Origin of the sequence: Streptomyces novaecaesareae (genome assembly GCF_000716875.1) — a bacterium.
GTDB classification, from domain to species: Bacteria; Actinomycetota; Actinomycetes; order Streptomycetales; family Streptomycetaceae; genus Kitasatospora; species Kitasatospora novaecaesareae.
Map to the genome: position 1 here is coordinate 111275 of NZ_JNWQ01000020.1, position 43516 is coordinate 154790.

Below are 43516 nucleotides of genomic sequence, written 5' to 3' on the forward strand. Positions count from 1 at the left end.
CGCCGAGCGCGCGCCCGGCCCGCTGCGGCCCGAACGGGGACGGCGTGTCGGCGGCCAGCGTGATCAGGTACGGGCGGCAGCCGTTGGGGAAGGACAGGTCGAAGACGTGCGAGTCGTAGACCGGGTCGAAGTTGCGCACCGACAGGAACGCCAGGTAGCGGCCGTCCGCGGTGAAGGCCGGCGAGGTGTCGATGAAGCGCTGCTGGGTGGCCTCGCTCACCGTCCGGGTGGCCAGGTTGGCCAGCACGATCTGGCGCAGCGAGTACGGGCCCAGCCCCGGCACCGGGCGCGACCAGGCCAGCCAGGCCGAGTCCGGGCTGAAGACCAGGCCGCTGACCTGGCCGTCGGTGCTGCGCTCCAGCTCGTGCACGGTGCCGTCGGCGAGCGTCACCAGCAGCACCCGGCCGTCGTGCACGCCGAGCGCGGCCTGCTTGCCGTCCGGGGAGACGGCCAGCACGTTGACCCGGCCGAGCTGCCCCGCGGCCAGCCGGCGGCGCTCGGCGCCGTGCACGGCGGGGGCGAACTCCAGGGCGTCCTCGCCCTCGGCGTCGGACACCCAGAGCACGCCCTGGGCGCCGTCCTCGCCCGGCACCACCCGGGCCAGGCGCCCGCGCACGCCCGGCGTCTCGTCCAGCACCCGGGCCGGGCCCTCGCGGTGGGTCAGCCAGTGCACGCTGCCGCGCACCACGACGGCGCTGGCCCGGCCGGTGCGGTCGGGGGCGACGGACTCCAGCCAGTGCGCGGCGGGCACCGGGCGGGGGCGGCGGCCGCTGCGCGGGCCGGCCAGCCGGACGTCCAGGCGGCGCGGTTCGGCGCCCTCGGCCAGGCCCTCCAGCAGCCACAGGTCGCCGGCCCGGTGGAACACCACCCGGGTGCCGTCGGTGGTGGCGTCGCGGGCGTAGAAACCCTCCGGGTCGGTGGTGTGGCGGCGCAGGTCGGAGCCGTCGGGGCGGCTGGACCACAGCTCGCCGACGCCCTCGTGGTCGGACAGGAAGGCGATCCTGCCGCCCTGCTCGCCATCGGAACCGGCGACCCACAGCGGCGAGGACAGCTGGCCGTCCAGGTCCTCGTGGATCCGGGCGAACTCGTCCCGGCCGATCCACAGCTTGCCCGCCCGGCCGCCCCGGTAGCGCTTCCACCAGGCCGGCTCGCGGATCGCGGCACTGGCCAGCAGCACCCGGTCGCCGCCCGGCTCCAGGGCGATCCCGCCGACCGGCCCGTACGGCAGCCGCACCGGCTCGCCGCCGTCCAGCGGCACGGCCTGCGCCCAGGTGCGGCGCGGGGTGGCCTGGCCGGCCCCGGTGGTGGCGATCGGGCGGCCGTCGGCCGTCCAGCCCTGCACCCGGGTCTGGCCGCTGCCCCAGTGGGTGAGCCGGCGCGACGGCCCGCCGTCCACCGGCACCACGTGCACCTCGGGCGCGCCGTCCCGGGTGGAGGTGAAGGCGATGTGCCGCCCGTCCGGGGAGAACCGGGGGTCCCGGACCGGCAGGTGGTCGGCCGTCAGCCGCCAGGCCCGGCCGCCCTCCAGCGGGGCGAGCCAGACGTCGTTCTCGGCGACGAAGGTGACCAGGTCGGCGTGCAGGTGGGGATGGCGCAGGTAGGCGCCCGCAGAGGTGCTGAGGGAGTCCGTCACGCGGCCAGCGTAGGCACGTACGCACACGAGCCGCCCGGCTTTTCGGCAGAGTCGCGCCCCACGGGCGAGCCCGCTGGCCCCCGCCGCGAGACCGTAGTACCGGCTGCGGACGGACTGCGGGGTTCGAGGACGGGCGCTAGGGCGTGTCTGACAATTCGCGTCGGATCAGCGTGCGGCGTTGGGGTGCGTGCATCGCAAGGCGGAGGAGGGAGTCCATGCGGAGCATCGGCGACCGACGACAAGTGGAGGTGCGCAGCACCGAGGGGCCCAGCCGGTACGGCTTCGCGCCCGCCTCGGCGAAGGCGGCCAGCTCCTCCGGGGAGACCCCGCCCTCGGGGCCGACCACCAGCACGAGGTCGCCGGCCTGCGGCAGCGCGGCCAGGGCCAGCGGCTCGGCGCCCTCCTCGTGCAGCACGGCGGCGAACGCGGCCCGCGCCAGGACGGGCGCCAGCTGCCGGGTGGTCATCGGGTCGCGGACCTCGGGGAAGCGCAGCCGGCGGGACTGCTTGCCCGCCTCCCGGGCGGTGGCCCGCCACTTGGCGAGCGCCTTGGCGCCGCGCTCGCCCTTCCACTGGGTGATGCAGCGCGAGGCCGTCCACGGGATGACCACGTCCACGCCGACCTCGGTCATGGTCTCCACGGCCAGCTCGCCGCGGTCGCCCTTGGGCAGCGCCTGGACGACGACGATCCGCGGCGCCGGCTCCGGCTCCCGGCGCACGGCGGCGACGCTCACCTCGATCGCGTCCTTGCCGAGCACCGCGGCGACCGTCCCGTCCACGCCCAGCCCCAGCCCGTCGGAGAGGGTCACCGCCTCGCCCGGCTCCAGCCGCTTCACCGCGGCCGCGTGCCGCCCCTCCGGGCCGTCCAGGCGCACCACGGCCCCGGGCGCGGCGGCGGCGATCCGCTCGGTCTCGACGACGAAGACGGGCGCGGTCATGCGGGGAACCTCCGGAGGGGGGTGGAACGGGAACGCGAAAGGGGTGCCGAGGAAGCCTCGGCACCCCTCCCGGGACGGCTACCGGCCGTTGAAGGCGTCCTTCAGACGGGAGAAGAGGCCCTGCTGGCCCGGCGCGAACTGGCCGGACGGCCGCTCCTCGCCGCGCAGCACCGCCAGGCGGCGCAGCAGCTCCTCCTGCTCGGCGTCGAGCTTGGTGGGCGTCTTCACCTCGACGTGCACTATCAGGTCGCCGCGGCCGCCGCCGCGCAGGTGGGTGATGCCGCGGCCGTGCAGCGGGATCGACTGGCCGGACTGGGTGCCGGGCCGGATGTCGACCTCCTCCAGGCCGTCCAGGGTCTGCAGCGGCACCTGGGTGCCGAGCGAGGCCGCCGTCATCGGGATGGTGACGGTGCAGTGCAGGTCGTCCCCGCGCCGCTGGAAGATGGTGTGGGTGGTCTCGGCGATCTCGACGTACAGGTCGCCGGCCGGGCCGCCGCCGGGGCCGACCTCGCCCTCGCCGGCCAGCTGGATCCGGGTGCCGTTGTCGACACCGGCCGGGATCTTGACGGTCAGGGTGCGCCGGGCGCGGACCCGGCCGTCGCCGGCGCACTCCGGGCACGGGGTCGGCACGACGGTGCCGAAGCCCTGGCACTGCGGGCAGGGGCGGGAGGTCATGACCTGGCCCAGGAAGGACCGGGTGACCTGGGAGACCTCGCCCTTGCCGCGGCACATGTCGCAGGTCTGCGCGGAGGTGCCGGGGGCCGCGCCCTCGCCGTTGCAGGTGGTGCAGGTGACGGCGGTGTCGACCTGGAGTTCCTTGGTGGTGCCGAAGGCGGCCTCCTCCAGGGTGATCTCCAGCCGGATCATGGCGTCCTGCCCGCGGCGGGTGCGCGAGCGCGGGCCGCGCTGGCCGGCCGCGGCGCCGAAGAAGGCGTCCATGATGTCGGAGAAGCCGAAGCCCGCCGCGCCGGCGCCGAAGCCGCCCGCGCCACCGCCGCCCGGCGACAGCGGGTCCCCGCCGAGGTCGTAGACCTGGCGCTTCTGCGGATCGGAGAGCACCTCGTAGGCGGCGTTGATCTCCTTGAACCGCTCCTGCGTCTTCGGGTCCGGGTTGACGTCCGGGTGCAGTTCGCGTGCCAGGCGCCGGAACGCCTTCTTGATCTCGTCCTGCCCCGCATCCCGTCGGACGCCGAGTACCGCGTAGTAGTCCGTGGCCACCAAATGCTCCGCTTGTTCCGCCTGTAGTAGTGCTGCGACTGGACGCCGTCAGTAGTCTGACGGCCGTTGTGCTACGACTCGGCCAGGATCTGACCCACGTACCGTGCCACCGCTCGCACCGCCCCCATTGTGCCCGGGTAGTCCATCCGGGTCGGACCGATCACACCCAGCTTGGCCACGCTCTCGTCGCCCGAACCGTAACCGACCGAGACGACCGAGGTGGAATTCAGCCCCTCGTAGGCGATCTCCCGCCCGATCCGGACCGTCATCGCGGCGTCCGTGGTCTCACCCAGGAGGCGGAGCAGGACGACCTGCTCCTCCAGGGCTTCCAGCACCGGCTGGATGGTGAGCGGGAAGTCGTGGCCGAAGCGGGTCAGGTTGGCCGTGCCGGCCAGCATGATCCGCTCCTCGTTCTGTTCTGCGAGCGTCTCGAACAGCGTCGCCAGGACCGTGCTGACGGTCGGCCGGTCGGCCTGCTCGAACATCGCCGGAAGCTCCTCCAGCAGCCCGGGGACCTCCGGGAGGCGCCGGCCGGCGGCTCTGGTGTTGATCCTGGCCCGCAGGTCCGCCAGGACCGTCTCGCCGACCGGGCCCGGGCAGTCGACCATCCGCTGCTCGACCCGGCCGGTGTTGGTGATCAGCACCAGCATCACCTTCGCCGGGGCCAGGGCCACCAGCTCGATGTGCCGGACGGTGGAGCGCGACAGCGAGGGGTACTGCACCACCGCGACCTGCCGGGTCAGCTGGGCGAGCAGCCGCACGGTGCGCGCGACCACGTCGTCCAGGTCGACCGCGCCGTCCAGGAAGTGCCGGATCGCCCGGCGCTCGGGGGCGCTCATCGGCTTGACCTCGGCGAGCTTGTCGACGAAGAGGCGGTACCCCTTGTCGGTCGGGATGCGCCCGGCGCTGGTGTGCGGCTGGTGGATGTAGCCCTCCTCCTCCAGCGCCGCCATGTCGTTGCGGACGGTCGCCGGCGACACCCCGAGGTTGTGCCGTTCCACCAGGGCCTTGGAGCCGACCGGCTCCTCGGTGCCCACGTAGTCCTGCACGATCGCGCGAAGCACCGCGAGCTTGCGGTCGTCCAGCTGGCGGACCTCTCCGGCCATGGGGCACGCACCTCCGTCTTCGCACGTTGTCCGTCTGTGTGTCCCTGCAGTACTGCCACGGGCCGTCCCGGGAGGCCCCGGTCTTGGCACTCTGAACACACGAGTGCCAGAACCGTACCTGCCAGTGTAAGGCCCGGGTCCTACGGCAGGAACGGCCCGACCGGGGTGATCCTGCCCGCAGTTCCGGGTACGGCCCGCACGACGGCAACCGTTCACGGTTCCCGGCGCGGGGGTGGTGCCCCGGGGCCGTCCGGGTGGCAGCATCGAAAGCGACGGCGAATGGAGGAGCAAGCGATGTCGAGCTCGGGCCAGCACACCCGTTTCGCGCCCGACCGCGGCCTGACCGGCCGCATGGTCGTGACGATGTTCGTGATCGGGCTGCTGTACGTCGGTTTCACCGGCCTGCTGATCGCGCTGCTGCGCGGCGCGTGGCCGCTGATCGTCCTGATCTCCGGCGGGCTGTTCGTGGCCCAGTTCTGGTTCAGCGACAAGATCACCCAACGGGCGATGGGCGCCCACCAGGTGTCCCCGGAGGAGTTCCCCCAACTGCACGGCACGATCGACCGGCTCTGCGCGCTGGCCGACATGCCCAAACCCCGCGTGGCGGTCGCCGACAACGACATGCCCAACGCCTTCGCCACCGGCCGCAACCCGCAGAACGCGGTGGTCTGCGTGACCACCGGCCTGCTGCGCCGCCTGGAGCCGGAGGAACTGGAGGGCGTCCTCGCCCACGAGCTGTCCCACGTCGCCCACCGGGACGTCGCGGTGATGACGATCGCCGGCTTCCTCGGCGTCCTCGCCGGCGCGATGACCCGGATCGCCATGTACGGCGGGTTCATGGGCGGCGGCCGCAACAACAACGACCAGAACGCGGCCATCGTGGCCCTGATCATCCCGCTGGTCTCGATGGTCGTCTACGCGATCAGCTTCCTGCTCACCCGGCTGCTCTCCCGCTACCGCGAACTGGCCGCCGACCGCGCCGCCGCCCAGCTCACCGGACGGCCCAGCGCGCTCGCCTCGGCCCTCACCAAGGTGACCGGGCAGATCGCGGCCATCCCCAGCAAGGACCTGCGCCAGGCCCAGCCGTACAACGCCTTCTACTTCGCCCCCGCGCTGAACGCCCGGGAGACCGCCTCCCAGCTGTTCTCCACCCACCCGACGCTGGAGAAGCGCCTGGAGCAGCTGGCGAAGATCTCCGAGCAGCTCGGCCGCTGACCCGCCCCCGGCCCCGACCCGCCCGCCGCCCGACCCGCCCGCCTCCTCGCCGCGAAAGGACCGCCGTGGGACTCCTGGACGCCCTGTTCGGCCGCACCAAGCCCGTCAAGCCCGACCTCGACCAGCTGTTCGGCGTGCCGTCCGCCGCGCTCACCCTGGAGGCCGGCGCCGGGTTCACCCCGACCGGGCTCGGCTCGGTCTGCTTCGCGGCCGTCGAGGGCGCGGCCTTCGTCCAGGTCGAACAGCAGGTACGGGCGCTGCTGGACGCCGACACCGGGCGCGGCGGCGTCCCGGTGGAGGCCTCCAAGGACGACTACGGCTACTCCTGGCTGCTCGCCCGGCACCGGCCCGAGGAGCTGCCGGAGCTGGTCAACGACCTGCACGCGGTCAACAGCGAGCTGGAGGCGAACGGCTTCGGCCCGCAGCTGCTCTGCTCGCTGGTGGCCTTCCGCAACCCGCAGGGGCAGTCGCTGGGCCTGGTCTACCTCTACAAGCGGGGTACGTTCTACCCCTTCGCCCCGATGCCCGGCGGCGGGGAGAAGCGCAACAGCCCGCTGGAGCTGCAGGTCAACGCGATGCTGGGGAACGACCTGCGGCTGGAGAAGGACCTCGGCCGCTGGTTCCCGGTCTGGGGCGCGCCGGGTCTGTGACGGCCCGTCCGTAAAATCGCCCCCATGCGCAGCCGCCAGTACGGACCCGACCTCACCCCGCCGTGGAAGAAGCAGACCCCGGCCCCGGAGGTGCCCGCCGAGCGGGACCTGGTGGTCGAGGAGGCGACGACCGGCTTCTGCGGGGCGGTGGTGCGCTGCGAGAAGACCGCCGAGGGGTTCACCGTCACGCTGGAGGACCGTTTCGGCAAGCACCGGGTGTTCCCGCTGGTCCCGCGCGGCTTCCTGCTGGAGGGCCGCGTGGTGACCCTGGTGCGCCCGGCCGCCCCGGCACCGTCCGGGGCGCCGGGCCGCACCGCCTCCGGCTCGATCGCCGTCCCCGGCGCCCGCGCCCGGGTCGCCCGCGAGTCGCGGATCTACGTCGAGGGCCGGCACGACGCCGAGCTGGTCGAGCGGGTCTGGGGCGACGACCTGCGCATCGAGGGCGTCGTCGTCGAGTACCTGCGGGGCATCGACGACCTGCCCGCGATCGTCGCCGACTTCGCCCCCGGCCCCGGCCGGCGCCTCGGCGTCCTGGTCGACCACCTGCTCCCGGGCACCAAGGAGCACCGCATCGCGGCCCGGGTCACCGGCGAGTGCGTGCTGGTCGTCGGCCACCCCTACATCGACATCTGGCAGGCCGTGAAGCCCTCCTCGGTCGGCATCCCCGCCTGGCCCGCCGTCCCCCGCGGCGAGGACTGGAAGGAGGGCACCTGCCGCCGCCTCGGCTGGCCCGCGGACACCCCCGCCGCCTGGAAGCACATCCTGTCCAAGGTCGACACCTACAAGGACCTGGAGCCCGAACTCCTGGGCCGGGTCGAGGAGTTGATCGACTTCGTGACCCTGCCGGAGTGAGGTCGGTCAGACGTACTTCTGAAAGTCCGTGGTGTCCAGACTGATATCGAGCAGGTCGATGGGGACCGGCTCGCCGAACTTACTGGTCCGCTCGGACATGTACCTCGGGAGCCCGGACCCGGGAGCCTGACCCAACTCGGTCAGCAGCACGCACACTCCCTTGATCGGGTCGACGATCAGATACGCGGGGACGGTGCCCTCGGCGTAGAGCTCCCGCTTGGTCCGGTAATCACGATCGACGCTGGTCTTCGACACCACCTCGACCACCAGGGTGACGGCAGGCGACGGCAGCAGGCGGCCGTGCTCCTCGACCGCCCCGCGTTCGAAGACGACCAAGTCGGGCTGGGGCTCGCTCGCCTGGCCGGGGATCCCCAGGTCCTGGGTGGTGAGTGGACGCCACCGACCGTACGGAAGCTGGTGCTGAATCGCCAGGACGATGAGGTTGTGGACCATGTCAGACCCCGCCATCATCACGATTTCCCCCCTGATGAGCTCGGCCTTGACGCCTTCCGGCACCTCCAGGTTCTCGAAGATCCCGGTCATCCGATCATCGATGGCGGTCATCGCACGCTCCCTCCGACGGCTGACACCCACGGTAACGAATGTCAGTCCACCAGGTCACGCACGACCGCGTCGGCCAGGAGCCGGCCCTGGAGGGTCAGGGCGGCGCGGCCCTGCTCGTAGGGCTCCGGGGCGAGGAGGCCGTCGGCGAGGGCCCGGTCGGCGGCCTTGCGGCCGGTGGCGGTGAGGAGGTCGAGGCGCACGCCCTCCACCAGGCGCAGCTCCAGCAGGATGCGCTCGACGCGGCGGTCCTCGTCCGCCAGGACCTCGCGGCCCAGCCCCGGGCTGCGGCCCTCGGCGAGGGCCCGGGCGTAGGCGGCGGGGTGCTTGGCGTTCCACCAGCGGACGCCGCCGACGTGGCTGTGGGCGCCCGGGCCGGCGCCCCACCAGTCGGCGCCGGTCCAGTACAGCTCGTTGTGGCGGCAGCGGCCCTCGGGGGTGGTGGCCCAGTTGGAGACCTCGTACCAGTGGTAGCCGGCGGCGGCGAGCGCCTGCTCGGCGATGAGGTAGCGGTCGGCGTGCACGTCGTCGTCGATCATCGGCAGTTCGCCGCGCTTGACCCGGGCGGCGAGCCGGGTGCCGTCCTCGACGATCAGGGAGTACGCGGAGACGTGGTCGGGCCCGGCGCCGATGGCGGCGTCCAGGGAGGCCCGCCAGTCGTCGTCGGACTCGCCGGGGGTGCCGTAGATGAGGTCGAGGTTGACGTGCTCGAACCCGGCCGCGCGGGCCTCGGCGACGCAGGCCTCGGGGCGGCCCGGGGTGTGGTGGCGGTCGAGCAGCTGCAGCACGTGGGGCCGGGCGCTCTGCATGCCGAAGGAGATCCGGTTGTAGCCGCCCTCGCGCAGTTCGGCCAGGTACGCCGGGTCGACGGACTCCGGGTTGGCCTCGGTGGTGACCTCGGCGCCGTCGGCGAGCCCGAACTCCTCGCGGATCGCGGCGAGCATCTTCACCAGGTCCCGGGCGGGCAGCAGGGTGGGGGTGCCGCCGCCGAGGAAGACGGTCCGGACGGGCAGGTCGACGGAGCCGAGCACCTTCCGGGCGAGCCGGATCTCGGCGACCACGTTGTCCGCGTACGTCTCCTGGGAGGCGACGGCCCCGGCGGAGCGCAGCTCGGTGGCGGTGTAGGTGTTGAAGTCGCAGTAGCCGCAGCGGCTGGCGCAGTACGGCACGTGCAGGTAGAAGCCGAACGGCCGCCGGCCGAGCCCGTCGAGGGCGTGTGCGGGCAGGGAACCGTCGGACGGCACCGGTTCGCCGTCGGGGAGTGCGGAGGGCATGACCCCATTGTCCCGTACGGCCCGGGCGTTCCCCGCGGGCCGTACGGGACGGGAGGGCTCAGGCCTCGTTGGCGCCCGCGTACATCGCGCTGACGGCGTCGGCGTAGGTCCGCTCGACCACCGGGCGCTTGATCTTCAGGCTCGGGGTGAGCTCGCCGTGCTCGATGTCGAGGTCGCGCGGCAGCAGGTGGAACTTCTTGATCGTCTGCCAGCGCTGAAGCCCCGCGTTGAGCCGCTTCACGAAGCCCTCGATCAGCTCGTGGACGGCCGGCTCGGCGGCCAGCTCGGCGTACGACTTCCCGGCCAGGCCGTGCTCGGCGGCCCAGGGCATCAGGACCGCCTCGTCCAGGCCGATCAGCGCGGTGCAGAAGTTGCGGCCGTTGCCGATCACCAGGATGTTGCTGACGAACGGGCAGACCGCCTTGAACCGGCCCTCGACCTCGCTGGGCGCCACGTACTTGCCGCCGGAGGTCTTGAACAGGTCCTTCTTGCGGTCGGTGATCCGCAGGAAGCCGTCCGGGCTGAGCTCGCCGATGTCCTCGGTGTGGAACCAGCCGTCCGGCTCCAGCACCTCGGCGGTCTTCTCCGGCAGGTTGTGGTAGCCGCGCATGACGCCCGGGCCGCGCAGCAGGATCTCGCCGTCCTCGGCGATCCGCACCTCGGTGCCGGGCAGCGGGCGGCCCACCGTGCCGATCCGCACGTCCTCCTCGCGGTTGACGCAGGAGCCGGCGCTGGTCTCGCTCAGGCCGTAGCCCTCCAGGATCGGCACCCCGGCGCCGAGGAAGAAGTAGCCGATCTCCGGGGCGAGCGCGGCACTGCCGGAGACGGCGCCGCGCAGCCGGCCGCCGAAGGCCACCCGGATCTTCGCGTACACCAGCTTGTCGGCCAGCGCGTGCTGCACCCGCAGGCCCAGCGGGGCGGTGCCGGTGCCGGTGGCGATCCGGCTCTCCTGGACGGCCCGGGCGTGCTCGCGGGCGACCTTGGCGGCCCACAGGAAGATCTTGTACTTGGCGCCGCCCTCGGCCCGGGCCTTGCCCGCGATGCCGTTGTAGACCTTCTCGAAGATGCGCGGCGCCGAGGCCATCACGGTCGGCCGGATCACCGGCAGGTTGTGGATGATCCGGTCCACCCGGCCGTCCACCGCCATCACGTGGCCGGTGGCGATCTGCCCGGAGATCAGCGTCTTGCCGAACACGTGCGACAGCGGCAGCCACATGAACTGCACGTCGTCGGAGCGCAGCAGCCCGCTGGACTCCTGCGCCCGGCCCTCGTACGCCCAGCAGTCGTGCACCAGGCGCACGCCCTTGGGGCGGCCGGTGGTGCCGGAGGTGTAGATCAGGGTGGCCAGCTGCTCCTTGCCGAGCCCGTCGACGGCCTTCTCCACCGCGTCCGGGTGCTGCTCCAGGTACTCGGCGCCGCGCTGCTCCAGCTCGGCGAGGGTGAGCAGCTCCAGGCCGGCCGTCTCCGGGGCACCGTCGGGGGCGTCGAACAGGACGACCGTGCGCAGCTCGGGCAGCTTCTCGATCTGCTCGACGGCCTTGGCCAGCTGGGCGGCGTTCTCCGCGAACAGCGCCCGGGAGCCCGAGTCGGAGAGGATGAACGCGGTCTCGTCCGCGTTGGTGCTCGGGTAGACGGTCGTGATCGCGGCGCCGGCGCACATGGCGCCGAGGTCGGCGAGGATCCACTCGATCCGGGTGGAGGCGGCCAGGGCGACCCGGTCCTCCGGCCGGATGCCGAGCGCCATCAGGCCGGCGGCCACCGCCTTGACCCTGGTCGCGGTCTGCGCCCAGGTCAGCGAGCGCCACTGCTCGGCGCCGGGCGCGCCGTCCGCGGCCTGGTCGTCGACCGGTGCGGGGTGGCGGTAGGCCTCGGCGTTCGGGGTCGCGGCGACCCGCTCCAGGAACAGGTGGGCGACGGAGGCGGGGCGCCCGGCGACGAGGTCGGGCCTGCCGGAGTCGATCAGGGACTGCGCGGAACTCAACGAGGACCTCCGGGGGCGGGTGGCCGTCTGAGGGATTGTTCGCGGCGTCCGTGGGGGCGGTCGCCGGGCCCCGGTTCACGCGGACGGTACCGGTCGGTAACAAGGGGGCAATCAGCAGCCTAGGGGGAAACCGGTCATTCCGTAAGAGGGCGACGCCTCCTGGCACGCCCCCACCCCACCGGTGACCGCACCCCGCCACCCGCCGCACCCCGCGGCGGCACCGGCCGCCGGACCTTCCGGACCGTTCGGCAAAAGCCCGGCAATCCCCCGGTTCCCGCACGCCGAATGGCTCGTACGACGCTACAGAACAACGAGAATCGGGGTGCGAACCCGACCGGCGACGACAAGAGTGTGCTAGTGCTGATCAGACTGCTCCGGGCGTACCTGCGCCCCTACTCCCGACCGATCACCCTGCTGGTGGTACTCCAGCTGGTGTCCACCCTCGCGGCGCTCTACCTGCCCACGCTCAACGCCGACATCATCGACCAAGGCGTGGTCAAGGGCGACACCGGCTACATCCTGCGCGTCGGCGGGGTGATGATCGGCGTGACCGTCCTCCAGGCGCTCTGCTCGATCGGCGCCGTCTTCATCGGCGCCCGCGTCGCCATGGCCTTCGGCCGGGACGTCCGCGCCGCCGTCTTCGACCGGGTGCAGAGCTTCTCCGCCCGCGAGGTCGGCCAGTTCGGCGCGCCCTCCCTGATCACCCGCACCACCAACGACGTCCAACAGGTCCAGATGCTCGCCCTGATGAGCTTCACCCTCATGGTGGCCGCACCCATCATGTGCGTCGGCGGCATCATCATGGCGCTCAACCAGGACGTCCCGCTCTCCGGCCTGCTGCTCGCCGTCATCCCCGCCCTCGCCGTCGTCGTCATCCTGCTGGTCCGCGCGCTGCGCCCCAAGTTCCGCAGCATGCAGACGAAGATCGACACGGTGAACCGCGTCCTGCGCGAACAGATCACCGGCATCCGGGTCATCCGGGCCTTCGTCAAGGACGACCAGGAACAGGCCCGCTTCGCCGACGCCAACGAGGACCTCACCGACGTCGCCCGCCGCGTCGGCCGCCTGATGTCCGTCATGTTCCCGGCCGTCATGCTCGTCGTGAACGTCTCCAGCGTCGCCGTGCTCTGGTTCGGCGCCCACCGCATCGCCGACCACGACATGGAGATCGGCGCGCTCACCGCCTTCCTCTCCTACCTGATGCAGATCCTGATGAGCGTCATGATGGCCACCTTCATGTTCATGATGGTGCCGCGCGCCGAAGTCTGCGCCGAACGCGTCCAGGAAGTCCTCGGCACCGAATCCAGCGTCGTCCCGCCCACCGCGCCCGTCACCGAACTGGCCCGCCGCGGCCACCTCGAACTGCGCGACGTCGACTTCCGCTACCCCGGCGCCGAGGCCTCCGTCCTGCGCGGCATCGACCTCACCGCCCGCCCCGGCGAGACCACCGCCATCATCGGCTCCACCGGCAGCGGCAAGTCCACCCTGCTCGGCCTCGTCCCCCGCCTCTTCGACGCCACCTCCGGCCGGGTCCTGCTGGACGGCGTCGACGTGCGCGAACTCGCCGCCGACACCATCGCCGAGCACGTCGGCATCGTCCCGCAGAAGCCCTACCTGTTCTCCGGCACCGTCGCCAGCAACCTCCGCTACGGCCGGCCCGACGCCACCGACGAGGAACTCTGGCACGCCCTGGAGACCGCCCAGGCCAAGGAGTTCGTCGAAAAGCTCCCCGAAGGCCTCGACGCCCCCATCGCCCAGGGCGGCAGCAACGTCTCCGGCGGCCAGCGCCAACGCCTCGCCATCGCCCGGGCCCTCGTCCGCAAACCCTCCGTCTACCTCTTCGACGACTCCTTCTCCGCGCTCGACTACGCCACCGACGCCCGGCTGCGCAAGGCCCTCGCCCGCGAGACCGCCGACGCCACCGTCCTGATCGTCGCCCAGCGCGTGTCCACCATCCGCGACGCCGACCGGATCATCGTCCTCGACGAGGGCGCCGTCGTCGGCACCGGCACCCACCACGAGCTGATGGCCGACAACCCGACGTACCGGGAGATCGTGCTCTCCCAGCTCACCGAGCAGGAGGCGGCGTGACCACCCCCGGAAAGTCCCCGACGGGCGCTGCGAAGGCCGACCTGACGAAGGTCGGCGCTGCGAAGGCCGACCTGACGAAGGCCGGCGCTGCGAAGGCCGACCCGAAGAAGGCCGACGCCGACCTGCCCAGCGACTCCCAGGCCGCCGCCGCCCGCCGCGGCCCCGCCGGCCCGGGCCGCTTCATGGGCGGCCAGGGCACCGAGAAGTCCATGGACTTCAAGGGCTCCGGCAAACGCGTCCTCGGCCTGCTGCGCCCCGAACGCACCCTCCTCATCGGCGTCCTGCTCCTCGGCGTACTCGGCATCGGCTGCGCCGTCATCGGCCCCAAGATCCTCGGCGACGCCACCGACCTGATCTTCGCCGGCGTCATCGGCGCCCGCTTCCAGCCCGGCACCACCAAGGCCCAGGTCATCGACGGGCTGCGCGCCCACGGCGAGGGCGGCGTCGCCGACCTGCTCTCCGCCGTCGACTTCACCCCCGGCCAGGGCATGGACTTCGACGCCATCGGCACCATCCTGCTCTGGGTGCTCGGCATCTACGTCGCCTCCGCCGTCTTCGGCATCTTCCAGGGCCGGCTCGCCACCAAGGCCATCCAGCTCGCCAGCTACCGGCTGCGCCAGGACGTCGAGGCCAAGCTCGCCCGGCTGCCGCTCAGCTACTTCGACAAGCAGCCGCGCGGCGAGGTGCTCAGCCGGGTCACCAACGACATCGACAACATCGGCCAGTCCATGCAGCAGACCATGGGACAGGTCGTCAACTCGCTGCTCACCGTGGTCGGCGTGCTCGCGATGATGTTCTGGATCTCCCCGCTGCTCGCCGTGATCGCCCTGGTCTCGGTGCCGGTCTCGGTGGTCGTCGCCACCAAGGTCGGCAAGCGGGCGCAGCCGCAGTTCGTCCAGCAGTGGAAGTCCACCGGCCAACTCAACGCCCACGTCGAGGAGATGTACACCGGCCACACCCTGGTCACGGTGTTCGGCCGCCGACGCGAATCCGCCGAGACCTTCCGCGAGCACAACGAGGCGCTGTACGAGGCCAGTTACAAGGCCCAGTTCATCTCCGGCATCATCCAGCCCGCGATGATGCTGATCGGCAACCTGCAGTACGTCCTGGTCGCGGTCGTCGGCGGCCTGCGGGTGGCCAGCGGCGCGCTGTCCATCGGCGACGTCCAGGCGTTCATCCAGTACTCGCGGCAGTTCAGCCAGCCGCTCACCCAGGTCGCCAGCATGGCCAACCTGGTGCAGTCCGGAGTCGCCTCCGCCGAGCGCGTCTTCGAACTGCTCGACGCCCCCGAACAGAGCCCCGAACCGGCCATGCCAGAGAAGCCGGACACCGTCCACGGCCGGGTCGCCTTCCAGGACGTCTCCTTCCGCTACGACCCCGACAAGCCGCTCATCGACGACCTCTCGCTCAAGGTCGAACCCGGCCAGACCGTCGCCATCGTCGGCCCCACCGGCGCCGGCAAGACCACCCTCGTCAACCTGCTGATGCGGTTCTACGAGATCAACTCCGGACGGATCACCCTCGACGGGGTGGACATCGCCGCGATGTCCCGCGAGGACCTGCGCTCCGGCATCGGCATGGTCCTCCAGGACACCTGGCTGTTCGGCGGCAGCATCGCCGACAACATCGCCTACGGCTCCCAGGGCGCCACCCGCGAACAGGTCGTCGACGCCGCCAAGGCCGCCCACGTCGACCGCTTCGTCCGCACCCTGCCCGACGGCTACGACACCGTCATCGACGACGACGGCGCCGGCGTCAGCACCGGCGAGAAGCAGCTGATCACCATCGCCCGGGCCTTCCTCGCCCAACCGTCCATCCTGGTCCTGGACGAGGCGACCAGCTCCGTCGACACCCGCACCGAGGTGCTGATCCAGCGGGCCATGGCCCGGCTGCGCACCGGCCGCACCAGCTTCGTGATCGCCCACCGGCTCTCCACCATCCGGGACGCCGACGTGATCCTGGTGATGGAGAACGGGTCGATCGTGGAACAGGGCTCGCACGACGAGCTGATCGCCGCCGGCGGCGCCTACGCCCGGCTCTACCAGGCGCAGTTCGCGGAGGCCGTGGCCGAGGTGGACTGACCCGGCGCCACGCGACGGGCCGGGGCGGGACCTTCCGCCCCGGCCCTTCGTGTCCGTACGCCCTTCGCTCCCCGCACCCCCGGTCTTCGCAACGCCCGCCGACGGGCGCTACCTTGGGCCCGTGACCGACGACCGCGCCCCGGCCCCGCACACCCCGGACGCCTTCGAGGCGAACCGCCGCTACCTGGGCTCGGTCGCCTACCGGCTGCTCGGCTCCTTCACCGACGCCGAGGACGTCCTGCAGGACGCCTGGCTGCGCTGGCAGGCCGCCGACCGCGCCACCGTCGCCGACCCGCGTGCCTTCCTCACCACCGTCGTCACCCGGCTCTGCTACGACCAGCTCGGCTCCGCCCGGGCCCGCCGGGAGGCCTACTACGGCGAGTGGCTGCCCGAACCCGCCGTCTCCTACGCCGACGGCCCGGACACCCCCGCCGAACTCGCCGAACGCGGCGAGTCCGTCTCGCTCGCCCTGCTCGCCGTCCTGGAGCAGCTCTCCCCCGCCGAACGGGCCGCCTTCGTGCTGCACGACGTCTTCGCGGTCGGCTTCGAGGACATCGCCGCCTCCCTGGACCGCACCCCGGACGCCACCCGCCAACTCGCCTCCCGGGCCCGCCGCCGGGTCAAGGACGGCAGCCGGCACCCCGGCGCCGCCGACCCGGCCGAACACCGCCGGGCCGTCGAGGCCTTCGCCTCCGCCAGCACCCGGGGCGACATCCTCGGCCTGATGGAGGTCCTCGACCCCGACGTCGTCTGGCACGCCGACGGCGGCGGCATCGTCCGCGCCGCCGCCCGCCCGGTACGGGGCGCCGACAAGGTGGCCCGCCTGGTCGCCGGCCTGGTCACCAAGTGGTTCACCCCCGACCTGGGGATCGGCCCCGCCGTGGTCAACGGCGAACCGGGACTGGTCTGGTACGAGCACGCCACCGGCGCCGTCGGCGGCGTGCTCGCCTTCACCGTCACCGACGGACGGATCACCGAGGCGTACGTCGTGGTCAACCCCGAGAAGCTCGGCCGGATCAGCCCGGTCACGACCCCCTGACCTGAGCCCCACGAGGCTGTGACGCAGGTCACGGTCACATCCCGACCGGCCGCGTCGTCCCCTTCCCGAACAGCGCCCCACGAGGGCGCACGGAACGGAGGCGGACGAGATGAGCAGCAGCACCACCACCGGGAAGCGGATCGTCGTCCTGGGCGCCGGATACGCCGGACTCACCGCGGCCAAGGGCGCCGGACGCCACCACAGCGTCACCCTGGTCGCCCCCGAGGAGCGGCTCCTGCACCGCGTCCGCCAGCACGAGGCGGCGGCCGGCCGCGGCCACGACTGGCCCGCCATCGCCGAACTGGCCCGCGGCCGCACGATCGAACACCGCCGGGCCCGCGCCGTCGAACTCGACCTCGCCGGACACCAGGTCGTCCTGGACGACGGCACCACCCTCGGCTACGACACCCTCGTCTACGCCCTCGGCAGCCGCACCGCCTGGCACGGCGTCCCCGGCGCCGCCGAGCACGCCCACCCCGTGGAGCGCGCCGCCGAGGTACGGCGCCTGATCCGCGAGGCCGACCGCCCCGGCACCCTGGCCGTCGTCGGCGGCGGCGCCACCGGCATCGAACTCGCCACCGAGCTCGCCGAGGCCCACCCCGACTGGCAGGTGCGGATCGTCGCGGCCGGCCAGGTCGGCGGCATCTACTCGCCCAAGGGCCGCGCCCACATCCGGCGCGTCCTCGACCGGCTCGGCGTCACCGTCCGCGAGAACGCCACCGTCACCGAGGTCACCCCGGACGGGCTGCGCACCACCGCCGGCCCGGTCGAGGCCGGCCTCACCGTGTGGGCCGCCTCGCTGGAGCCGCACCCGCTGGCCGCCGAGGCCGGGCTGGCCGTGGACGAGCGCGGCCGGGCCCTGGTCGACGACCACCTGCGGTCGCTCTCGCACCCGGACGTCCACGTGGTCGGCGACGCCGCCGCGGTCACCGTCCCCGGCGTCGGCACCCTGCGGATGGGCTGCGCCACCGCCCTGCCGCAGGGCCAGTACGTCGGCAAGCTGCTCGACGGGCGCACCGCGAAGCCGTTCTCGTTCCGGTACGTCGCGCAGTGCCTGAGCCTCGGCCGCCGGGACGGGCTGCTCCAGCTGGTCCGCCCGGACGACTCGATGAAGCCCACCGTCCTCACCGGCACCGCGGGGCGGCTGGCCAAGGCCGGGATCGTCTCGGTCGTCCTCGGCGCGCTGAAGTAGCCGGGGAACACGTCCGAGGGCCGCATCCGGGGAACGCGGAAGGGCCCGGGCGGGTGCCCGGGCCCTTCCAGCTGCCGCTCCGCGGCTACTTCTTGTCCTTCGGCGGCTCGGCGTCGGTGGACAGCGCGGCGATGAAGGCCTCCTGCGGGACCTCCACGCGGCCGACCATCTTCATCCGCTTCTTGCCTTCCTTCTGCTTCTCCAGCAGCTTGCGCTTGCGCGAGATGTCACCGCCGTAGCACTTGGCGAGGACGTCCTTGCGGATCGCGCGGACGGTCTCCCGGGCGATCACCCGGGAGCCGATGGCGGCCTGGATCGGCACCTCGAACTGCTGGCGGGGGATCAGCTTCTGCAGCTTGCCCGCCATCATCACGCCGTAGTTGTAGGCCTTGTCCTTGTGCACGATCGCGGAGAAGGCGTCCACCGCGTCGCCGTGCAGCAGGATGTCGACCTTCACCAGCTGGGCGCTCTGCTCGCCGATGGGCTCGTAGTCGAGCGAGGCGTAACCGCGGGTCTTGGACTTCAGCTGGTCGAAGAAGTCGAAGACGATCTCCGCGAGCGGGAGGGTGTAGCGCAGCTCGACCCGGTCCTCGGACAGGTAGTCCATGCCCTGCAGCGCGCCGCGGCGGGACTGGCAGAGCTCCATGATCGCGCCGACGAACTCGTTGGGCGCGAGGATCGTGCCGCGCACGACCGGCTCGTACACCTCGGCGATCTTGCCGGTCGGGAACTCGCTCGGGTTGGTGACGGTGTGCTCGGTGCCGTCCTCCATGATCACCCGGTAGACCACGTTCGGGGCGGTGGAGATGAGGTCGAGGTTGAACTCGCGCTCCAGGCGCTCCCGGATGATCTCCAGGTGCAGCAGGCCGAGGAAGCCGCAGCGGTAGCCGAAGCCGAGCGCGACCGAGGTCTCCGGCTCGTACACCAGCGCGGCGTCGTTGAGCCGCAGCTTGTCCAGGGCGTCGCGCAGCAGCGGGTAGTCCGAGCCGTCCAGCGGGTACAGGCCGGAGAACACCATCGGACGCGGGTCCTTGTAGCCGCCCAGCGGCTCGGTCGCACCCTTGTGCATCGAGGTGATGGTGTCACCGACCTTGGACTGCCGGACGTCCTTCACACCGGTGATGATGTAGCCCACCTCGCCGACGCCCAGGCCGTCGGCGACCTTCGGCTCGGGCGAGATGACGCCGATCTCCAGCAGCTCGTGCGTCGCGCCGGTGGACATCATCGCGATCCGCTCGCGCTTGGTGAGCTGCCCGTCCACGACACGCACGTAGGTGACCACGCCGCGGTAGGAGTCGTACACCGAGTCGAAGATCATCGCGCGGGCCGGGGCGTCCTTGACGCCGACCGGGGCCGGGATCGTGTTGACGATGTGGTCCAGCAGGTCCTCGACGCCCAGGCCGGTCTTGGCGCTGACCTGCAGCACGTCCGAGGGGTCGCAGCCGATGATGTGCGCGATCTCCGCGGCGTACTTCTCCGGCTGGGCGGCCGGCAGGTCGATCTTGTTGAGCACCGGGATGATCGTGAGGTCGTTCTCCAGCGCCAGGTACAGGTTGGCGAGGGTCTGCGCCTCGATGCCCTGGGCTGCGTCGACCACCAGGATGGTGCCCTCGCACGCGGCGAGGGAACGGGACACCTCGTACGTGAAGTCCACGTGGCCCGGGGTGTCGATCATGTTGAGGATGTGCGTCGTCCCGGAGTCCGGCCCGGTCTTCGGCGCCCACGGGAGGCGGACCGCCTGCGACTTGATGGTGATGCCGCGCTCGCGCTCGATGTCCATGCGGTCGAGGTACTGGGCGCGCATCTGCCGGGGGTCGACGACGCCGGTGATCTGCAGCATCCGGTCTGCGAGCGTCGACTTGCCGTGGTCGATGTGGGCGATGATGCAGAAGTTGCGGATCAGCGCCGGGTCGGTACGGCTGGGCTCTGGCACATTGCTGGGGGTCGCGGGCACCTTGGTCCGATTCTCCGTTGGTCCGGGGCCGGGGGTGTCCGGGTCATCGCTGACCGGTTTCCCGGGGACCGGACAGTCTCGTCCGATCGAAATAGTTCCTCCCATCCTCCCACGAGCGGGGGCCTCGCTGCCGTTCGGGCACCGTCCGGTCCCTCCCCCGGCCTCCCCGGAGGCTCTCCCCGGCCTTCCGTTCCCCGTGGTCAGGGCGGCAGGATGGCCTCCCGTGATCCTCGAAAGCGCACTGCTCGACGTCCTGCCCGGCCGGGAGGAGGAGTTCCTCGCCGCCTTCGCCGAAGCCCGACCGCTGATCGCCGTCCAGCGCGGCTTCCGCTCCCTGGCGCTGCGGCGCTGCCTCGACGAGGGCCGCGGCTCGCGCTTCCTGCTCCAGGTGGAGTGGGAGACGCTCACCGACCACACGGAGGGGTTCCGCGGCTCCCCCGAGTACCAGCGCTGGCGCGCGCTGCTGCACCACTACTACCAGCCGTTCCCGCAGGTCGAGCACTACGGCGAGGCACTGCTCGGGGCGTAGCGGCCGGGAGCCCGGTTTGGGGCGAGCCGCTGGGCCCTGGTAGCGTGGGCTGCCACACCTGGCCTCGGCATGCCCTCTCAGCTGGACCGACGGCCGCCGGTGTGATCCCGTTCGAATTTCTTTAGACAGACTGAGGCTCCTTCGTGGCGAACATCAAGTCCCAGATCAAGCGCAACAAGACCAACGAGAAGGCGCGCCTGCGCAACAAGGCCGTCAAGTCCTCGCTGAAGACCGCTCTGCGCAAGGCCCGTGAGGCCGCTGCCGCCGGCGAGACCGAGAAGGCCGTCGAGCTGGCCCGCGCCGCCTCCAAGGCGCTGGACAAGGCCGTGAGCAAGGGCGTCATCCACGCCAACCAGGCCGCCAACAAGAAGTCGGCCATCACCAAGCGCGTCAACACGGCCGCCCAGGCCTGACGCCCCCCGGGGGTCACCACCCCCGACAGCGCCTCGGAACGATCCGGCCCTCTACCCGGACCCCGAGACGTACGAGACTCGCACCGCACGCGGCCTGCGTTCGCCACGCGGGTGCGGTGCAACGAAGCAGTACGGCAGGCGCCGCAGTCGGCCTCTTCCCCAGAGGCCACTGCGGCGCCTGTCGCATTCCACGATCCGGCCGCTATGGTCGGTCGGTCAGGTGCGATCAGGGTGCGGGGAGCACCACGACGCCGGGCCCAGGGGGGAACTTCATGACGACGCCGCCGCCGACACCGCCGCCGCCGGCACCGAACGGGCCGGGGTACGGCTTCCCGCAGCAGCCCCCGGGTGCGCAGCCCGTACCGGGGGCGCAGCCGGTACCGGGCGCACAGCCGGTACCGGGAGCTTCGGGCTTCGGGCCGCCGCCTGGGCTGCCCGCGTCGCCCGGGATACCCGGCCCGCCGGGAATGCCGACCGTTCCGGGCCTGCCGGTCACGCCCGGAGGCGGCGCACAGGGCCCCGGGACGCGGCCGCGCTCCGGGGGGAACCTGCGGCGCAACGCCGTCTGGGCCTTCGTCGGCGCCGTACTCGCCTCCGCCGGCTGGACCGCCGCCGTGATGGCCGTCCCCGGCATGGTCAGCACCGACTCCTCACCACGCGGCCTCGGCAGCTACCACCTCTCGGACGACTTCTGCGCCACCGGGAAACCCACCAAGCTGCTGCAGACGTACGCCGTCTCCGACACCTCCGCACCGACCCACCACACCGACCGGCACCCCGCGCTGGACAGCATGAACTGCTCCATGAGCCTCAAGCGCATCGGCGGCAACAGCGACAGCGAGTACGCCTCGGTCTACCTGCGCGCCGACCTCCACAAGGCGGTCAACCCGGCGCCCGAACTGGAAGCCAACAAGGAGCTCTACCGGGCCCGCGGCTACCAGGTCACCGACATCTCCGGAGTCGGCGAGGAGGCGTACTTCCTGTACAAGGACGACGGCTCCGACAAGTACCACAGCGTCTACGCCGAGCTGGACATCCGCGACGGCGGGATGACGTACTACATCAACTACACCGCGAGCTACACGGAGGGGAAGGGCAAGCCGCCGTCCAAGGACGAGCTGCGCAGCGCCCTGCAGTCCGACGGCCAGGACGCCGTCCGGGCGATGCGGAAATAGGCCCGCCGCGCGCTCACGTACTCACGTGCTCACGTACTCACGGGCTCAGTACGACGGGCGGGACCCGGCGCGGGCGGCCCGGGCGACGGCGACCACCGCGCGCTCCAGGGCGAAGGCCGGATCGTCCGAGCCGCCCTTGACGGCGGCGTCGGCCTGGGCGATCGCGGTCAGCGCGGTGGCCACCGCGTCTCCCGTCCAGCCGCGCATCTGCTGACGGACCCGGTCCACCTTCCACGGCGGCATGCCCAGCTCGCGGGCCAGATCCGCCGGGCGCATGTTCCGCCCGGTGGTCGCCAGCCGGCCGATGCTGCGCACGCCGGAGGCCAGCGCGTAGGTGATGCCGGTCGGCGGCTGGCCGACGGCCAGCGCCCAGCGCAGCCGCTCCAGCGCCTCCGCGGCCCGGCCGGTGACCGCCAGGTCGGCCACCTCGAAGCCGGTCGCCTCGGCCCGGCCGCTGTAGTAGCGGGCCACCACCGTCTCGTCGATCGTGCCCTCGACGTCCGAGGTCAGCTGGTGGCAGGCGGCCGCCAGCTCGCGCAGGTCACTGCCGAGCGCGTCCAGCAGCGCCTGGCTCGCCTCCGGGGTCGCCGAACGGCCGAGCGCACGGAACTCCCCCTTGACGAAGGCCAGCCGCTCGCTCGCCTTCGCCAGCTTCGCGCAGGCCACCTCACGGCCGCCCGCCTTGCGCCCGGCGTCCAGCAGGCCCTTGCCCTTGGCCCCGCCCGCGTGCACCAGCACCATGATCACTTCCTCGGCGGGCGCCTCGATGTACGCCTTGACCTCCTTCACCGAGTCGGCGGAGAGGTCCTGGGCGGCCCGGACCACGATCACCTTGCGCTCGGCGAACAGCGAGGGCGTGGTCAGCTCGGCCAGGCTGCCGGGCTGCAGCCCGCCGGGCGGGAGGTCCCGTACGTCGGTGTCCGGGTCCGCCGCCTTCGCCGCCGCCACCACCTGGGCGACCGCGCGGTCCAGCAGCAGCTCTTCCTGGCCGACCGCGAGGGTCAGCGGGGCGAGCAGGTCGTCGGGTGCACTCTTCCTGGCCATCGCCTACCAGCATCCCACGGGCCGCGGACACTCCCGCCCGCCTCCGGGCCTGCCCGGCTGCCTGCCTCGGGCGGACGGCCTGGACAATGTTCCGGTGACCGAGAACCACGCCACCGACCTCCCGGACGTCGACGACCCGCACGCCCGGCAACTGCTCGTCCTGCCCGACCGCGAAACCGCCGAGGACGCCGCCGAGGAGCTCGGCGCCGCCCACCCCGACCTCGGCGAGATCGAAATCGTCCGCGACGCCCTCGCCGGCGAGGACGACGCCGAGGACGCCCAGTGGCTCGTCGTCGTCGAACCCCCGGAAACCGGCTGGACCCCCACCCACCTGCACGCCCTCGACACCCTCGCCGCCGACCACGAAGGCTGGCGCGAAGACGCCTGACGGCCGCACCCCGCCGCCGGTCGAGCCCCACGCAGCCCGACCGGCGGCGGCGCATCCGCGATCTCCATGGGCACTCTGCGCTCCCGCCTCACGCCGGCCGCCACCGGGCAACTCATCCCGGCGGCAGGGCGAACGGCCCCGAACTCCCCCGGTATCAACGCGCGGGCACTCTGGGCACCGACGTTGCGCGGCGGCGCGCTCCGGGCTTGGCCCGGAGCGCGCCGCAACCGACCTCGCGACCGTGTCCTGCCCCTGGCTGGGGCCGCATTGCTTCTGCCGTTCTCCGCTGCCCGCGCTGGCTAAACCCGCGCACAGCAGCACCCTCTTCAAGAGGCTTCAACACGCCCATCTAATAGGGGGTCGAGTCAGTCCCGCGCTGCGGCCTCGGTTTCGAGGTTCCGCTGAAGGTGGCCACAGCCACCGCAGCTCACAGTCCCCGGGTGGGCCACCAACCGAAGTCCGGGTCGACCACCGGGACCGGTGAGCCGAACCGGCCTCGCCAGGCCCCGGTGTCCGCTAGCCTGCTTGAGGTGACGGAAGCGATGGGCGACGCCCCGTGTGGCTCGCGCTACAGCAAGATCGAGGAGGACCTGGTGCTCCTCGGCGAGTCCTTTGGGCTCGGTGAGATTCAGGCGTGCCGCTTCCTGTCCAACGGCCTGATGAACGGCAACTGGCGGCTGGAGACGGCCGAGGGCGCGTTCGCCCTGAAGCGGATCATGGACGTGCCGCTGCCGCTCGCCCGGCGAAACCTGGCGGTCCTGGCGGAGCTGGCCGACGCCGGAGTCCCGGTCGGGCGGCCACTGGCGACCTCCTCCGGCCAGACCGTAGCGGAGGTCTCGGGCCGCGGATATTGCCTGATCCCCTGGATCGAAGGCGGCCACCGGCCCGGGACGGAGCTCACCCTGGACCAGGCGGGGGACCTCGGTGTCCTGCTCGGCCAGATCCACCGGAGCCTGAACGGCGAGCGGACCGCCCGCCTGCTGCCGCCGGCATCGGAGCCCCCGGCAGCCCCGGCGATCACCCCGTATGCGGCGCGCGCCGACGCGGACCGCTTCCTCGCGCTGATCGCCGCACTGGACAGCCCTACGGCTTTCGACACCGAGGCGGCCCAGGCGCTGGGCGAGCGCAAGGTTCTGCTCGACAAGTACGCCCATTTTCACCCCGGCACCGAGGTGGCGGCTGGCCCGGTGGGCTGGACGCACGGTGACGTGCAGCACCGCAACATGCTGTGGCGCGACGGCAAGATCGCCGCGGTGATCGACTGGGACCGCATCCGAGTGCGCCCGTTCGGCGAGGAGGTCGCCCGCACCGCCACGGTGCAGTTCGGTGGTGAGGACGGTTTCCTGGATCTGGAGCGGACTGCCGCGTTCGTGGCCGGCTACCGGTCGGTGGTGCCGATCCCGGTGCCAGCCCTGGCGGACGCGGTGGAGCGACTGTGGTGGAAGCGTATGTCGGACTACTGGCAGCTGGTCTTCCACTACGACCGCGACGACCACTCCTGCGACCACCTGTTCCTGCCCGCCGAGCGGCTGCTGGCCTGGTGGACCGAGCGGCGCGAGGACGTGCAGGAGGCGTTCGCGGCTATGCCGTGACCAGCGTGCGGACCAGTACGGCGGCGAGGGCCTCGGCGACCTGCTCCATGTAGTCCGGCGCGGGGATCTGCGGCACCTTGAGGACGATCATCTGCCGCATCGCCTTGCGGAAGTTAGGCAGCTCGTCCATGGTCGGCGGCCGGTAGGGGCTGCAGCCAAGGTGCGGCCAGAAGCGGGCAGCCAGGTCTCGGCGCTGAAAGAGCGGCGCCTGCGTCCAGTCCTCGTACAGGGAGCGGACGGGAACTCCGGCGGCCTTGAACCGCTTGCTCAGCTCGGCCGGGTCCGGCACGCGGACGCTGATCGTCAGCGGGGTGCCGTACCAGCCGCGGACGGACAGTTCGCCGATCGAGGGCCAGGTGACGGGCGCGTCGTACTCCTCCAGGGCCTTTCGGAGGGTGGTGAGGTTCTGTTCGGCGGCGAGCATTCGGTCGGGCAGTGATCGCAGTTGCTGGCGGGCGATGACGGCGGACAGGGCGGGCATGCGGTACTTGTAGGCGGCGCCGGTGGTGGCGAACGGCAGCAGGTCGGGGAGGGTGAGTTCGGCGGCCAGGCGGGCGGGGTGGTGGCCGAGGGTGAGGGCCCGCTCGTAGACCTGGCGGTCCGTGGTGGTCAGGACGCCGCCCTCGCCGCCGGAGACGGCCTTGGATTCCTGGAGGCTGAAACATCCGGCCGCACCCCAGGAACCGACCGCGCGGCCCTGGTAGAGGGCTCCGTGGGCGTGCGAGCAGTCCTCGACGACTGGCAGGTCGCTGGCGCCCGCGAGCTGGTCCATGCGGGCGGGGATGCCCCAGGTGTGGGTGGCCAGGACTGCCGAGCAGGATCCGGCAGCCTCGGCGACGGCGGTGGCGGCGATGTTCGGGCTGTCCGGCTCGATGTCGCAGAAGACGGGGTAGCTGCCGGCTTGGAAGACGGCGGTGATGGCGGAGGCCCAGGTCATCGGGGAGACGGCGACACCGGCCTCGGGGGCGGTGCCGACCGCGTGGAGCGCGGCGTGCAGGGAGGCGGTGCCGGAGTTGAACGACAGCGCATGGCGGGTGCCGGTGAGGTGGGCGAAGGCGGCTTCGAGGGCGTTGGTGGCCGGGCCGCGGTTGATCTCGGACAGGTGGCCGTCGTCGAGGAGTTGGAGGACGGCGTCCTTCTCGGCCTGCCCGTACTTGGGCTCGCGGGGGAACGGGAGGGTGACGGCGGGGTCGTTCACGGGTGTCCTTCCGGGCGGTGCGGTGAGCGGGATGCTGGGCGGGATTACGGGCGGCGGCACGCGCTGGAGCCGGCGTCGGGGGTGATGCGGGGAATGGCGGCGAGGTGGCCGTGGTCGAGGTCGTCGAGGTCGGCCTGGAGCTGGGCGGCCCGCAGCCGGACCCTGTCCTGGTCGTCGCAGGAGGCGTGGAAGTGCAGCAGCGAGTAGGCGATGCGAAGGCGGAACAGGACCAGCGGCAGCAGGCTCTCGGCGGGGATCGGGCCGTCGAAGTAGCCGGCGAGCAGGGCCTCGGTCATCGGGGCCGGTTCGCGCAGCGACCAGCCGGCGAGTTCGGCCAGCGGGTCTCCGCCGCGGACACTCTCCAGGTCGACGACACCGGTGATCTGCTGGCCGTCGGTGAACAGGTGCCGGCCGACCCAGTCGCCGTGCAGGAGCCGGGGCGGGCCTTGGGGCAGGCGGCCCGATCCGACGTCCAGGATGAAACGGGTCCGGTGCAGCAGCCCAGGAAGGTCGAGGCCGTCGATGCTCGGGATGCTGCGGGGCGGCAAACTGAGGAACCAGCCCTGGATGGTGGCGTGCTGGCCGATGCCGTGGCCGTCGAGCTGGCCGAAGCTGCCGACCTCGATGCTGTGCAGGCGCCGGAGCACCTCGCCCGCGCGGGTCGCCGCGTCCCGGTCCTGCGGCGTGGGCGGTTCGGCCTCGACGGGGCGGCCGGGGCACCGGGTCTCAACGCACGCTTCCCGGCTGTGCCACAGGATCTCGGCGGCCGGGACACCGGCCTCGCGCATGCGGGCCGAGGCCCACGCGGCGGTCGGGTAGCGCGAGCGGCTGCCCGCGCGGCGGACCTTGACGACCAGTTCGTGGCCGTCGCGGGTGGTGGCCGCGAAGGGGAGGCTGTCCGTTCCGGACTTGAGCGGGGTGAAGCGCGCTTCGTCGGCGTCGAAGCCCGCCGCGGCGAGCGCATCGACCAGCAGCGGGTGCGGGCGGCTGATCGCGGCGTCAAGGGCGGACATCGGGCACCTCCGGCACGGGGGCGGGACGGCGGCGGGTGGCGGAGGCCAGGGCGGCGTCCAGTAGGGCGATGGAGGCGAGGTTGTCGGCAGCGGGCACCGGCAGGGGGCCGTCCCGGTGGAGCGTGTCGACCATCGCGGTGATGCACCGCTGGTAGGCCGGCGGCCCGGCCGGGGCCGCGTTCCGTGCCCGGTGGGGGTCCGGGGCCCACCGGGCGGCGAAGCCCCGGCCCTCCACGCGCCAGTTGCCGTTGGCGTCGGTCCGAAGGGCCGGGTCGACGATGTACCCGCCTCTGTAGGTGAACAGGGAGCCGTCGGCGAAGTGGACCGTGATCGCGGCGATCGAGCTGTGGGCCGCGAGGAAGCCGGTCGCCGTCTCGGTGCAGGTGACCTCGGTGGGCGGTGCGGTGATCAGCGCGCGGACCTGGTCGAAGGCGTGGACGGCGAGGTCCGTGGTGACGGGCAGGTGCTGGCCGGCGCGGAAGCCCGGACCGGGCAGGGTGACCAGGGTGTCGGCGGTGATGGCGAAGGGCGAATGTCCGCCGGAGCGGACCGTGTCGGCGAAGGCGAGGAAGTCCGGGTCGGCGCCCCGGTTGTGCATGACGGCCAGCAGCTGGCCGCGTTCGCGGGCGAGGTGGACGAGGTCGAGGGCGTCGGGCAGGTTCAGGGCCAGCGGCTTCTCGGTCAGGACGTGCAGGCCCTGGGCGAGCGCCGAGCGGCTGACGGGATAGTGGAGTTCGGGCGGGGTGAGGTTGACGACGACATCGGCCTCGGCCCGGGCAAGCGCCTCAGTAAGCGTCGTGGCGAGAGCCGGGTTCAGCCCGTAGCGGGCGGCGAGCACCTGTGCCGCCTGCTGGTCGGGGTCGACGAGGGCGGTGATCTTGATGCGCCTGTCGGCGAGCAGGGAGCGGACCCAGCGGCTGGCGATGGCGCCGCAGCCGATGATCGCGGCCTTCACGATGCCTCCTTGAGCGGGTGCGGCCCCGGGGCCGGGCTGGGGCGGCGCTGGGCGGCCTGGTGGCGGTGGACGTGGTCGAGGGCATGGGCGGTGAGGTCGTCGAGCGAGCCGCAGTTGGCGTCGAGCAGGGCGACGGCCGGGGCGAGCGGGTGGGCGAGGTAGGCGTTGAAGTGCTCGCTGAAGTGCCGGTCGTAGAAGATCGTCGGCATGCCCTTGCGCAGGCGGGCCCGGTGGGCGAGCACGTCCGGGTCGGCGGTGAGCACGATCGTCAGGTCAGGCATCGCCACCGGCCTGCTGGTGACCAGGCGCCGGGCCTGGTCGTCGCAGTCGAAGCCGTGCATCCGGCCGACGGCGTGGGCGTGGGCGAGGAGGGTGTCGACGGTGCGGTCGAGGATCACATCCCGGCCCTCCATGAGGGCCTGCCTGGCCCGGGCGAGCCGGAGTTCCTCGACGTCCAGGAGCTGGGCGATGTTGGCCAGCTGGTGCTCGGTCGTGAATGGCTCGGGGTCCGGCAGCCGGGTCGGGTCGGGGCTGGCGTGGTAGTAGCAGGGGATGACGGCGGGCCCGTTGAGATGGGTGGTGAGCTGGGCGGCCAGCGTGGTCTTGCCGACGCAGCTGACGCCCTCGATGCCGAGGATCACGCGAACTCCCTGTCCGTGGTGGTGGATGGGGCGGTGCGGCGGTTGCTCTTGGGGGCGAGCGCGGTCTGCCGGGTGCCGGTGACCGCCCAGCGGCCAAGGGCAGTCAGAGGGCCGACGCTCTTGAGTAGGAGCCCGGCCAGCGTCTCCGCGCTCCGCACAACGGTCTCCCGCCCCGTCAGGCGGCGTCCTTCGGCAGCGGCGAGTGCGCGGACCGGTGCGACGGTGGCCGCCCACAGCGCCGTCGCGGCCGCCGCTCGGACGGGCAGGCGCGTGCGCGGTCCGAGCGCGAGGGCCAGGCAGGTGGCCGTTGCGGGCGAGACCAGCAGCCAGGCCATGCCCCGGTAGGCACCGATGGTCAGGGCCGCCGCGTGATCGCGGCGGCTGCCGTGGCCTTCGGCGTGCCAGCGGACGGCGCACTTCGGGTAGTCGAGGTAGCTCTGGAACCAGCGCTCGCTCTGGGCCAGAAGCTCGCTGAGGTACTCGGCAGCTGGGACGGTGGTGGTGAAGGGCAGGCTGTCCACCGGGATGCCGCCCAGGGTGAGCCGGTAGCCGAAGGCGACGTCGTCGAGCACGGTGAAGGTGGGCAGGCCGCCAACCTTCCGGAAGACGTCCATGCGGACGAGCAGGCCATGCCCAACGGTCTGGGCCAGCCCCGGCAGGCCGGGGCCGGTGTGCGGGCGGCGGGCGACGTCGGCGTACCGGCGGAGGTTGGGGATCTCTCGTCGCAGGGTCCACAGGGTCTGGGCCCGGGCGGCGCCTCGGCACAGGCTCCGCTCCCACCAGCTGCCGGCCGCGTCCTGGGTGGCGAAGCGGGCGGACTGCTGGACAACGCGGGGAAGCTCGCCGTCCTGGGCCCGGCGCCGGTCCAGGAACTCAGTGGTCCGCTCCAGCAGCTCACGGCTCGGGCGGGAGTCCACGTCGTAGACGGCGATGTACTCCTGGCCCGCGTCAGCGGTGGCGAGTTGTTCGACAGCAGCATTGACCTGCGCGGCCTTGCGCCCGTCGCCCTGGTAATGGACGTGCCGGACCACCGGGGCGGACTCCGGCAGGCACGCGAGTTCCGCCGTGATGACGTCCGCCGTGGTGGGGAAGCCGGACAGCACCTCGGCGGCCACGGCACCGGCCAGCGAGCCCTCGCCGGAGCCGGCCAGGGCCTCGCCGAGGGCGGTCAGCTCCTCGCCAGTCAGCTGCGGGAAGCGCTCCACCGTGAGGTCGGCCGTCGTCGCCTCCGCCAGCCGGGCGGCCAGGTGCTGGCGCTCACGCTCCTCGCGTGCCGTGGACACCAGAGTCAGCGTCGAGCCGGGGAGGCCGCGCAGGAGCGGGACGAACCAGGCCAGTACCGCGGTGATCTGCTGTTGCTCTCGCAGCACCGGGATGACGACGTGCAGCACCATCGGCTCCGCCGCCCGCCGGTCCCCGGGCTGGTCGGCCCAGGCCAGCGTCCGGCGGACCTGCCGCAGTCCGTTCGCGTTGCGCGCGGCCATGGCGGCGGCGATCCACCAGGCTGTGCTTCGCCACAGCGGCTTCCGCCCTTGCGTGTTCACTCGGTGCCGCCATCTGGGACGTAGTCGTGGAACAGTCGGTAGGTGTCCCGGAGTTGGCCAGCCTGGTAGGTGTCCTGCCAGGGCTTGTCGGGGCCGGCGAAGTGCACGATGGCCGCAGTCTTCTCGTCCTGGAGGAGCTGGGCGAGCGGGCTGTCGGCTTCGGCGTAGTGGATGAATCCGGGCTGGGCGGCCTGTGGAGACATGGCGAAGGTGTTCCAACGACGGTCCAGCCTCTGCCAGTTGTCATCGACGGCCCAGTTCAGGGCGTCCTGGTCCCAGAAGCGGACCTTGTCGGGGTGCTCGGACAAGAACTGCCGGGAGCGTTCGAAGATGCGGAGCTGCCGGCAGCAGTCGAGGTCGATGAGCATGACGCCGCTGTTGAAGTAGTCCCGGCCGTACGGGACACCGAGCTGGTCCCATCCGGGCAGCTGGATGCCGCGGCCGATGACGGGGTTCTGGGGGTCGCGCACGGCGCCGACCGGGCGCCCGTCCAGGGACTGCCGCAGCAGCGGGCGAAGGTCGCCGAGCACCAGGGTGTCGGCGTCCAGGTAGAGCACCCGATGCTCGTCGGGGATGACCTCCGGGATGGCCAGGCGCACGTAGACGGCGCCGCTGACCCAGTCGGAGACGGGGTAGCGCGGGTCGGTCATCGGTGCCGGCCGCAGCTCGGTACGCAGGCCGGTGCGGTCGGCGTCGCGCAGGATCGCCTTCCGGTTGGCGTCGCTGATCTGCTGGTCGAGGATGATCAGGCGAAGCTCGTCGACGGCGCCGGGGTGGGCAGCAGCGATCGAGTGCATCAACGTCCGCAGCGGGCGGGCGTATCCGTCGTCGACTCCGCAGACGAGCGCGGGCAGCGGGCGCGAGGCGGTGTTCACGAGGCGTTCCTTCCGGTGGCGGTGGCCTGGCGGGGGAAGTGCTGCTCGGCCCAGTCGAGGGTCTGGCGCAGGCCGTCGCGCAGGTGGGTGGTGGGCTCCCAGCCGAGGTGAGCGCGGGCGGCGGTGATGTCTGGGCAGCGGCGCTTGGGGTCGTCGGCGGGGAGCGGAACGAAGGTGATGGCGGAGGCGGAACCGGTCATCGCCCGGATCTCCTCGGCGAGCTGCAGCATGGTGATCTCGTGCGGGTTGCCCAGGTTCACCGGGTCGGTGCGCCCCGCCGTGGCGGCGGCGAGCAGACCGGCGACGGTGTCGGCCACGAAGCACAGCGAGCGGGTCTGACTGCCGTCGCCGGCCACGGTGATCGGCTCTCCTGTCAGCGCTTGCTGGATGAAGGCGGGCACCGCGCGGCCGTCGTCGGCGCGCATCCTGGGGCCGTAGGTGTTGAAGATCCGCACGATGCGGGTGGGGGTGCCGCCGGAGCGCTGGAAGCAGGAGGTCAGGGCCTCGGCGTACCGCTTGGCCTCGTCGTAGACGCTGCGGGGGCCGACCGGGTTGACGTTGCCCCAGTACCGCTCGGGCTGCGGGTGGACGAGTGGGTCGCCGTACACCTCGGAGGTCGAGGCGAGCAGGAACCGGGCGTACTTGGCCTCTGCCAGCTCCAGGGCGTTGAGGGTGCCCATCGCGCCGACCTTCAGGGTGGCCAGCGGGTGGCGGGCGTAGTCCAGCGGCGAGGCGGGCGAGGCCAGGTGGAAGACGAAGTCCACCGGACCGGCCACCGTGAACGGCCGGGTCACGTCGTCGGTCTGGAAGCGGAAACCGTCGGCCGAGCGCAGGTGCGACAGGTTGTCCAGGCGGCCGGTCAGCAGGTTGTCGACGCCTATCACCTCCGCACCCAGGGCCAGCAGACGCTCGCACAGGTGCGAGCCGATGAACCCGGCGGCGCCCGTGACGACGGCGGTGCGGCGGGCGAAGGCACCGGGGTTCGCCATGGCTTCGGGGTCTCGCGTAAGAGGCGGTGGTGCTTGCAGGCGTGGCACGGTGCTTGTCCTCCAAATCGTCGGGCTGGTGTCGACTTCGTTGCGGGCGGTCGCGGCAACGCGGGCCCGGGCTTCAGACGGCAGGGTCGTGATCGGGAGAGGTCCGTGCGGGCGGTGCCGCGACCTGGTGATCGGTGCTGAGCTGGTGGTTGGCGGCGATCCCGAGCAGTGCGAGCGCGGCGACGTGGCCCAGGCTCCACAGCACGGTGAGCGCTGTCCCCACCGGGTCGCGGTGTTCGCCACGGTGCCTGCCCCGACGGGTCTGGTACGGGCCCCCGACTGCGTCCATGGCTCCTCCCCTCTTCGGCTCCGAGGTCGGGCGGGCCGGTACAGCGTCGCTGTGCCGCAGCGCAACCCGGAACGTTTCTGGGGGGTTTCTCCTCGATGCGGCCCGCGCCACAGTGGGTAGCACTACGCTCACAACAAGCCATGAATCGCCGGGGGTTGAGATGAGCTCAGATGTTCTGGCAGTCCACCCGCTCACCCACCTGATGCAGTTACGTGGCTGGGGAAAAATCCAGTTCGCGCGCATGATGCGCGACCGCGGCGCCGCGCTGAAGATTCACCTGGCGACCAACCGGACGCTGGTGTGGAAGTGGGAACAGGGGCAGGAGCCCGAGCCGGACGCGCAGTTCGTTCTGGCTGACCTGCTGGGCGTCAATCCCCGTACTCTGGTTGCCAATCCGTGGCCTAGGTGGATCCCAGTCTGGGAGGTGACCGGCATCACGGCGCCGTGGACGAGGGCCGGTACCGTGGACGTACTGGTGGAACTGGTCAGGAGTGGTCATATGGATCGGCGGGGCTTTCTCACCATCACCGGGGCCGCCATGGCCACCGTCGCAGCGAGCTGGGCCTCCGCCTCGCCCGCATTCGCCTCCGCCCTGGGTGGCGACCAGGTGACGGACTCCGTGGTCGACACCCTCGAAGCCCGCGTCGCCACCCTCCAGACCCTGGACGCCCAGATGGGCGGCGCCCGCCTCATCGAACAGGCCCGTGGCGACCTCGCCATCATCACGACCCTGCTCAAGCACGGCCGCCACTCCGAAGCCGTCGAGGCCCGCCTGCTCGGGCTGGCCGCCCAGGTCAACTACATCGCCGGCTGGATGGCCTACGACAGCGGGCTTCGCTCAGCGGGCCAGCAGTACTACCTCGGCGCTTTGCGCGCCGCCAAAACCATCGGCGATGACGCCCTCGGCGGCTTCCTGCTCGCCGAGATGGGCGTCCACCTCTCCGACAACGGCAACCCCGCCGAGCGCGTCGCCCAGGTCGAAACCGCGCTCGCCAACACCCCCACGACGATGCAGCCCGGCGTCCGCAGCTACCTGGAGCTCCACCACGCCGAAAGCCTGTCCCGCGACGGCCAGCACCAGAAGGCCGGCTCCGCGCTCAACCGCGCCCACGACCTGTGGGCCAGGAACGGCGGCGACCAGCTCCCGAGCTGGCTCTCCTGGTACGGCGACGCCCAACTCAGCTCCACAGAGGGCAAGATCATGCTCCGCGCGGGCCAGGTCGACCGGGCCACCAGCGCGCTGGCCTCCTCCATCGACCACGCCGTCCCCCGCGACCAGGCCGTCCGTGCCGGACGCCTCGCAACCGCCCGCCTCGCCGGCAAGGACCTCGACGGCGCCCTCGACGCCGCCAACCGCGGTCTCGGGCTCCTCGAAACCCAGGTCCACTCCGTGCGCGCTGTCAACCGCCTCACCAAGTTCGACGGCTACCTCAAGCCTCACCACGCCGAGCCCGCCGTCGCCGAATTCCGTGAGCGCCTGCGCGCACTTCCCGCCGTGGCAGCCTGACTCGCGCGGACCGCAGGGAGATCATCCAGCCCTGGGCCTGCGTAACGCGTACTGCGGCTCCATGGCCCTCGCCCCGGCAGTGAGACGCTGGCGATTACTGCGGGGGTTTGTCGGCGCGCTCCGGGCTTGACCCGGAGCGCGCCGAAACGTTTCTCCCGGGCCCGCTCCCGCTCCTCCCATCCACCTCCCACCACCCCTACCCCTTCCCCACTTGGTGGTCGGGAGGAGGAGAGCCGGCATCACGCGGGCGGGCCCCGCGGTGATCCGGTGGTCTCGCCCGGGCGGGTGCGGGCCGCCGAGCGGTTGGTGTCGCGGGCGTGCGGCTTGCGGGCCGCGTGGGCGGGCTGCGGGTGGACGGACGCACCGAGGGTCGCCGGGGAGTCGCCCGTCACCGCGATGTCGCCGGCCCGGTCGGTGCGCAGGACGGTCGCGCCGAGGGCGCGCAGGCGGTCCACCGTCTTCGGGGACGGGTGCCCGTACGGGTTCCCCTCGCCGCACGAGATCAGGGCCAGCCGGGGCCGCAGGGCTCCGGTCAGGTCCCAGTCCTGATGCGCCGAGCCGTGATGGGCCACCTTCAGGACGTCGACCCGCCCCAGACGGCCCGACAGCGCCGACTGCGCCGGCGGTTCGAGATCTCCCAGCAGCGCCATCCTCAGTCCTCCCGTCAGTGAGACCAGCAGTGCAACGCTCGCGTTGTTCGCGCCGGGCGCCTCGACGGACGCCCCTGGCGCCGGCCACACCACCTCCCAGGCCAACTCCCTTCCGACCGACCGCCGTTCACCACGGCCCGCCCGCAGCAGCGGAACCTCTGCCTCGGCAGCCCAGCGCGCCACCCGGGCCGCCTCGCCCGGCGGGTCGTCCAGCATCGTGCCCTCGACCGCGCCGACCCGGCGGCCCCGCAACACCCCCGGCACGCCCTCGACGTGATCGGCGTGGAAGTGCGTCAGCAGCAGGAGGGGCACCGCCGTGATGCCGAGGTCGCGCAGGCACCGGTCGGCGGCGTTCGGGTCAGGCCCGGTGTCGATCACCACCGCGCTGTCCCGCTCCCCCGTCGCAAGGGCCAACATGTCCCCCTGGCCGACATCGCACATCGCCAGGCGCCAGCCCGGCGGCGGCCATCCGGTGGCGATCCGGGCGAGTTGCGGCGGGCGCAGCAGGACGGCCAGCAGCGCCGCCAGCAACGCACCCGTCACCAGTGCCCGCACCCAGCGCCGCCGGGCGGGCGCCGGGCGGCCGGATACCCTGGGGCGGGGCAGCAGCAACGGCGCTGCCCAGCAAGCCGCCAGGACGACGGACGCGACCGTCACCGTCCCGAACCAGCCTCCCGGCCAGGACAGTTGGCCGCCGGGCAGCTCGGCACCGCGCCGCGCGACCAGGGCGAGCCAGCTAGCCGGCACCCCGGCCGGTTCCGCGAGCAGCCGGGCCACGGCCGGGAACAGCGGTTGCAGGGCGAGCACCCCGAAGCCCAGCAGCGTCGCCGGCGCCACCGCCAGCTCGGCCAGCAGGTTGCAGGGGATGCCGACCAGGCTGATGTGCCCGGAGAGCACCACCGTCACCGGCGCGCACAGCGCCTGCGCGGCCGCCGTCGCCGCAAGGGCGCCCGCCAGGTGGTGCGGCCAGCGCCGCGCCCGCAGGGCCTCGGCCCAGTGCGGCCCGAGGACGAGCAGCCCGGCCGTGGCGAGCACCGACAGCAGGAAGCCGAACGAGTGCGCCAGGAACGGGTCGAGCAGGACCAGCACCAGGACCGCCCCGGCGAGCGCGGGCACGGCCTGGCGGGGGCGGCCGGTGGCCAGGGCCAGCATGCCGATCAGTCCCGTCCCGGCCGCCCTGAGCACGCTGGGCTCGGGGCGGCAGACGGTGACGAAGGCCAGCGTCAGCCCGGTGCCGAGCAGGGCTCCGGTGCGCAGTCGGAGCCCCAGCAGCGCGGCCAGCCCGCGCCGTTCCGGGGTGCCGGCCTGCCCGGGCGCGCCCAGCAGCGCACCGAGGACGATCGCCAGGTTGGCCCCGCTGACCGCGACCAGGTGGACGAGGTCGGTGGCCCGGAAGGCGTCTTCGAGGTCGTCGGGCAGGCGCGAGGTGTCACCGACGACCAGGCCCGGGAGCAGCCCTCGTGCGTCCGCCGGGAGCCCGTCGGTGGCCGTGCGCAGCCCCTCGCGCAGGCGGCCGGCGATCCGCTGCGGCAGGCTGGGCGGTGCCAGTTGCCGGGGCGGGCCGTGGACGAGCAGCAGCGCCGCGGACTCGGTGTCGTTCCCCTCCCCCGCCGGCCGCACCTCGGCCTCCACCGCCAGCCGTTCGGACGGGAGCAGCCGTTGCCAGGATTCGCTCTCCGCGCCTCGGACCATGACGGTCACGGGTGTGTGCGTCCGGGTGGTCCGCCCTTCGGGGAGCAGGACGACACGGTCGGCGACCGCGTCCACCGTCAGGAGCGTCTGTCCACCGGTGACGCCGCCCCGGGCGGTGTGGACCTTCGGGTCCCCCGTGACGGTGAGCTCGGCCTCCACCGCCGGGGCGGGTTCGGTCGGCGACCGCGGCTCGGTGTGCTCGGCGGCGTGGGCGAGTTCCGCCAGCGGGCCCCGGTGCAGGTCGGCGGTGTGCAGTGGGGTCGCGATGGCTGCTGCCGCTCCGGTGAGCAGGACGGCGGCCAGTGTCACGGCGGCTCCGCGCCGGCGCAGGACGCCAGGACGGCCGAGCAGCGTGACGGCCGCGAGCACGGCGACGCCCGCCACCGCGAGGACGGGGATCTCGTACCCGGGCTCCAGGGGCAGGAGCACCGCTGTGACCACCCAGGCCGAGACGGCGGGCAGCAGCAGCCGGAAGTCGGCGCCCGAGGAACGGGCGGGCGGGTCCGGCGCGGTGGCGGCGGACCCGGCGCAGACGGCAGGCGTGGCAGGCATGGCGGACAACGGTGGTACCTCCCTTCGGAGGCCGAGGGACGGGCGGAGGAAGCGTCAGAGGGTGAGCAACGGTCGGAGTTCCGCGTACGTACGGGTACCGATGCCGCTGACCTGCCGGAGCTGGTCGATGGAGCGGAAGGAGCCGTGCGAGCTGCGGTAGGCGAGGATGCGCTGGGCGAGGGTCGGGCCGACGCCGGGGAGGGTGTCGAGCTGTTCGAGGGTGGCGCGGTTGAGGCTGACGGGTGACCGGGGTGCGGCGGCGCCCGCGGGTCCGCTGCCGGCGCCGAGGGCCGGGGCAGGCACCGGGGCCTGCTCGCCGACCAGGAGCTGCTCACCGTCCGTCAGGACGCGGGCCAGGTTGAGGCTCCTGGTGTCCGTCTCCGGCAGCGGACCGCCGGCCGCCAGCAGGGCGTCGGCCACCCGTGAACCGCTAGGCAGGGTGTGCAGGCCGGGGACGTGGACCCGCCCGCCGATGTCGATCACGACGACCGGCCCGATGCCGGAAACGGCGGCGGTACCGGCTGCGGCACCGGCAGCGGCACCGGCAGCGGCTGCTTCGGGCGGGCCGGTTCCTGACGCGGCATCGACGGGCGACGCGGTCGTCCCCGGCGGTGCCGGGCCGGCCGTCAACGCGGGCACGGCCACCGTCTCTGGCCTGGCCAGCCAGAAGTGCTGCACGGCGTAGCCGACCGCGAACAGCAGCAGGATGACCAGCCCGGCCACCGCGCGCCGGTCGAGCGCCACCGCCGAGGCGAACGAGGCGAGCGAGCCGAACCGTGGGCGCGCCCCGGCACCCGGTCGATCCTCGGCGAGCCCGGGGCCCATGGGATCGTTCGTGTCCGGCGGCTGTGGCACCGCACCCGGTGGCGGACCGGTCGTCCCGGGCCGCTCCCGCGTCAGAGTCGCACCCGAAACCGCGGCCGAAACCGCGGCCGAAGCCACACCTGGAACCGGCTCCCGGGAGCCGCCCGCGCCCCCTCCGTCGCCCCGGGCACCCGCGCCGTCAACCGCCTCGTCACCCGTCGGCTCGTCACCCGTCGGCAGCAGCGCCGCCATCCGCAGCCGCACCGTCTCGTTGATCGCTTGGCGCTTCGCCGCGCCCAGGCCCATGGTCGTCATGCCGAGGACGGTAGGAGTCCTCCGGCGAGCCTGCGGAAATTAGCGAAACCCTGTGGATAACCCAGGGGTTGTGGACAAAAGATGTCACTCACACGAGTGGGCGCAGGTCTCGTGGATTGACCGACCGGCCCCGCTCCGCCCGTCCCCGCCCCTCGACCGCCTCCGGCCGCACCCGACCACCCCCGACCACTCCCGGCCTCCGACCACCCCCGGCCGCCCACTCAGCGCGGCGCGACCACCACGGCCAGCAGCCCCGGCCCGACGTGCGCACCGATCACCGCCCCCACCTCCCCGACGTACAGCTCCCGCAGCCCCGGCACCCGCGCCCGCAGCCGCTCCGCGAGCGGCTCGGCCCGGTCCTCGGCCGCCAGGTGGTGCACGGTGATGTCGACCTCCCGCTCCCCCGCGCGCTCGACCGCGATCTCCTCCAGCCGGGCGATCGCCCGCGACGCCGTCCGCACCTTCTCCAGCGGCTCGATCCGCCCCCCGTCCAGGTGCAGCAGCGGCTTGACCGCCAGCGCCGACCCGAGCAGCGCGCGCGCCGCCCCGATCCGTCCGCCCCGGCGCAGGTGCTCCAGGGTGTCGACGTAGAAGAACCCGCTGGTCCCGGCCGCCCGCCGGTCGGCCGCCTCGGCCGCCTCCGTCAGGCCCTGCCCGGCGGCGATCGCCTCGGCCGCCGCGAGTACCCCGTACCCGAGCGCCATCCCGACCAGGCGGCTGTCCACCACGCGTACCGGTACGGGAGCCTCGGCGGCCGCCAGCCGGGCGGCCTCGACGGTGCCGGACAGTTCGCCCGAGATGTGCACCGAGACGATCCCCTTCGCACCGGCCTCGGCGGCCGCCCGGTAGGCGGCGGCGAAGGTCTCCGGGTTCGGCCGGGAGGTGGTCACCCGCTGCTTGCCGCGCAGCGCCTCGGCGACGTCCTTCGGGGAGATCTCGACGCCCTCGCTCAGGACCGTGTCACCGACCGCGACGCTCAACGGGACGACCGTGATCCCGTGCCGGTCGAGGGCCTCCTGCGGCAGATAGGCCGTGGAATCGGTGACAAGTGCGAGGTCGGCGGGCATGAGGCGGAGGTTACTCCCCGTTCGTCCGGGAGGACAGCGCCCGACGGCGGGCCGCCCTGGGGCCGGCCCGCCGTCGTCCCGGGGGTGCCGCGGAGCCCTGACGGGTCAGCCCGCAGAGGGCCCGGCCGACGGTTTCCGCAGTCGCTGCGCCAGCTTGGCCAGCGGGTCGACGAGCCCCAGCAGTTCCTCCGCGCTCGGACGGCCCTTCCCGTCCGTCAGCCCGGCCCGGGCTTCGCCCCCGGCGGCACCTGCCGAACGCGCGGCACCCGCCGAACCGGCCGCACCCGCACCCGCACCCGCACCCGCACCCGCACCCGCACCTGACGAGCCGGCCACACCAGCACCGGACCCAGAACCCGAACCCGAACCGTCCCAGTGCCGCAGCGCCCCCGCCTCGCTCTCGCACTCCTGGCTGAGCCGGCTCAGCTCGTCGTCGGCGAACCGGTGCATCCGGTCCTGCGCCGCCCAGCGCATGGTCTCCGCCGAGTGCGTGATCCGCTCCGCCCGCTCGCGCAGTTCCGGCAGCTTGGCGGCGATCCGCGCCGTGTCCGGTTCGCGTTCGAGCATCTTCAGTTCGCCGTCGAGCTCCGCCGCGTGGGCGTCGAGCCGGGTCAGCAGGGCGAGGGCCTCGCCGAGTTGGCCGTCCTGCTCGACGCCGCCCTCCAGCACCTGACGGGTGCCGTCGAGCGAGGTCCGCAGGCCCAGCCGGACGGTGGCGATCTGCGCGGGCGGGCCGACCTTGGTGTACGTCTTCGCCTTGAGGGTGGCGGTCTCGACGGCGCGCCGGGCATTGGCCTCGTGCTTCTCGATCTTCGCGCCCACCGCCTTGGCCGCCTTGACCGTGCCGACCACGGCCAGGACGACCACCGCGATCCCGAAGAGCAAGGCCAGTCCGATCATCACGCCGAACACGTCCATCGCGCGCCACCTTCCGCCACCGTTTCGGCCCCCACCGCGCCCAACGCAGGCCGCATCGCCGAGGGTTCCACGGTAGCCGCCGATTCCGCCCCGAGGGCGGTCCGGGCGGGCCCGACGGGCGGAGATCAGGGACAGATCCGGGATCTCCCGGAGGGCCCCGGCCCCGCCCGGCACCCCCTGAACGCACCGGGCGGGCGCCCCGAAGGACGCCCGCCCGATCAACCCCGAGCCCGATCAACCCCGAGCCCGATCAACCCCGAGCCCGATCAACCCCGAACCCCGAGCCCCGAACCCCATTCAGCCCGTGACGATGTTCACCAGCTTCGGCGCCCGCGCGATCACCTTGCGCACCTCCGCGCCGCCGATCGCCGCGACGACCGCCGGGTCCGCCAGCGCCAGCGCCTCCAGCTCGGCGTCCGAGATGCCGGGCGCGACCTCCAGCCGGGCCTTCACCTTGCCCTTGATCTGCACCACGCAGGTCACCGTCTCGTCGACCACGTACGCCGGGTCGGCGACCGGGTAGTCGGTGTGCGCCAGCGACTCGCCGTGGCCCAGTCGGCGCCACAGCTCCTCGGCGATGTGCGGGGCCAGCGGCGCGACCATCAGCACCAGCTGTTCGGCGACGGGGCGCGGCGTCGAGCCGCGCTTGACCAGGTAGTTGTTCAGTTCGATCGCCTTGGCGACGGCCGTGTTGAAGCGCAGCCCGGCCATGTCGCCGCGGATGCCGTCGATGGCCTTGTGCAGGGCGCGCAGCGTCGCCTCATCGGGGGTCTCCTCGGTGACGACCAGTTCGCCGGTGGTCTCCGAGACGACGTTGCGCCACAGCCGCTGCAGGAAGCGGTACGAGCCGACGACGGCGCGGGTGTCCCACGGGCGGGAGACGTCCAGGGGGCCCATCGACATCTCGTACAGCCGCAGCGTGTCGGCGCCGTACTCGTCGGCGATGTCGTCCGGGGCGACGGCGTTCTTCAGGGACTTGCCCATCTTCCCGGCCTCGCGCTTGACCGGCTCGCCCTGCCAGGAGTACTGGCCGTCGCGCTCCTCGACCTCGGCGGCGGGCACCGGGAAGCCGCGCTCGTCGCGGTAGACGTCGGCGGTGATCATGCCCTGGTTGAACAGCTTGTGGAACGGCTCGACGGACGAGACGTGGCCCAGGTCGTGCAGCACCTTGTGCCAGAAGCGGGCGTACAGCAGGTGCAGCACGGCGTGCTCGGCGCCGCCGACGTACAGGTCGGCGCCGCCGGCCGGCTTGGTCTCCGTCGGGCCCAGCCAGTACTTCTCGTTGGCCGGGTCGACGACGGCCGAGGAGTTCGACGGGTCGACGTAGCGCAGCTCGTACCAGCATGAACCAGCCCAGTTGGGCATGGTGTTGGTCTCGCGGCGGTACTTCTTCGGGCCGTCGCCCAGGTCCAGCTCGACGTTGACCCAGTCCTCGTTGCGCGACAGCGGGGTCTCGGGCGAGGAGGCGGAGTCGTACGCGTCGTAGGTGCGCGGCGAGTAGTCGTCGACCTCGGGGACCTCGACCGGCAGCATCGACTCGGGCAGCGCGTGCATGACGCCGTCCTCGTCGTAGACGATCGGGAAGGGCTCGCCCCAGTACCGCTGGCGGCTGAACAGCCAGTCGCGCAGACGGTAGTTGACGGTGCCCTCGCCGATGCCGCGCTCGGCCAGCCAGGCGGTGACGTGGGCCTTGGCGTCGACGACGCTCAGCCCGTCCAGGGACAGGTCCCCTTCGGAGCGCGCGGAGTTGACGATGACGGAGTCGTAGGTGTCGAACGCGTCGTCCCACGCGGCCGGGTCCTCGCCGCGTCCGTCCGTCGGCTCGACGACGCAGCGCATCGGCAGGGCGAAGGCGCGGGCGAAGGCGAAGTCGCGGTGGTCGTGGGCGGGGACGGCCATGATGGCGCCGGTGCCGTAGCCCATCAGCACGTAGTCGGCGATGAACACCGGGACGGCGGCGCCGCTGACCGGGTTGACGGCGTAGGCGCCGGTGAAGACGCCGGTCTTGACCTTGGCGTCGACCTGCCGCTCGACGTCGGACTTGGCGGCGGCCGCGGCCCGGTAGGCGGCGACGGCCTCGGCGGGGGTGTCGGCGCCGCCGGTCCACTCGGCGGGCACGCCCTCCGGCCAGGCGGCGGGGACGATCTCGTCGACCAGGCCGTGCTCGGGCGCCAGCACCATGTAGGTGGCGCCGAACAGGGTGTCGGGGCGGGTGGTGAAGACGGTGATCTTCCGGTCGCCGGGGGCCGCGAAGTCGACGCGGGCGCCCTCGGAGCGGCCGATCCAGTTGCGCTGCTGCAGCTTGATGGCCTCGGGCCAGTCCAGCAGTTCCAGGTCTTCGATCAGGCGGTCGGAGTACGCGGTGATGCGCATCATCCACTGGCGCAGGTTGGACTTGAACACCGGGAAGTTGCCGCGCTCGGAGCGGCCGTCCGCGGTGACCTCCTCGTTGGCCAGTACGGTGCCCAGGCCGGGGCACCAGTTGACCGGCACCTCCTTGGCGTACGCCAGGCGGTACTCGCCCAGGACGTCCTCGCGCTCGGCGCCGGACAGCGAGGCCCAGTCGCGGCCGCCGGGCAGTTCACGCGAGCCGGACGCGAACTGGGCGACCAGTTCGGCGATCGGGCGGGCCTTGCGGGCGGTCTCGTCGTACCAGGAGTCGAAGATCTGCAGGAAGATCCACTGGGTCCAGCGGTAGTACTCCGGGTCGATCGTGGAGATCGAGCGGCGCGGGTCGTGGCCCAGGCCCAGCCGGCGCAGCTGCTGGCGCATGTTGGCGATGTTGGCCTCGGTGGAGACCCGCGGGTGGGTGCCGGTCTGCACCGCGTACTGCTCGGCGGGCAGGCCGAAGGCGTCGTAGCCCAGCGTGTGCAGCACGTTGTGGCCGGTCATCCGCTGGTAGCGGGCGAAGACGTCGGTGGCGATGTAGCCCAGCGGGTGGCCGACGTGCAGGCCCGCGCCCGAGGGGTACGGGAACATGTCCATGATGAAGCTGTGCGGCTTCGCGGCGACGTCGCCGGCCGACGGGTCGGCCAGCGCACCGGTGGGGTTGGGGGCGTGGAAGGTGCCCTCCTTCTCCCAGAGGTCCTGCCAGCGGGACTCGATCTCGGCCGCCAGCGCGGCGCTGTACCGGAACGGCTCGGTCGCGGTCTCGGCCGCGCCGGACGCAGGGGTCGTCTCGCTCATGGTCCTTCAAGCTCCATCGGTGTCAGTTGGCGAACCGCGCAGGCGGCCGACCCGTGGACCCGGCCCGGGACGGGGTCGGGGGCGGAAAACAAAAAATCCCCTCGCAGGAGGGGACGCCACGCCGACTCCGGCACCGCCCGTGGGCTCAGCCGGTCCTGGTCAGCGCGGCCGGCTAAGGAGCAGGCGCACGGTTCGCATGGGCTCAGGGTACCGCAAGCGGCTCGGCACGCTGCGGGGTATACCGCCCGGGCGCCCGTACGAACAGCGCCTTCACCGCCTCACCCGGCCGCAGCACCACACCGCACCGCCCTCGCCCCCGCCCGCCGCAGCACCGCGGAGCGCCACCCC

General features: G+C 72.7%; 35 protein-coding genes (1 of these 35 only partly in view). 13 read left to right on the forward strand and 22 right to left on the reverse strand.

What is annotated here, in order from left to right:
- The 4 genes from OP86_RS10305 to hrcA all read right to left on the reverse strand — a co-directional run.
- Positions 1-1633 carry the 5' portion of a S41 family peptidase gene (locus OP86_RS10305; protein ID WP_030260822.1) on the reverse strand. 1625 nt of this gene lie to the left of the window's left edge, so 1633 of the gene's 3258 nt are visible here — the first part of the coding sequence; the start codon lies at positions 1631-1633; the stop codon falls past the left edge of the window.
- Positions 1634-1769: 136 nt separating this feature from the next.
- On the reverse strand, positions 1770-2570 hold the full coding sequence (locus OP86_RS10310) for a 16S rRNA (uracil(1498)-N(3))-methyltransferase (protein WP_078653577.1): 801 nt from the start codon (positions 2568-2570) through the stop codon (positions 1770-1772).
- A 78-nt stretch (positions 2571-2648) separates the two neighbouring features.
- On the reverse strand, positions 2649-3788 hold the full coding sequence (gene dnaJ, locus OP86_RS10315) for a molecular chaperone DnaJ (RefSeq protein WP_030061903.1): 1140 nt from the start codon (positions 3786-3788) through the stop codon (positions 2649-2651).
- 71 nt (positions 3789-3859) lie between these two features.
- Positions 3860-4894 (reverse strand): heat-inducible transcriptional repressor HrcA, encoded by a 1035-nt coding sequence (gene hrcA / locus OP86_RS10320; protein WP_030061902.1) that lies wholly within the window; start codon positions 4892-4894, stop codon positions 3860-3862.
- Positions 4895-5188: 294 nt separating this feature from the next.
- On the opposite strand from hrcA, the gene htpX reads away from it, so the two are divergent.
- The 3 genes from htpX (at position 5189) to OP86_RS10335 (ending at position 7611) form a co-directional block, all read left to right on the forward strand.
- Positions 5189-6109, forward strand: coding sequence for a zinc metalloprotease HtpX (gene htpX, locus OP86_RS10325; protein ID WP_030061901.1), 921 nt, complete (start codon positions 5189-5191; stop codon positions 6107-6109).
- Positions 6110-6174: 65 nt separating this feature from the next.
- The gene (gene pspAB / locus OP86_RS10330; RefSeq protein WP_030061900.1) at positions 6175-6759 is read left to right on the forward strand and encodes a PspA-associated protein PspAB; all 585 of its coding nucleotides are present in this window, start codon (positions 6175-6177) and stop codon (positions 6757-6759) included.
- Between the two features lie 24 nt (positions 6760-6783).
- On the forward strand, positions 6784-7611 hold the full coding sequence (locus OP86_RS10335) for a DUF3097 domain-containing protein (protein ID WP_030061899.1): 828 nt from the start codon (positions 6784-6786) through the stop codon (positions 7609-7611).
- Positions 7612-7617: 6 nt separating this feature from the next.
- Here OP86_RS10335 and OP86_RS10340 read toward each other — a convergent pair whose 3' ends face one another.
- Genes OP86_RS10340 through OP86_RS10350 form a run of 3 tightly spaced genes read right to left on the reverse strand, consistent with a single transcriptional unit; the run spans position 7618 to position 11427 of the window.
- The gene (locus tag OP86_RS10340) at positions 7618-8175 is read right to left on the reverse strand and encodes a Uma2 family endonuclease (RefSeq protein ID WP_030061898.1); all 558 of its coding nucleotides are present in this window, start codon (positions 8173-8175) and stop codon (positions 7618-7620) included.
- 41 nt (positions 8176-8216) lie between these two features.
- On the reverse strand, positions 8217-9446 hold the full coding sequence (gene hemW, locus OP86_RS10345; protein WP_030061897.1) for a radical SAM family heme chaperone HemW: 1230 nt from the start codon (positions 9444-9446) through the stop codon (positions 8217-8219).
- Positions 9447-9504: 58 nt separating this feature from the next.
- Positions 9505-11427 (reverse strand): AMP-dependent synthetase/ligase, encoded by a 1923-nt coding sequence (locus OP86_RS10350; protein ID WP_030256321.1) that lies wholly within the window; start codon positions 11425-11427, stop codon positions 9505-9507.
- Positions 11428-11784: 357 nt separating this feature from the next.
- Here OP86_RS10350 and OP86_RS10355 point away from each other — a divergent pair, with 357 nt between their 5' ends.
- The 4 genes from OP86_RS10355 to OP86_RS10370 all read left to right on the forward strand — a co-directional run bounded on the left by OP86_RS10355 (position 11785) and on the right by OP86_RS10370 (position 17830).
- Positions 11785-13518 carry an ABC transporter ATP-binding protein gene (locus OP86_RS10355; protein WP_030061894.1) on the forward strand — a complete coding sequence of 578 codons (1734 nt, stop codon included), beginning with the start codon at positions 11785-11787 and terminating at the stop codon, positions 13516-13518.
- Positions 13519-13700: 182 nt separating this feature from the next.
- A complete protein-coding gene (locus tag OP86_RS10360) occupies positions 13701-15599 on the forward strand; it encodes an ABC transporter ATP-binding protein (RefSeq protein ID WP_051829922.1) in 1899 nt (632 codons plus the stop codon).
- A gap of 121 nt (positions 15600-15720) precedes the next feature.
- A complete protein-coding gene (gene sigJ / locus OP86_RS10365; RefSeq protein ID WP_051829915.1) occupies positions 15721-16638 on the forward strand; it encodes an RNA polymerase sigma factor SigJ in 918 nt (305 codons plus the stop codon).
- 109 nt (positions 16639-16747) lie between these two features.
- Entirely contained in the window at positions 16748-17830 is a 1083-nt protein-coding gene (locus OP86_RS10370; RefSeq protein ID WP_030256329.1) for an NAD(P)/FAD-dependent oxidoreductase, read from the forward strand.
- Positions 17831-17915: 85 nt separating this feature from the next.
- Here OP86_RS10370 and lepA read toward each other — a convergent pair whose 3' ends face one another.
- On the reverse strand, positions 17916-19784 hold the full coding sequence (gene lepA / locus OP86_RS10375; protein ID WP_030256331.1) for a translation elongation factor 4: 1869 nt from the start codon (positions 19782-19784) through the stop codon (positions 17916-17918).
- Positions 19785-20007: 223 nt separating this feature from the next.
- On the opposite strand from lepA, the gene OP86_RS10380 reads away from it, so the two are divergent.
- The 3 genes from OP86_RS10380 to OP86_RS10390 all read left to right on the forward strand — a co-directional run bounded on the left by OP86_RS10380 (position 20008) and on the right by OP86_RS10390 (position 21901).
- A complete protein-coding gene (locus OP86_RS10380; RefSeq protein WP_030061889.1) occupies positions 20008-20313 on the forward strand; it encodes an antibiotic biosynthesis monooxygenase family protein in 306 nt (101 codons plus the stop codon).
- Between the two features lie 143 nt (positions 20314-20456).
- On the forward strand, positions 20457-20726 hold the full coding sequence (gene rpsT / locus OP86_RS10385; RefSeq protein WP_030061888.1) for a 30S ribosomal protein S20: 270 nt from the start codon (positions 20457-20459) through the stop codon (positions 20724-20726).
- 467 nt (positions 20727-21193) lie between these two features.
- On the forward strand, positions 21194-21901 hold the full coding sequence (locus OP86_RS10390; RefSeq protein ID WP_030061887.1) for a hypothetical protein: 708 nt from the start codon (positions 21194-21196) through the stop codon (positions 21899-21901).
- A 45-nt stretch (positions 21902-21946) separates the two neighbouring features.
- Here the strand turns inward: OP86_RS10390 and holA are convergent, their stop codons facing one another.
- Positions 21947-22945 (reverse strand): DNA polymerase III subunit delta, encoded by a 999-nt coding sequence (holA, locus tag OP86_RS10395; protein WP_030256335.1) that lies wholly within the window; start codon positions 22943-22945, stop codon positions 21947-21949.
- Positions 22946-23039: 94 nt separating this feature from the next.
- On the opposite strand from holA, the gene OP86_RS10400 reads away from it, so the two are divergent.
- Positions 23040-23333: a hypothetical protein gene (locus tag OP86_RS10400; RefSeq protein ID WP_051829916.1), complete on the forward strand. Its 294-nt coding sequence runs from the start codon at positions 23040-23042 to the stop codon at positions 23331-23333.
- Positions 23334-23863: 530 nt separating this feature from the next.
- Complete coding sequence (locus OP86_RS10405) at positions 23864-24925, forward strand: homoserine kinase (RefSeq protein ID WP_234434859.1); 1062 nt, start codon at positions 23864-23866, stop codon at positions 24923-24925.
- Here OP86_RS10405 and OP86_RS33470 read toward each other — a convergent pair.
- The 8 genes from OP86_RS33470 to OP86_RS10445 form a co-directional block, all read right to left on the reverse strand.
- Positions 24915-26123: a DegT/DnrJ/EryC1/StrS family aminotransferase gene (locus OP86_RS33470; protein WP_051829917.1), complete on the reverse strand. Its 1209-nt coding sequence runs from the start codon at positions 26121-26123 to the stop codon at positions 24915-24917. The two genes, OP86_RS10405 and OP86_RS33470, sit on opposite strands and share 11 nt — an antisense overlap.
- A 44-nt stretch (positions 26124-26167) precedes the next feature.
- Complete coding sequence (locus tag OP86_RS10415) at positions 26168-27136, reverse strand: phosphotransferase family protein (protein ID WP_030061881.1); 969 nt, start codon at positions 27134-27136, stop codon at positions 26168-26170.
- On the reverse strand, positions 27123-28091 hold the full coding sequence (locus OP86_RS37115; protein ID WP_030061880.1) for a Gfo/Idh/MocA family protein: 969 nt from the start codon (positions 28089-28091) through the stop codon (positions 27123-27125). The genes OP86_RS10415 and OP86_RS37115 overlap by 14 nt, the downstream gene beginning before the upstream one ends.
- Positions 28088-28732, reverse strand: coding sequence for a nucleoside/nucleotide kinase family protein (locus OP86_RS37120; protein WP_030061879.1), 645 nt, complete (start codon positions 28730-28732; stop codon positions 28088-28090). The genes OP86_RS37115 and OP86_RS37120 overlap by 4 nt, the downstream gene beginning before the upstream one ends.
- Complete coding sequence (locus tag OP86_RS37125) at positions 28729-30216, reverse strand: glycosyltransferase family 2 protein (protein ID WP_030256344.1); 1488 nt, start codon at positions 30214-30216, stop codon at positions 28729-28731. The genes OP86_RS37120 and OP86_RS37125 overlap by 4 nt, the downstream gene beginning before the upstream one ends.
- A 56-nt stretch (positions 30217-30272) precedes the next feature.
- Positions 30273-31151, reverse strand: coding sequence for a glycosyltransferase family 8 protein (locus tag OP86_RS10435; protein ID WP_030061877.1), 879 nt, complete (start codon positions 31149-31151; stop codon positions 30273-30275).
- Complete coding sequence (locus tag OP86_RS10440) at positions 31148-32140, reverse strand: UDP-glucuronic acid decarboxylase family protein (RefSeq protein ID WP_051829918.1); 993 nt, start codon at positions 32138-32140, stop codon at positions 31148-31150. Before OP86_RS10440 ends, OP86_RS10435 begins: the two co-directional genes overlap by 4 nt.
- Positions 32141-32261: 121 nt before the next feature.
- Entirely contained in the window at positions 32262-32477 is a 216-nt protein-coding gene (locus tag OP86_RS10445; protein WP_030061875.1) for a hypothetical protein, read from the reverse strand.
- A gap of 160 nt (positions 32478-32637) precedes the next feature.
- Here OP86_RS10445 and OP86_RS10450 point away from each other — a divergent pair, with 160 nt between their 5' ends.
- Positions 32638-33984, forward strand: coding sequence for an NsdA family TPR-like regulatory protein (locus OP86_RS10450; protein ID WP_030061874.1), 1347 nt, complete (start codon positions 32638-32640; stop codon positions 33982-33984).
- Between the two features lie 239 nt (positions 33985-34223).
- Here the strand turns inward: OP86_RS10450 and OP86_RS10455 are convergent, their stop codons facing one another.
- The 5 genes from OP86_RS10455 to leuS all read right to left on the reverse strand — a co-directional run bounded on the left by OP86_RS10455 (position 34224) and on the right by leuS (position 43168).
- Entirely contained in the window at positions 34224-36878 is a 2655-nt protein-coding gene (locus OP86_RS10455) for a ComEC/Rec2 family competence protein (protein ID WP_063832338.1), read from the reverse strand.
- A gap of 54 nt (positions 36879-36932) precedes the next feature.
- The gene (locus OP86_RS10460; protein ID WP_078588552.1) at positions 36933-37703 is read right to left on the reverse strand and encodes a ComEA family DNA-binding protein; all 771 of its coding nucleotides are present in this window, start codon (positions 37701-37703) and stop codon (positions 36933-36935) included.
- A gap of 515 nt (positions 37704-38218) precedes the next feature.
- A complete protein-coding gene (locus OP86_RS10465; RefSeq protein ID WP_030256355.1) occupies positions 38219-39064 on the reverse strand; it encodes a DegV family protein in 846 nt (281 codons plus the stop codon).
- A 105-nt stretch (positions 39065-39169) separates the two neighbouring features.
- Entirely contained in the window at positions 39170-39982 is an 813-nt protein-coding gene (locus OP86_RS36515; RefSeq protein WP_030256360.1) for a hypothetical protein, read from the reverse strand.
- 297 nt (positions 39983-40279) lie between these two features.
- Positions 40280-43168 (reverse strand): leucine--tRNA ligase, encoded by a 2889-nt coding sequence (leuS, locus tag OP86_RS10475; RefSeq protein WP_030256364.1) that lies wholly within the window; start codon positions 43166-43168, stop codon positions 40280-40282.
- Between the last annotated feature and the right edge of the window lie 348 nt (positions 43169-43516).

Coding starts and splice junctions, on each gene's coding strand:
- OP86_RS10310 (WP_078653577.1), bottom strand. CDS start 2,570: ATGACCGCGCCCGTCTTCGTCGTCGAGACCGAGCGGATCGCCGCCGCC.
- hrcA (WP_030061902.1), bottom strand. CDS start 4,894: ATGGCCGGAGAGGTCCGCCAGCTGGACGACCGCAAGCTCGCGGTGCTT.
- htpX (WP_030061901.1), top strand. CDS start 5,189: ATGTCGAGCTCGGGCCAGCACACCCGTTTCGCGCCCGACCGCGGCCTG.
- OP86_RS10335 (WP_030061899.1), top strand. CDS start 6,784: ATGCGCAGCCGCCAGTACGGACCCGACCTCACCCCGCCGTGGAAGAAG.
- OP86_RS10340 (WP_030061898.1), bottom strand. CDS start 8,175: ATGACCGCCATCGATGATCGGATGACCGGGATCTTCGAGAACCTGGAG.
- hemW (WP_030061897.1), bottom strand. CDS start 9,446: ATGCCCTCCGCACTCCCCGACGGCGAACCGGTGCCGTCCGACGGTTCC.
- OP86_RS10360 (WP_051829922.1), top strand. CDS start 13,701: ATGGGCGGCCAGGGCACCGAGAAGTCCATGGACTTCAAGGGCTCCGGC.
- OP86_RS10370 (WP_030256329.1), top strand. CDS start 16,748: ATGAGCAGCAGCACCACCACCGGGAAGCGGATCGTCGTCCTGGGCGCC.
- OP86_RS10390 (WP_030061887.1), top strand. CDS start 21,194: ATGCCGACCGTTCCGGGCCTGCCGGTCACGCCCGGAGGCGGCGCACAG.
- holA (WP_030256335.1), bottom strand. CDS start 22,945: ATGGCCAGGAAGAGTGCACCCGACGACCTGCTCGCCCCGCTGACCCTC.
- OP86_RS10415 (WP_030061881.1), bottom strand. CDS start 27,136: ATGTCCGCCCTTGACGCCGCGATCAGCCGCCCGCACCCGCTGCTGGTC.
- OP86_RS37125 (WP_030256344.1), bottom strand. CDS start 30,216: ATGGCCGCGCGCAACGCGAACGGACTGCGGCAGGTCCGCCGGACGCTG.
- OP86_RS10440 (WP_051829918.1), bottom strand. CDS start 32,140: ATGGCGAACCCCGGTGCCTTCGCCCGCCGCACCGCCGTCGTCACGGGC.
- OP86_RS10445 (WP_030061875.1), bottom strand. CDS start 32,477: ATGGACGCAGTCGGGGGCCCGTACCAGACCCGTCGGGGCAGGCACCGT.
- OP86_RS10450 (WP_030061874.1), top strand. CDS start 32,638: ATGAGCTCAGATGTTCTGGCAGTCCACCCGCTCACCCACCTGATGCAG.
- OP86_RS10455 (WP_063832338.1), bottom strand. CDS start 36,878: ATGCCTGCCACGCCTGCCGTCTGCGCCGGGTCCGCCGCCACCGCGCCG.
- OP86_RS10460 (WP_078588552.1), bottom strand. CDS start 37,703: ATGGGCCCCGGGCTCGCCGAGGATCGACCGGGTGCCGGGGCGCGCCCA.
- OP86_RS10465 (WP_030256355.1), bottom strand. CDS start 39,064: ATGCCCGCCGACCTCGCACTTGTCACCGATTCCACGGCCTATCTGCCG.
- OP86_RS36515 (WP_030256360.1), bottom strand. CDS start 39,982: ATGGACGTGTTCGGCGTGATGATCGGACTGGCCTTGCTCTTCGGGATC.
- leuS (WP_030256364.1), bottom strand. CDS start 43,168: ATGAGCGAGACGACCCCTGCGTCCGGCGCGGCCGAGACCGCGACCGAG.